Source organism: Ruegeria sp. SCP11 (assembly GCF_040329455.1).
Lineage (GTDB): Bacteria > Pseudomonadota > Alphaproteobacteria > Rhodobacterales > Rhodobacteraceae > Ruegeria > Ruegeria atlantica_E.
Genome location: NZ_JBDZYG010000003.1, coordinates 57,672 through 115,342, shown reverse-complemented (window position 1 = coordinate 115,342; position 57,671 = coordinate 57,672). Strand labels below are relative to the sequence as shown.

The 57,671-nt window shown below is 54.2% G+C and carries 49 protein-coding genes, 1 tRNA gene and 1 pseudogene (2 of these 51 cut by a window edge); 31 read left to right on the top strand and 20 right to left on the bottom strand.

Annotated elements, in window-relative coordinates; all coding sequences use genetic code 11:
* From ABLN94_RS06100 to ABLN94_RS06090, 3 genes are all read left to right on the top strand, one after another.
* Window positions 1–882, top strand: partial view of an ATP-binding protein gene (locus tag ABLN94_RS06100; protein ID WP_352990412.1) — the 3' portion only. 1,074 nt of this gene lie to the left of the window's left edge; 882 of the gene's 1,956 nt are visible here — the last part of the coding sequence; its start codon lies beyond the left edge, outside the window; its stop codon occupies window positions 880–882.
* A 16-nt stretch (window positions 883–898) separates the two neighbouring features.
* Window positions 899–1,282: a response regulator gene (locus tag ABLN94_RS06095; RefSeq protein WP_352990409.1), complete on the top strand. Its 384-nt coding sequence runs from the start codon at window positions 899–901 to the stop codon at window positions 1,280–1,282.
* A gap of 169 nt (window positions 1,283–1,451) precedes the next feature.
* The gene (locus ABLN94_RS06090; RefSeq protein WP_352990406.1) at window positions 1,452–2,822 is read left to right on the top strand and encodes a sensor histidine kinase; all 1,371 of its coding nucleotides are present in this window, start codon (window positions 1,452–1,454) and stop codon (window positions 2,820–2,822) included.
* Window positions 2,823–3,250: 428 nt separating this feature from the next.
* Here the strand turns inward: ABLN94_RS06090 and ABLN94_RS06085 are convergent, their stop codons facing one another.
* Complete coding sequence (locus ABLN94_RS06085) at window positions 3,251–3,748, bottom strand: GNAT family N-acetyltransferase (RefSeq protein ID WP_352990405.1); 498 nt, start codon at window positions 3,746–3,748, stop codon at window positions 3,251–3,253.
* Window positions 3,749–3,933: 185 nt separating this feature from the next.
* Window positions 3,934–4,350 (bottom strand): hypothetical protein, encoded by a 417-nt coding sequence (locus ABLN94_RS06080; protein WP_352990402.1) that lies wholly within the window; start codon window positions 4,348–4,350, stop codon window positions 3,934–3,936.
* Between the two features lie 699 nt (window positions 4,351–5,049).
* On the opposite strand from ABLN94_RS06080, the gene ABLN94_RS06075 reads away from it, so the two are divergent.
* The 4 genes from ABLN94_RS06075 (at window position 5,050) to ABLN94_RS06060 (ending at window position 10,951) form a co-directional block, all read left to right on the top strand.
* The gene (locus ABLN94_RS06075; RefSeq protein ID WP_352990400.1) at window positions 5,050–6,174 is read left to right on the top strand and encodes a Rid family hydrolase; all 1,125 of its coding nucleotides are present in this window, start codon (window positions 5,050–5,052) and stop codon (window positions 6,172–6,174) included.
* 38 nt (window positions 6,175–6,212) lie between these two features.
* Window positions 6,213–7,046 (top strand): maleate cis-trans isomerase family protein, encoded by an 834-nt coding sequence (locus tag ABLN94_RS06070; protein WP_352990398.1) that lies wholly within the window; start codon window positions 6,213–6,215, stop codon window positions 7,044–7,046.
* 173 nt (window positions 7,047–7,219) lie between these two features.
* Window positions 7,220–9,667, top strand: coding sequence for a GcvT family protein (locus tag ABLN94_RS06065; protein ID WP_352990396.1), 2,448 nt, complete (start codon window positions 7,220–7,222; stop codon window positions 9,665–9,667).
* A gap of 336 nt (window positions 9,668–10,003) precedes the next feature.
* A complete protein-coding gene (locus tag ABLN94_RS06060) occupies window positions 10,004–10,951 on the top strand; it encodes a LysR family transcriptional regulator (RefSeq protein WP_352990393.1) in 948 nt (315 codons plus the stop codon).
* A gap of 75 nt (window positions 10,952–11,026) precedes the next feature.
* Here the strand turns inward: ABLN94_RS06060 and ABLN94_RS06055 are convergent, their stop codons facing one another.
* Window positions 11,027–11,242: a hypothetical protein gene (locus ABLN94_RS06055; protein WP_352990390.1), complete on the bottom strand. Its 216-nt coding sequence runs from the start codon at window positions 11,240–11,242 to the stop codon at window positions 11,027–11,029.
* 212 nt (window positions 11,243–11,454) lie between these two features.
* Complete coding sequence (locus ABLN94_RS06050; protein WP_352990387.1) at window positions 11,455–12,087, bottom strand: tyrosine-type recombinase/integrase; 633 nt, start codon at window positions 12,085–12,087, stop codon at window positions 11,455–11,457.
* 431 nt (window positions 12,088–12,518) lie between these two features.
* On the opposite strand from ABLN94_RS06050, the gene ABLN94_RS06045 reads away from it, so the two are divergent.
* Both ABLN94_RS06045 and ABLN94_RS06040 read left to right on the top strand, forming a co-directional pair.
* Window positions 12,519–13,007 carry a hypothetical protein gene (locus tag ABLN94_RS06045; protein ID WP_352990384.1) on the top strand — a complete coding sequence of 163 codons (489 nt, stop codon included), beginning with the start codon at window positions 12,519–12,521 and terminating at the stop codon, window positions 13,005–13,007.
* Window positions 13,008–13,343: 336 nt separating this feature from the next.
* The gene (locus ABLN94_RS06040; RefSeq protein WP_352990382.1) at window positions 13,344–14,882 is read left to right on the top strand and encodes an arylsulfatase; all 1,539 of its coding nucleotides are present in this window, start codon (window positions 13,344–13,346) and stop codon (window positions 14,880–14,882) included.
* Between the two features lie 308 nt (window positions 14,883–15,190).
* On the opposite strand, the gene ABLN94_RS06035 is transcribed toward ABLN94_RS06040, so the two are convergent.
* The 3 genes from ABLN94_RS06035 to ABLN94_RS06025 form a co-directional block, all read right to left on the bottom strand.
* Entirely contained in the window at window positions 15,191–16,534 is a 1,344-nt protein-coding gene (locus tag ABLN94_RS06035) for an adenylate/guanylate cyclase domain-containing protein (protein WP_352990379.1), read from the bottom strand.
* A gap of 450 nt (window positions 16,535–16,984) precedes the next feature.
* Window positions 16,985–17,875, bottom strand: a complete 891-nt coding sequence (locus tag ABLN94_RS06030) for a DUF2950 family protein (RefSeq protein ID WP_352990377.1) — start codon at window positions 17,873–17,875, stop codon at window positions 16,985–16,987.
* 1 nt (window position 17,876) lies between these two features.
* A complete protein-coding gene (locus tag ABLN94_RS06025; protein WP_352990376.1) occupies window positions 17,877–19,172 on the bottom strand; it encodes a DUF3300 domain-containing protein in 1,296 nt (431 codons plus the stop codon).
* 360 nt (window positions 19,173–19,532) lie between these two features.
* Here ABLN94_RS06025 and ABLN94_RS06020 point away from each other — a divergent pair, with 360 nt between their 5' ends.
* Both ABLN94_RS06020 and ABLN94_RS06015 read left to right on the top strand, forming a co-directional pair.
* Entirely contained in the window at window positions 19,533–20,438 is a 906-nt protein-coding gene (locus ABLN94_RS06020; protein WP_352990373.1) for an ankyrin repeat domain-containing protein, read from the top strand.
* A 492-nt stretch (window positions 20,439–20,930) separates the two neighbouring features.
* Window positions 20,931–21,824 carry a helix-turn-helix domain-containing protein gene (locus ABLN94_RS06015; RefSeq protein WP_352990371.1) on the top strand — a complete coding sequence of 298 codons (894 nt, stop codon included), beginning with the start codon at window positions 20,931–20,933 and terminating at the stop codon, window positions 21,822–21,824.
* A 342-nt stretch (window positions 21,825–22,166) separates the two neighbouring features.
* Here the strand turns inward: ABLN94_RS06015 and ABLN94_RS06010 are convergent, their stop codons facing one another.
* From ABLN94_RS06010 to ABLN94_RS06000, 3 genes are read right to left on the bottom strand one after another with little or no spacing between them, the layout of a single operon-like run.
* Window positions 22,167–22,367 carry a hypothetical protein gene (locus ABLN94_RS06010; RefSeq protein WP_352990369.1) on the bottom strand — a complete coding sequence of 67 codons (201 nt, stop codon included), beginning with the start codon at window positions 22,365–22,367 and terminating at the stop codon, window positions 22,167–22,169.
* Window positions 22,368–22,369: 2 nt separating this feature from the next.
* The gene (locus ABLN94_RS06005) at window positions 22,370–25,501 is read right to left on the bottom strand and encodes an efflux RND transporter permease subunit (RefSeq protein ID WP_352990367.1); all 3,132 of its coding nucleotides are present in this window, start codon (window positions 25,499–25,501) and stop codon (window positions 22,370–22,372) included.
* A gap of 4 nt (window positions 25,502–25,505) precedes the next feature.
* Window positions 25,506–26,534, bottom strand: a complete 1,029-nt coding sequence (locus tag ABLN94_RS06000; protein WP_352990954.1) for an efflux RND transporter periplasmic adaptor subunit — start codon at window positions 26,532–26,534, stop codon at window positions 25,506–25,508.
* An 813-nt stretch (window positions 26,535–27,347) separates the two neighbouring features.
* Here ABLN94_RS06000 and ABLN94_RS05995 point away from each other — a divergent pair.
* From ABLN94_RS05995 to ABLN94_RS05985, 3 genes are all read left to right on the top strand, one after another.
* Window positions 27,348–27,743 carry an alpha/beta fold hydrolase gene (locus ABLN94_RS05995; protein WP_352990364.1) on the top strand — a complete coding sequence of 132 codons (396 nt, stop codon included), beginning with the start codon at window positions 27,348–27,350 and terminating at the stop codon, window positions 27,741–27,743.
* Window positions 27,629–28,477: an alpha/beta hydrolase gene (locus ABLN94_RS05990; protein ID WP_352990361.1), complete on the top strand. Its 849-nt coding sequence runs from the start codon at window positions 27,629–27,631 to the stop codon at window positions 28,475–28,477. The genes ABLN94_RS05995 and ABLN94_RS05990 overlap by 115 nt, the downstream gene beginning before the upstream one ends.
* A gap of 322 nt (window positions 28,478–28,799) precedes the next feature.
* Entirely contained in the window at window positions 28,800–29,081 is a 282-nt protein-coding gene (locus tag ABLN94_RS05985) for an HlyU family transcriptional regulator (RefSeq protein ID WP_352990358.1), read from the top strand.
* 238 nt (window positions 29,082–29,319) lie between these two features.
* Here ABLN94_RS05985 and ABLN94_RS05980 read toward each other — a convergent pair whose 3' ends face one another.
* The 3 genes from ABLN94_RS05980 to ABLN94_RS05970 form a co-directional block, all read right to left on the bottom strand.
* On the bottom strand, window positions 29,320–30,444 hold the full coding sequence (locus ABLN94_RS05980) for an ATP-dependent DNA helicase (RefSeq protein ID WP_352990355.1): 1,125 nt from the start codon (window positions 30,442–30,444) through the stop codon (window positions 29,320–29,322).
* Window positions 30,445–30,748: 304 nt separating this feature from the next.
* A complete protein-coding gene (locus ABLN94_RS05975) occupies window positions 30,749–31,762 on the bottom strand; it encodes a hypothetical protein (RefSeq protein WP_352990352.1) in 1,014 nt (337 codons plus the stop codon).
* Between the two features lie 94 nt (window positions 31,763–31,856).
* Window positions 31,857–32,435, bottom strand: coding sequence for a hypothetical protein (locus ABLN94_RS05970; RefSeq protein WP_352990349.1), 579 nt, complete (start codon window positions 32,433–32,435; stop codon window positions 31,857–31,859).
* 203 nt (window positions 32,436–32,638) lie between these two features.
* Between ABLN94_RS05970 and ABLN94_RS05965 the strand changes: the two genes are divergently transcribed.
* The 3 genes and pseudogenes from ABLN94_RS05965 to ABLN94_RS05955 all read left to right on the top strand — a co-directional run bounded on the left by ABLN94_RS05965 (window position 32,639) and on the right by ABLN94_RS05955 (window position 34,454).
* Entirely contained in the window at window positions 32,639–32,914 is a 276-nt protein-coding gene (locus ABLN94_RS05965) for a DUF3644 domain-containing protein (protein ID WP_352990346.1), read from the top strand.
* Window positions 32,915–33,264: 350 nt separating this feature from the next.
* A pseudogene (locus ABLN94_RS05960) lies at window positions 33,265–33,417 on the top strand (helix-turn-helix domain-containing protein); the annotation flags it as partial.
* A gap of 17 nt (window positions 33,418–33,434) precedes the next feature.
* Window positions 33,435–34,454 (top strand): tyrosine-type recombinase/integrase, encoded by a 1,020-nt coding sequence (locus ABLN94_RS05955; protein WP_352990343.1) that lies wholly within the window; start codon window positions 33,435–33,437, stop codon window positions 34,452–34,454.
* A gap of 119 nt (window positions 34,455–34,573) precedes the next feature.
* On the opposite strand, the gene ABLN94_RS05950 is transcribed toward ABLN94_RS05955, so the two are convergent.
* Window positions 34,574–34,650, bottom strand: a tRNA-Pro gene (locus tag ABLN94_RS05950).
* A 111-nt stretch (window positions 34,651–34,761) separates the two neighbouring features.
* Window positions 34,762–35,877, bottom strand: a complete 1,116-nt coding sequence (locus ABLN94_RS05945) for a THUMP domain-containing class I SAM-dependent RNA methyltransferase (RefSeq protein WP_352990341.1) — start codon at window positions 35,875–35,877, stop codon at window positions 34,762–34,764.
* A 288-nt stretch (window positions 35,878–36,165) separates the two neighbouring features.
* Here ABLN94_RS05945 and ABLN94_RS05940 point away from each other — a divergent pair, with 288 nt between their 5' ends.
* From ABLN94_RS05940 to nqrF, 6 genes are read left to right on the top strand one after another with little or no spacing between them, the layout of a single operon-like run.
* On the top strand, window positions 36,166–37,509 hold the full coding sequence (locus tag ABLN94_RS05940) for a Na(+)-translocating NADH-quinone reductase subunit A (RefSeq protein ID WP_352990338.1): 1,344 nt from the start codon (window positions 36,166–36,168) through the stop codon (window positions 37,507–37,509).
* A gap of 5 nt (window positions 37,510–37,514) precedes the next feature.
* Window positions 37,515–38,723, top strand: coding sequence for an NADH:ubiquinone reductase (Na(+)-transporting) subunit B (locus ABLN94_RS05935; protein ID WP_170495201.1), 1,209 nt, complete (start codon window positions 37,515–37,517; stop codon window positions 38,721–38,723).
* Window positions 38,716–39,531 carry a Na(+)-translocating NADH-quinone reductase subunit C gene (locus tag ABLN94_RS05930; protein WP_352990335.1) on the top strand — a complete coding sequence of 272 codons (816 nt, stop codon included), beginning with the start codon at window positions 38,716–38,718 and terminating at the stop codon, window positions 39,529–39,531. Before ABLN94_RS05935 ends, ABLN94_RS05930 begins: the two co-directional genes overlap by 8 nt.
* On the top strand, window positions 39,531–40,184 hold the full coding sequence (locus ABLN94_RS05925; RefSeq protein WP_170495196.1) for an NADH:ubiquinone reductase (Na(+)-transporting) subunit D: 654 nt from the start codon (window positions 39,531–39,533) through the stop codon (window positions 40,182–40,184). Before ABLN94_RS05930 ends, ABLN94_RS05925 begins: the two co-directional genes overlap by 1 nt.
* Entirely contained in the window at window positions 40,184–40,792 is a 609-nt protein-coding gene (gene nqrE, locus ABLN94_RS05920; RefSeq protein WP_170389343.1) for an NADH:ubiquinone reductase (Na(+)-transporting) subunit E, read from the top strand. Before ABLN94_RS05925 ends, nqrE begins: the two co-directional genes overlap by 1 nt.
* A 10-nt stretch (window positions 40,793–40,802) precedes the next feature.
* Window positions 40,803–42,026 carry an NADH:ubiquinone reductase (Na(+)-transporting) subunit F gene (gene nqrF / locus ABLN94_RS05915; RefSeq protein ID WP_352990331.1) on the top strand — a complete coding sequence of 408 codons (1,224 nt, stop codon included), beginning with the start codon at window positions 40,803–40,805 and terminating at the stop codon, window positions 42,024–42,026.
* A gap of 38 nt (window positions 42,027–42,064) precedes the next feature.
* On the opposite strand, the gene tviB is transcribed toward nqrF, so the two are convergent.
* Window positions 42,065–43,348 (bottom strand): Vi polysaccharide biosynthesis UDP-N-acetylglucosamine C-6 dehydrogenase TviB, encoded by a 1,284-nt coding sequence (gene tviB / locus ABLN94_RS05910; RefSeq protein WP_352990328.1) that lies wholly within the window; start codon window positions 43,346–43,348, stop codon window positions 42,065–42,067.
* Between the two features lie 193 nt (window positions 43,349–43,541).
* Entirely contained in the window at window positions 43,542–44,066 is a 525-nt protein-coding gene (locus ABLN94_RS05905) for a CBS domain-containing protein (RefSeq protein WP_352990325.1), read from the bottom strand.
* 124 nt (window positions 44,067–44,190) lie between these two features.
* On the opposite strand from ABLN94_RS05905, the gene ABLN94_RS05900 reads away from it, so the two are divergent.
* The 7 genes from ABLN94_RS05900 (at window position 44,191) to ABLN94_RS05870 (ending at window position 51,558) form a co-directional block, all read left to right on the top strand.
* Window positions 44,191–44,376 (top strand): hypothetical protein, encoded by a 186-nt coding sequence (locus tag ABLN94_RS05900; RefSeq protein ID WP_352990322.1) that lies wholly within the window; start codon window positions 44,191–44,193, stop codon window positions 44,374–44,376.
* A 64-nt stretch (window positions 44,377–44,440) separates the two neighbouring features.
* Window positions 44,441–45,466 carry an FAD:protein FMN transferase gene (locus ABLN94_RS05895; RefSeq protein ID WP_352990319.1) on the top strand — a complete coding sequence of 342 codons (1,026 nt, stop codon included), beginning with the start codon at window positions 44,441–44,443 and terminating at the stop codon, window positions 45,464–45,466.
* Window positions 45,467–45,481: 15 nt separating this feature from the next.
* The gene (gene nqrM, locus ABLN94_RS05890; protein ID WP_352990316.1) at window positions 45,482–45,724 is read left to right on the top strand and encodes a (Na+)-NQR maturation NqrM; all 243 of its coding nucleotides are present in this window, start codon (window positions 45,482–45,484) and stop codon (window positions 45,722–45,724) included.
* A 63-nt stretch (window positions 45,725–45,787) separates the two neighbouring features.
* Window positions 45,788–47,476 (top strand): sulfatase-like hydrolase/transferase, encoded by a 1,689-nt coding sequence (locus tag ABLN94_RS05885; RefSeq protein WP_352990313.1) that lies wholly within the window; start codon window positions 45,788–45,790, stop codon window positions 47,474–47,476.
* 90 nt (window positions 47,477–47,566) lie between these two features.
* Window positions 47,567–49,084, top strand: coding sequence for a 2,3-bisphosphoglycerate-independent phosphoglycerate mutase (gene gpmI, locus ABLN94_RS05880; RefSeq protein WP_352990310.1), 1,518 nt, complete (start codon window positions 47,567–47,569; stop codon window positions 49,082–49,084).
* Complete coding sequence (locus ABLN94_RS05875) at window positions 49,081–50,211, top strand: murein hydrolase activator EnvC family protein (protein ID WP_352990307.1); 1,131 nt, start codon at window positions 49,081–49,083, stop codon at window positions 50,209–50,211. The genes gpmI and ABLN94_RS05875 overlap by 4 nt, the downstream gene beginning before the upstream one ends.
* A gap of 6 nt (window positions 50,212–50,217) precedes the next feature.
* The gene (locus ABLN94_RS05870) at window positions 50,218–51,558 is read left to right on the top strand and encodes a S41 family peptidase (protein ID WP_352990304.1); all 1,341 of its coding nucleotides are present in this window, start codon (window positions 50,218–50,220) and stop codon (window positions 51,556–51,558) included.
* 46 nt (window positions 51,559–51,604) lie between these two features.
* Here ABLN94_RS05870 and ABLN94_RS05865 read toward each other — a convergent pair whose 3' ends face one another.
* The 3 genes from ABLN94_RS05865 to ABLN94_RS05855 all read right to left on the bottom strand — a co-directional run bounded on the left by ABLN94_RS05865 (window position 51,605) and on the right by ABLN94_RS05855 (window position 54,343).
* Window positions 51,605–53,131, bottom strand: coding sequence for an MFS transporter (locus ABLN94_RS05865; RefSeq protein ID WP_352990302.1), 1,527 nt, complete (start codon window positions 53,129–53,131; stop codon window positions 51,605–51,607).
* A gap of 79 nt (window positions 53,132–53,210) precedes the next feature.
* Window positions 53,211–53,570: a hypothetical protein gene (locus tag ABLN94_RS05860; RefSeq protein WP_352990299.1), complete on the bottom strand. Its 360-nt coding sequence runs from the start codon at window positions 53,568–53,570 to the stop codon at window positions 53,211–53,213.
* An 11-nt stretch (window positions 53,571–53,581) separates the two neighbouring features.
* Window positions 53,582–54,343 carry a DUF6478 family protein gene (locus ABLN94_RS05855; RefSeq protein WP_352990297.1) on the bottom strand — a complete coding sequence of 254 codons (762 nt, stop codon included), beginning with the start codon at window positions 54,341–54,343 and terminating at the stop codon, window positions 53,582–53,584.
* Window positions 54,344–54,586: 243 nt separating this feature from the next.
* On the opposite strand from ABLN94_RS05855, the gene ABLN94_RS05850 reads away from it, so the two are divergent.
* A protein-coding gene (locus ABLN94_RS05850) for an ABC transporter transmembrane domain-containing protein (protein WP_352990295.1) crosses the window boundary here: on the top strand, window positions 54,587–57,671 show its 5' portion. It continues 23 nt past the right edge of the window; 3,085 of the gene's 3,108 nt are visible here — the first part of the coding sequence; it begins with the start codon at window positions 54,587–54,589; its stop codon lies beyond the right edge, outside the window.

The window sequence follows — 57,671 nt, the reverse complement described above, 5'->3', positions numbered from 1 at the left end:
GGCAGTACGGTCGGAATTCGAACGGACATCACGGAACTGAAGAAGGCACTTCAAACGGCTGAAGAGGCGGTGGGCGCAAAAACCGAATTCATCAACAACATGAACCACGAGTTGCGGGCACCCCTGTCCGTCATTTTGGGATACATCGCGTTTCTGCGTAAGGTCGAACTCTATCCACAATACAAAGCATTGCGCAATAAGCTGGAAACGGACTCCATGCTGGTACATCTGCTGGACGAGTTCACCGGTGTGGTTGTCAATCAGGCGACAAAGTCGGAAGCTTCCGGCAAGCATCTGCTAGGACTAATCAATTCGGTACTTGATTGGGCCAAGCTTAGTTCGGGTAATGCCGAGTTGAATATTGAAACCGTGAAACTCGACATCCTACTGAACGAACTGAGAGATGAGTTTGGTCCTGCCGCAACAGAAAAAGGACTTCGGTTGGAGGTGCTGGCCGAACCAGTTAGGATTGAGGGCGATCCTTTGCGCCTGAGGCAGATATTCGTAAATCTTCTCAATAACGCCATAAAATTCACCGACAGTGGATTTATCACTATTTCTGTCGTCAAGAATGCGACTTCGACATTGGTTACCGTTGAAGACAGCGGGCATGGCATTCCGGATGATCAGTTGAACGTGATCTTTGACCGGTTCACTCAGGTAGGTGCAAACCAGAAAGGTCAGGCGGGGACTGGTCTTGGCCTTGCGATTACAAAAAATCTGGTCCAACTGCATGGCGGGCAGATCTCGGTTTCCAGCACCTACGGGAAAGGGAGCAAGTTCCAGGTTATGTTTACGTGTGATGCGCCTTCTTCTGGCGACATGAGAATTGAGGTCCCCGAAAAGACCAACACTGCCGAAATCGGTAGCCAGACCGTATGAACGAAAGGCGTGTGCAATGAGTATCCCCAAACAAGTGGTACATGTAGACGACGATGAAGACATTCTGACGATCACCCGTATGTCGTTGGAACTCGTCGGTGAGTTCGAGGTCACACAGTTCAATTCCGCGCAAGATGCGTTGAATAATTTGACCGGTCTTCAACCGGACCTGTTGCTGCTGGATGTCATGATGCCTGACATGGACGGGTCAGAACTCCTCAATGAATTGCGAAAGCGCCCGGAATTTCGGAGCACACCTGTTGTCTTCATGACGGCAAAGGCTGAGTCTAGCTTTCAGAATTCGCAGGCAAGTGAAAGTGCCTTGGCCTATATAACCAAACCATTCGACCCGTTTACTCTTCCCGAGCAACTGAAATCTTTGCTTGAGAATGCAGTCTAACTTCCTGTTCCCGCCAGAAGTGTTGCAACCCTCACATTATCATTACCTGCCAACGCAGGGCGCTAAATTTGTTGTTGTTTCCAAACACGGACTCTCTACCATAAAGCGTATTCTAATAAGGAAAGGCGCCTAAAAAGAGTGCACATTTGTCGGATAAGGGGGCTTTGATTTGAGCGGTCCGCCTGAAGTTGAAACGGGTGGGGCAGCAAGTGTTGCGATGTCGCCTTTGATGCGGCAAATGAAAGATTATTGCCAAGTCGGATTGGATTTGACTTGGCAGCGATTGCTCATATTTGCCGCAGCTCTTGCACTTGCGGGATTCTACTATGATGGCAAGTTTGCCGCTATCCTAACGTTGTTGCTCATCGCGTCAGAGCTTTATGACCATTGGTTTTTCAACCGCGTTATTGCTTCCAATAATACGGACCAGGAAGCGGCCTGGCGTCTTCTGCCCTGGCTGTATCTGAGTACATTGTTCAGTACGTCCTTGATCATAGCCTACTCAGTCGGCATTGCTGTCATTCAGGGGCCGACAACCCATTTTATGGCGTCGTTCTTTCTGTTCGCAGCGGCACTATTCTCCGCGATGCATAGCCATTACGTCATGCACGTTCTGGTTACGCGTCTGCTGTGTTTCGGAGGCGCATTCTTGTTCATACCGATCCGAGATATCGTGATTACAGATGCTCCCATGACTTCGGAACTCTGGGCACACCTGTTCACGAGTATCTTTGTACTCACATTCGTCATCGACAGCTCACGTGGCTACCTGAGAGTTTACCGAGAGCGCGTCGCGCAGTTTGAATTGCTTCGAGAGGAGCACGAGAAGTCAAAAATAGCATACAAAGCAAAATCCGAATTCATCTCGACGATGAGCCATGAACTCAGAACACCCCTGACGTCAATACGAGGATCGGTTGACCTCGCCCGGTCAGGAAAGCTGGGCGAGTTGCCGGAAAAGGTGGCTGAAGTTCTGGATGTGGCTCATCGTAACTGCATCAGGCTTCTGAAGCTTGTGGATGAGATCCTGGATCTACAAAGTGTAGAGTCCGGCCGCATGAAGTACGCGCACGAGATTCTGGACATACGTCAGGTCGTTTCCGATACTGTCGCAGACACCAGAATTGTCGCTTCCGACTATGCTGTGTCCATCAGGTCTGCTTTGCCGGATCAAACCATAGTAGTGCGCGGCGACAAACAAAGGCTTCAGCAAGTTTTTGCAAACATTTTATCCAATGCCGTAAAGTTTTCACCGGCCAACAGTGATGTTCTGGTTTCGATGGAGGTTGAAGATACTCGGGTGAAAATCCTGTTCCGAGACAAAGGAATTGGTCTGTCCGAAGATGACCACAAAAAGGTGTTTGACCGTTTCACACAGATAGACTCATCAGATACCCGGAAAATCGGAGGCACTGGCTTAGGAATGAATATTTCCAGGCAAATCATGAGTGCTCATGACGGCAGCATCAGTTACAAAAAGAACGACGGTCCAGGAACCACGTTCGTCGTCGAATTGAAGCGCGCTGTTCTAAGCGCTTAATTTGATACTTTCCGCTGAAAAAATAGCGCATGTTACAAATTGGCAAAAGATGCCGTTGGCCAAATGGTAATAATACTGTTGCGCGGCATATCAAAGAGATTGGGGTTGATAGCTGCTGCTCCAACGGCCTCGCAAGTCGCCATTTAGCAGTTGTTATCACCTGCTAAGCCGTCATTTGCCTCAGGCGCAGCATCGGTGAATATGGGCTCACTGCGGACGTTCTCAGCGTTGAGCCTGAACAAGTCTATGAGCCCATTGTTGCCTTCGATTTTCATCAAGTAGCAGTCGCACGAAGGTGTGACCGTCAACCCAGCCCGCCAAGTGGGTAAAATTAGGAAGATAGACTGGCTATGCAAAAGGAGCCTTGTCCGATGAAAGCCCATCGCAGAATGGTTCAAAGCCGCAGGAATGGCCTGACTACGGCAAATTCACGCGATGACTAGCTCGAAATATTCGTGGGCTTCGTGTGGGTTGGCATCCCAGGATGTGACCATCTTGAAACCAAGCCTTTCGTACAGCCGCCTGGCAGGAACCTGACGTTCACCCGTCATCAGCCTCACGGTGTGATACCCTTGCTTTCTAGCCAGCCCAATCACGCGTTTGCAAAGAGCCGATGCCACTCCTTTGCTTCGACAATCTTTTGCGACGAACATCGACTTTAGTTCGCAATGATCACGATTCATTCGACGTACAGCGACGGTTCCAACGGGCCTATCACCCAGATAGGCAATAAGAACATCACCTTGCGGCGGTCGGTACTCGGGTGGGATTTTTGGCGAGCGATCAAAAAACCACGAACCTCGATAATACTCTTCAATGCGTTGAAGATCATCACGGTTGAGAGACCTGACTGTTTCATACAAACCTCGCATGAGACTCGCGGCTTCGTCTATCTCGGTCTGCGACCGGACTTCGAGAATTTTCATAGGCCAAGCTCCAATAGTCATCCGAATGGTTCGATCTTAGCATGATCACATGGCACTATTGCCGCCGCGCTCGGACGGCCGGTTTGTCCGCACTGCCGCCGTTGAACACGTCGGGACGGCACATATGCCCTACCGAAACTGTCGGATGACCGCTGTGAGCCCAAAGTGCAAGCAGAGCTTGGCACTCAGTCGCTTGTCCACTCAGTACAATACTCTTGCGAAGTGAGCTTCTTACTGTACGCAATGAGGTCAGCCGGGCTAGCGACAAAGCGCAGCACACCATATGCGAATACTGCTCGACACTTTTCTGGCCAGCCACTCATTGAGTTCGTGTTGAACAGTATTGTCGGATATTGTGAGGTTTTGCCTCCGCTATCGAGGTCGAACATGTAGACTAAAACCTGGAGTTCCGGGCTTGATGCCCTGATGTCGGCGACATCAAGCGGGATAACTTCAATGAATTCAAACTGACTAACATCATCCCAGCCATCGAGAAAAAAAGCTATTGTATCAATATCCTCAAGCGTGGTTTTAGCATCGGGATGATCTAGCGCACCGCTGGTGTTTAGTTCGTCCCAGTTCTCGACAATGTAGTCTGGCAACTTCCACGTTGCGTACCTAAGAGGTCTTCCGAGTAGTTCGTCCCGAGATTGAAGCTTGGAGTCGTTTTCCCAAAAAAACTCTAGAAGGGAAGACTTAGAGACCGCGACTAGCGTTAAACCTAACGCAACCACTACCAACGCAACAAAAGCGTACCTCAATTCCTGCTTACCCCTATCCCGAGTATTCATCTCAGCCGTTGTCGGTTTAGCTGGAGCCTAGCTGTAGAACAAGAACCTGTCTGCTTTGTCCGCACAGCTGGCCTTGGGAAACGCTTGGATCTCGCCTGCGCAGCGAATGGCAGCTTTGGCGAGCTGAACTGCGACACCGTCTGGTAAGATGAACGACTGGTATGGGCCGCTTGGATATATCGTGGAGAACGGGGCAGGGACTTATGCTGCTTCTGCACCGAGGTCAGCAGTGAGCCCTGAACGGGCCTTCGCCAGCACCGACAGTTTTGCTCGTGCAGCAGATTCCGACCCGCGAAAACCGGGCATTCCCAGGCGCTTTGCAGGTGGCAGGGGATGTGGGCTTTTCAGACGTTGTACTACCGGGCTCCGATGGTAGGTCGCAGCACAATGTGGTCATTCCTAACCTGGCCGAACCAAATTCTCACAGCACAACTTGGCATAACGCTATGTTATGATCTCCTAGCTTTTTAGGGAATGGTCCAAGCCAGACCATTGTGATCCGATATACGCATGGAAGGCTTGAGAAAACCGATTGAATTGGATGGTGAATGGAAGATGGGAATTGAGCTAACAATTCCCATGGCGATTCAGTATGGAGATTTTCTTTTTACTCGCGGCCAAATTGATGTTGATGAAAAAACTCGTGTTCTGAACCGCGGCAATGCAATCGCTCAGGTGAAAACTTGTGTCAGACACATCGCACGTACATTGGCTTCGGCCGGGGCCAAGGCGGATGGTATCGTCCAGTTGACCCACTACTATCGGGCAGGATCCGTCGAAGATCCGCGAGTTCTGAAGGATATTATTCTGTCTAAGTTGAAAGCGCCGGAGGACACGCCAGTCGCCCTTGTTCCGGTTCCGCATTTTTATTTTGACGGCACCGAAGGCGAGCCTGATGCCATTGTCATGATGCCGGACCGACATCCAACTTACACTCGGATTTTGGCTGTCGATTGGGTAACACTGGCAAAGGAGGGCGATCTGGGTTTTCTCGGGGGGACAAAGTTTATCACATCCGAAAATCTTGAACGAACTCGCTTGGAGTTGTCGCAGTTAGTGTCAGCTTTCAAACATTCGACCGGTCGCGCCCGCATTTACATTCAGGCCCGCGACATCTGCACTTATAATAATATACGCGATGGGCTGAAACTTGCGGCGGATGGCTGGGCAATAAACTTTTTGCCCTGCATAACGCCAGAGGTGGAGGATATCTCCATATCCGTTGTCGGAAGTGTCATGCTGAACGGATCTGGGCAATGGACGTTTGATGAGCAGGGCGCGGCGTGGCTTCTTACAGGAAACGGGTTGGGCTTTATTGACCTTATTGATGCCACGGAAATAGCTGTACCCAAAGGCCTTGCGACAACAGAAGTTCTAGCCCGTCAAGCACGCAGAATGATGGATAGTGTTGGCGAAAATCTGGCGACGCAGGGCATTGGCTTTGGTCACGTCTTGAAGGCAACAACCTACTATCGTGGCGGACGTAATTCTGATGACCTCTATGCCAATCTATCCGTCCGAGACAGCTACTATTCCTATCCCGGCCCAGCCTCAACAGGTGTTCCGTTCTTGGAACTAGATCGCCCAAATGCCGAACTTGTCAGCTCTTTGATAGTTGCCTTTCCCAACGCGTGAAACCGTTGGAGTATTTCCAAAGCAGGAGTGAACAAGAAATGACTCTCGTTTCAGGTGCAGGCAGCACTAAATCGCAGCCCTCTCAATTTAGCAGCAATGAGATACGCTGGCGTTTGGTCAACGAACCCGAACTTCACGAAAAGCCGGTGCATCTTCCGGCTTTGGGATTGATTGAGCTTGCCATGGAAGTGGCAATGTCTAGCGAAATACGCTGTTTCTTTGATGGAACTTCCGCCGGGATTTATACCACCCGCGTACCATTTTCTGGAGTTGCCAACCCAAGTGAATTAGGCAGCATGGAGCGAAGGGTTCAGGCAGCGGCAGCGTTGCTACCAAATGAATCATGGATGAGCGTGATTGCGTATGGCTGCACATCGGGGAGTGCGGTCATTGGTCATAAGCGCCTTGTAGAGCTTATCAGAGAGGTTCGGCCCGGACTTCCGATTGTAACTCCCATTAGTGCCGTTAGTGCAGCCATTCGAAGTCTGGGGGCTGAGAAGATTGCTGCGGTCACCCCTTACACGATGGAAGTAAATCGCATAATCGAAGGCACTTTGGCCGAGGATGGTGTGGAAATTATTAGTGCCTGCACCTTTGGGATAGAAGATGGCTTCACAATGATGCAGATGCCGCCAGAGTGTTTTCTTGAGGCAGCTCTTTCAGCGGATGTACCTGAGGCAGAGGCTATCTTCATATCATGCACAGGTATTTTTGTGAGCGACGTTCTGGAAAAGATCGAGGCCGCTACAGGCAAGCCAGTGGTCACCAGCAATCAGGCTATTGCTTGGCAATGCCTTGAAATGGCTGGTGTTCAAGCGCCATCGCTAAAATATGGGAAGCTCTTTGGTTGTCGGCAAAGGCAAGATACCTGACACGACACCCGTGAGTTTTGTCGCAGATATGGCCTTTCAGTTACCGATCTTCCCAGAGGCAGGGTTGTCGGCCATTGCAAATATCTTGGGGCCCTAAAATCGGCATTCCTGCGGTTAGGCAGGTTCTACCGCCAATCTGAGTTTGAAATGGAAGGGTTTGTGAAGGAAAGAAAATGAACCTGACTGAAAACACTGAAGTTGTCATCGTTGGCGGTGGCATCATCGGATGCTCTATCGCCTACCACCTCGCGAAATCGGGCATGACCGATACTGTTCTGTGTGAGAGAAAAAAATTGACCAGCGGAACAACTTGGCACGCAGCCGGGCTGGTTACTGAACTGCGTACAGGTCAAAATATGACCAATCTAGCCAAATACTCGATGCAACTGTTCGAAACTCTCGAAGCTGAAACGTCTCAGGCTACAGGTTTTCGGCGTAACGGAGCGCTGCGCGTCGCGACAAACGACGACCGCCTAGATGAACTAAATCGGGCCGTGTCACGCGCACATGGATATGGTGTTGAAGCCCGAGCCATGACGCCAGAACAAATAGGCGAACTTTATCCCTTGATTAATTTGCGGGGGGTAGCCGGTGGTGCGTGGATGCCGAATGATGCGCAGGTGAACCCAGCGGATGTCACTATGGCAATGGTGAAAGGCGCACGCCAATATGGTGCAAAGATATTTGAAGATACCCGAGTAGACAGAATTTTGGTAGAGAACGGTCGTGCTTGCGGTGTAGTTGTCAATGGTCACGCCATTCGCGCGGAGAAAGTGGTCATAGCCGGAGGGATGTGGTCGCGCGATCTTGCCTCAGAGATCGGTGTAATCCTACCACTTCACGCAGCAGAGCATTTTTATATCGTGACCGAACCGATTCCCGACCTAAGCTCGGATTTGCCGGTGCTCTTTGTTCCGGATGAATGCTCCTACTATAAATCCGATGCTGGCAAGCTGCTCCTTGGTTGCTTTGAACCAGTGGCAAAGGCCTGGGGAGCGGATGGCATTCCAGACGATTTCTGCTTTGATTCACTACCTGAAGACTTTGATCACTTCGAGCCGATACTGGAAATGGCAATGTCCCGAATGCCGGTCATGGCAGAAACGGGTGTACAACTCTTCTTTGTCGGCCCGGAAAGTTTTACCCCGGACAATCAGTTTATGGTTGGGGAAACACCTGAAGTTTCAAATCTATTTTGCGCCTGCGGCATGAACTCAATCGGAGTTATGTCTTCAGGTGGCGTCGGCAAAGCAATGGCGGATTGGATACGTATAGGTGAGGCACCTATGGACCTGGGAGATGTAGATGTACGTCGAATGCTGCCATTCCAGGCCAACAAGAGCTATCTTTTCGATCGGACCGCCGAGACCGTTGGTCTGGTAACGAAAATGCATTGGCCATATCAGCAGAATGAAACGGCGCGGAACGTCCGCAAAAGCCCTCTCCACGACCGCCTCGTCGCTGAAAATGCCTGCATGACCTGCGCCGCCGGTTTTGAGCGTCCCGGTTTTTTTGCCCGCAACGGGATGCAACCGGAAATGAGATACTCCTTTGGCCACCAGAACTGGTCCGGCATGGCGCAGTTTGAGTGCCTCAATACGACCAACTCGGTCACGTTATTTGACCAAACTATGTTTGCGAAATTCAGGGTCGAAGGTCGCAGTGCCTGTCAGGAGCTGAACCGCATTTGTGCGGGGAATGTGGATGTTCCAGTCGGCAAGATTGTCTATACTCAATGGCTTAATGAACGTGGTGGAATTGAGGCCGACGTAACGGTTACGCGTCTATCTGAAACCGCCTATTTGATTATTACGATCGCAGGGTCTCAATCTCGCGATTTTTCCTGGCTGACCCGGAAACTAGATTCAGAGGCGGGTGTCGTAGCAACGGATGTTACGTCCGGGTACGCAGTGCTGAGTCTGATGGGACCACAATCGCGCGCATTATTGGAGGACTTGTCCAAGTCCGACTTGTCCAACGCGGTGTTTCCATTCGCAACCAGTCAGGAACTGGATGTCGGATTTGCGAGAGCAAGAGCAAACCGGGTGACTTTTGTTGGTGAGTTGGGTTGGGAATTGTACGTCCCGACCGAATTCGCCTTGAACGTTTACGAGGCGATACGCGCTAAAGGCAGCCAGTATGGATTGGAATTGGGCGGCGCCTTTGCAATCAACAGTCTTAGAATGGAGAAAGGGTATCGCCATTGGGGTCACGATATAGGTGAAGAAGATACGCCGTTTCAGGCGGGTTTGGGCTTTGCCGTCGACCTGAACAAGAAGGATTTCCTTGGAAAGGATGCACTGCAAAGTGCCAGGGACAAAGGGCTACCAACACGCCGTTTGATCCAAATCCAACTAGAAGGCGGCATGGATGCACCGTTGCTTTATCACGGAGAGCCTATTCTCAGAAACGGAAAGGTGGTTGGTACAACGACATCCGGCGGTTATGGGTATCGAATTGATGCGTCACTTGGCATGGGTTACGTCTCGTGCGCGGAAGGTGTGTCGAAAGAATTCCTCGAAAGTGGTCAGTTTGCGGTAGAGGTGGCATGCCGTCACTATCCGGCTAACGTGCAGCTAAATTCATTTTTCGATCCCGGGAATACACGGATCAAATCGTAGTGCGCTACCTTTGGAAACAAACTAGTGGCAATCAGGTTGCTCATCTTGAGCAGGTCAACTGACTGCGTCTGGGCGCTGCGTTTTACACGGGAGTGATCGAAAGAAACGTATGCGTGATTAGCCGCCTCACTGTCATAGAATCTCATTTTCATGCATTTGAAACTGGGTTCGTTTTTACTCCCAAGCGTGACGGCCAAACGTGCGCAAGGCCTCTTCCCCTGTGTGATAGGCCCAGCTCCAACCCCTCTCGGCAGAGGTATCTCCCTGAGGTAGGCAATCCAACAACCGATTGTTAGGAAAATTGAAAACTATGAATGATCATTGTAGACGAAAGAGATGGCAAGTTTTCTGCGTCAGATCGGCTCTCCCAGAGCCATCATTGTGTTCGAGGCATCTGCGCGAAACCTGAGCTTCACTGGTGCAGCTGAAGAACTGGGGGTTTCCCAGCCCGCGGTAAGCCGTCAGATCAAAGAGTTCGAGAGATTGCTGGGATGTCGGTTGTTTCGGCGCGAAGGCAGTTCGATTGAACTGACACTCGCCGGAGAAAGACTATACAGCGCCACAAACGCAAGCCTGAGAAATATCTCTGATACGATCAAAGAGATAAGGCAAAACTCTAAGAAAGACAGCATCTATATTCGATCGCATTTCGCGTTACTGTCAAATTTTGTCATCCCAATGCTAAATGACTTACATGTTTCGAATTTAGGAGTTTCTGTTGAAGTTGTTTCATCAAGAAATGATGCTCCCTTAAATTTTGATGGACCCGGCGTGGCACTTTTGTTTGGTGAAGGTCCCTGGCCCGGTTACGTTTCGAAACGCCTGCACGAAGACCGGAATGTTCTCGTCTCTGCTCCTCAGACACTGGCACAATTTGGGAACGCGAACCTAGATGAGCAGTTAAAAGGCCTGCCTTTGTTGCAGTTATCAGAATACATAGACCCAACTGTGAGCTGGAATTTCTGGGCAGCAGAGTTGGGACTGGATACACTATCCAACAAGGGCATTCAGTATTTTGACGAATTTGAGATCATGCTGCAATCTTGCAAGCTAGGCAATGGGATTATGATCGGCTGTGCATCTCTTCTTTCGACGGCCATCCGAAATGGAGAAATTGTTGTATTGGGTGACATTAGTGTTCCCGCGCAGGTGGGCTACCATATCGTTTACGACCCGCTTTTTCACGAAGATAAGTGCTTTGCCAAACTCGTCAATTTCATCTCCGAACGAGCAATCGGTTACTTCAACGACAGCATCGATATTTTGACGGAAGTTCAGAATTGACTGTTTATGCCAGGGCTCGAAACGGCTTTGTTGCAAACTTCTCTCACGTTTAAAGATGGATGGAAATTGCTTTGCTCACGCGGCTAGCATCGCAAACCGCTTGAATGGACAGAGTCCGCCTCCAAGCGGGTCCTTGCGGATCATCTTCTTGACTTCGCTGCCATCCATTGTTGCGGATGCAAATGTATAGGATTTGGAGCCGAGAATTGGTCGTATCCGGCTTTTGATGAAGCGGTGATCCTGCTCAATCACGATGTAGAGGAATTTCCGCCTGACCATCTTTTTCGGCATTGGGCAGTTGTTGTGTTGTTTTAGAAACAAGTTTCTGACTACGGGCGTAGTTCGTCGAAAGCTCAGCGTTAAGATTGTCCCAGTAGCGTCAGTTCAGCCAGTCTATGATTTTTCACATGCGGCGAACGGCAAGTTTAGCGGGCTGCGCCGCAGCGTAAAAGTTTGTCAGCCAACGGCAGCTTCGGGCCGCCCGCGAGAGCGACCCGTGAGCGTTAAATCTCAATGGCTTCGGCGATGGCCAAGGCATCCTCGAGTTCGACGCCGAGATATCGGACTGTACTATCCATCTTAGTATGGCCAAGAAGAAGCTGAACAGCGCGAAGGTTTCCGGTCTTCTTGTAGATCTGAGTGACCTTGGTTCTCCTCATTGAATGGGTGCCGTAGGCGCTTGCCTCGAGACCGATCGACGTGACCCAGTCGCGTACAATCCGCGCATATTGACGCGTCGAGATGTGCAATCGCTCGTGAAATCGGCCGGGCCAAAGGTACTCCGAGCCGACCATCAGCTCGTCTTCCATCCACTTCTCAACAGAGGCACGTGTGCCCTCTGATATCTCAAAGCGCACGGGTTTCTGCGTCTTGCTTTGAAGTACTGAAGCCCGTTCCTTGATCTGACCCGATGACATGACATCGGCCACCTTCATCTTCACCAGATCGCAGCCGCGGAGCTTACTGTCGATTGCCATGTTGAAGAGCGCAAGATCGCGATGGTTTTCAGAAAGCTCGAGGCGCACTCGGATTGCCCAGACATGTTTTGTTTTCAGAGGGCGTTTTTGACCGACGATGCGACCTTTGTTCCAAGCGGGGCGAAGTGCACGAATGGCAGGTAAGTTTGGGGTTTCCATGGCTGATCCTTCGATCCGCCATGCCCGCCCACAACGACAACCCGACGCTGACACGATACAATATCACAGGATGCTTCATGCTGCTCGAATGACAGTGAAGCGCAGAAAACGGACTTTGCAAATTTCCGCTGTCGGCCCAAAGCCGCCATTGAGCACTGTTTTGAAATGCTGCGGTTGCAGCCCGCATTGCTGCCGTTCGCACCATGCGTGAGATTAAGGCCTAGCGGAACTCACAGGCCACCAAGCAGACCTTCGCTGCCTTTGCAGCACTGGGCCCCAGCGACGGCGGCAATGCACAGGAAGCGGACCTTAAATCAAAGATGCAGTGTTTTGGAGCCGTGATCAGCGGCTCTGCGGACGAAACGGACATTGAGGTCATGTCAGGTTTTGAATAGCTTTGGGCAACTGGCAACCTAAAGGAGGACTCTGCATTGCGCGAAGCAATCTCAATCTCGCTTTTGCTCCTGTTGCTCGGTTGTGCCTCACCATCATCTGAAAACGAAGTCGCTGGAGCATTCTTTCCGTTTGCCGGCCGACCAACGGAACAGGTCAAGTTGCAACACGATATTCAGATAGTGAAGGGATCCGTTTTTCACTTCGAGCAAGACGGTTCTAGAGTTATTCATCATTTCGCTCCAGTCGCCACTACTTTAGACAGAAATACCTACGTTGTTTCAGTATCTTCTGTTCTGGACATCGCTGACTTCATGAGCGGCGACTTCGATGCGGAAAGCGATGTTCGCGCCGTGATAGCCGCAGCGCAAGCCTATTGCGAACAAACGAGCTATATACGCCAAGGTAGTGACGCCATCATTTGGGTCGGTGAAAAATCATCATCTCTTGTTGAATTCTGTATTCCGAAAGGCATTGAATTACCCCCCTTCTACAAAGCAGGTGATCGGGTACCAAGAGGGCAATAAGTAAAAGGCCGTTGCTTTTTTGGGCCAAAATCCAGCCACTCGGTGCGATGCTCCCGATTAGCTAAGGGCTCAGAGTGGTCATCTGACGACTTCTATCGGGAATAAGGCGGATCAGTGATGCCCAGCGTCCGGTGTGCGGACAAAACTGACCTTCGCGTGGTCATGAATTTCAGCCGCCACCAGATTATTTACTCATTCATTCAACCGTACTCTAAATGTGGGACATCCCACCGGAGACGCCAGAATGCAGCGAGGATCAGCTTTCGCGTGTGATTTGTATTCACAAGCCCAAAAAGCGGGTACCATCTTGGCACCTATCCAAAAGGGGTTTTGATCATGCTTAGAGGATTAGTTTTTTCTGCAATTGTCGCCTTCATGCCGGGGTTTTCCAGTGCGCAAGGGAGTGACAAACCCAATATTCTTGTGATCTGGGGCGATGACATCGGCCAATTCAATGTCAGCGCTATTAACCGTGGTATGATGGGGTATCGCACTCCAAACATTGACCGATTAGCTGCTGAAGGTGCTTTGTTTACAGATTGGTATGGTCAGCAAAGCTGCACCGCTGGACGCGCGGCCTTTATCACCGGTCAGTCGCCAATGCGCACTGGACTGACTAAAGTCGGGTTGCCTGGTGCTCCTGAAGGTATGCGGGTAGAAGATCCTACCATAGCAGGGCTTTTGAAAAACCACGGTTATCTGACAGGCCAGTTTGGCAAGAACCATCTTGGCGACAGGGACGAGATGCTTCCCACCAATCACGGTTTCGACGAATTTTTTGGCAATTTGTATCACCTAAATGCCGAAGAAGAGCCTGAACATCCCGACTATCCAAGTGGTGCAGAATTCCGAGAACAGTTCGGCCCACGCGGGGTAATCAAATCAAGCGCTGACGGCTCCATAGAAGATACAGGTCCATTGACCCGAAAAAGGATGGAAACTGTCGATGAGGAGGTAACTGCCGGAGCGCTTGATTTTATGGACCGCGCAGTCGAGCAGGAGAAACCTTTCTTCCTTTGGTGGAACTCCACGCGAATGCACATCTTTACGCATCTTAAAGAGGAGAGCGAAGGAGTTACGGGTTACGGCATATACGCGGATGGCATGGTGGAACATGATGGTCATGTAGGCCAGTTGCTCGACAAACTCGAAGAACTTGGAATCGCCGAAAATACCATAGTGATGTACTCATCCGATAACGGAGCAGAGACATTCACATGGCCTGATGGCGGCACCACGATGTTCAAAGGTGAGAAGAACACGCAGTGGGAAGGCGGATTCCGCGTACCGACTTTGATCCGCTGGCCAGGAACAATTGATCCCGGGACAGTAGTCAACGACATTGGTGCTCACGAAGATATGTTGCCGACCTTTTTGGCAGCCGCTGGCGAGCCTGACATAAAAGAGAAGCTACTACAGGGAAACGTCGAAGCTATCGGTCGCCAGTACAAGGTGCATCTTGACGGGTACGACCTAGGACCAGCTTTGCGTGGTGAAGCCAAATGGCCGCGGAATGAGTTTCTTTACTGGACCGACGACGGATCAGTCGCTGCCCTGCGTTGGACAGACTGGAAGTTCACATATCTCAAACAGCATGCTGAAGGGTACAAAGTCTGGACAACCCCGTTCGAAGTTCTTCGCGCTCCTTCACTGACGAATTTGCGAATGGACCCCTTTGAACGTGCCGAGGCAGAAGATGCGATGGGCTATCAGCGGTGGTGGGTGGAGCACATGTTCGTCTTTGCTCCCGCCGGAGCCTATGTCGCTAACTGGCTAGCCAGTTTTCAAGAATTTCCGCCACGACAAAAGCCCGGAAGCTTTAACTTGGACAACGTAATGGAGATTATGATGGCTGGGTCGCAGGGAAATCAGTGACCCTCCATAGACGACGAATCTTTTCGAAATTCGGGGCGGTTTAGACTGCCCTGAGTTTTTCACAAGATCCTCAAAAAAAGGGTCGATAAGATTTCCGTAAACGAATTTGCTGATGGAACCTAAGGTACTTTGGGCTCACAGCGGACGTTTTCTGCGGCAGGTAAAGACGGGTAGTTTGAGCCCTTAGCTGCCATCGATTGCACATCAGTTTTTTGCGATTTCGGCACGTCGAGAACCGTGCATTCCTGACGTTCAGAACTAGCTGGGAGAAGCAGGTCAGCGGACAAAGCTGCTATTCAATGTTGTTGCTATGCAGCAGAATAAACCCAAACCTTTACACCGGATGCTCGCCCCCGAATTTCTTGGTAACCTGCAAGTGTCAGTCGGTCGAGGTTCGGCACGTTCCCATTTTTTTGGATAGCACGCACCAACTCGTCGCTGACAACGAGCTGCGCATCGAGGTCGCGAGTAAGATGTTCAATCCTGCTGGCAATATTCACGGTATCGCCGATTACACCATATTCAAGTCTGCGTTCATTCCCCATATCTCCGGCCACGACTATGCCCCAATGAAGTCCAATGCCTACACGGATAGGCTCAAAGCCAGACAACAGTCTGTCCTCATTCCAATCCTTTAAAGCATCGATCATCTCGAAGGCGCAATTCAATGCGTTTGCCGGGTCGTCAGGACTTGGGTCAGGCGTTCCAAAAGTCGCCATTAGCCCATCGCCTATGTATTTGTCCAAAGTTCCATTGTTGTCGAAAACGGCCTTTCCCAGGCGCTCATGATAACCTCGAAGCAGGTCAATTACTTCTTCGGCGCTCGAGTTTTCACAGAGCTTTGTGAAACCCATAATGTCAGCGAATATCACTCCGACTTCCTGCTGTCTTGCGGTAGCAATCTTGGCATCCGAGCTGCTCAACTGGTTGACAACATTTGGCGAAAAATACCGGGCCAAGCTAGCGCGTTTTCGTTCGGTTGAGAGCAAGTTCCAAACGAGCCGACGAGAACGCGCCACCACGATTGCGAGGCCTGCGGAAACTATCAAAACGACCAGGAGCTCTGTCGCTGCATATCCAAGGAAAAGAAAGTTGAGGTCTGATCCAGCTTCAAGCAAAGAGTCTACAGATTGTTCCTGCAAATCTAGGTTGCTGTACACGCTCGGCTGGCTCAAAAACCACACCCACATTCCTACGCGGGCAAGAATGATGCTCAGCCCGCACCAGACAACCAGCATAGGTCGAAAGCTGAAAGACGCCTGCATCAAGAACATAAAGAAATAGAGGAAACGGGCCGAATCCATCGCGATGGCCGGTGGTAGGGGATCATCAGTAAAGGGTGAGCTTAGCGTGAAGACCAAAGCCAACAGAGCACAATCAAGGGAAACAAAAATTAGCTGGAGCCATAGTCTGGTATGACGCGTACGAGCGGCGGCGTACTGAAGCCCGCCGAGTACGACGAAGACAAAGATTTCCAGAAGATTGAAGTAATACGTCGGTCCCGTTTCTGTACTGTCGATGGCTTGCCACGAAAGAACAAGAACCAAAGCGACGGTGCGAACTTTGGCGGCCAGCAAAATGCCACGGCGTTCCTCTTCTGCAAAGGCTGCCTCGCTGCGTTCCAGCAATCTGTTTTGGATCTTATCTGACATATCTCTGGTATCTTAGATGGGCTCTCAAAATTGCCAAACCAATCTCATCTGGGAAATCCAAAGAGAAACGTTAAAACTGCTTTGGGCTCGGAGCAGTTATTCTCTGCGGCACGCGGTAACTGGTTGAACGAGCCCTGAGCTGCCGTCGATCACACTTCGGTCTTTTGCAAGTGCGGCACGTCGCGAACCGCGTATTCCGGACGTTTGGAACCAAGTGGCAATTGGCAGGTGAGCGGACTTTTCAGTTATTCAGTCGATACGTGTAAAGGCAGAAGAATGGATCAAATCGTAAGATGGGCAATTTGCTCGCAGTCACAATGGGTGTTGCAAGAGCGATCCAGGCTGAACCTGTTCGGGTACACGAAACCATCGAACTGAAGCTTGTCACACGAACCGCAAATAGTGGCCTCAGCAAAGCGCAGAGCTTAAGCGCCACAATCAATCCAATTATTACTCGACCGGTGACCAATTCGTGTCTGGATCATAGGCAGAAATTTCAGCAGCAATACTGAGTGTCTCCGGGCCAAAATCTGCCTCGTAGACTATGCCGTTTTCGCCAACCAGAAAGGAATGGATACCAGTTTCTCCGTAGTCTGCCGGTATTGCCAGCAAGGCATGTCCTGCAACGAAGTGATCCCCGACGAAATAGGGGTAGGCACCCCCTGGAGCGTTAGGGCCCTGCTCTTGAAGGATGGTGTAATAATAGCCAAGAAACGGTTCGGCTTCATAGTCAACCTGACCGTCACTCCACCCCGAAGCTGCGGCGCGGGCGAGCGCTGCACCGACAAAGCTGTCTTTTCCAGGCCAGAAGAGTCCGTTTTGCTCGTCCGGATCAGAAATGATCGTCTGAGCGAATTCCATAACGCCATCCCCATTATGGTCCACAAGCCGGAATGCTGTCTGAAGGTCAACATAGGCCTCAAGCAATTCGATCACTTCCAACTCATTCAAGCCTATTTCGCGGGCTGAAAGTTCCTCGATCCCAGCTTCCAAGTCAAAGCGCCAACCGTCATCTGTACGCAGAATTGGGATTGGAAAAGGCCAACTGTCTTCACCCAGAAGAAGTACAACCCCTTCATCCTCAGGCTGAAAGCGATAGCCCTCAGCGTACATGCCTAGCACTTCCTGCCTTCTTTCTTGATCTTCCGCCGGATCACCCGTTCCGACTAAATCCTCAGCTTCAGGACCGAAAATTTCGAGCAGTTTGCTCTGATCATTGGCCTTTAACGCATCAACAAAAGCATCCAGTGCGGTTTGCGGGGTATCAAATCTGGCTCCGTCAGAGAGGGCCGGGCTTGCAGTTCCGGCGAGCAACAAAATTGTGAATACTGATCTACGCATCTTACCGTCTCCGCTTGCCTTTAGCGGCGTGTCCACGCTTGGACGCACTTTGAGTTCTGCTACCGGACGCTTTTTTCTTCATCGCTTGCCCTTTAGATGCCCTGGGTTTGCCCTGCGTCGATGCGGCTTTCTTCGCCTGCGGCTTCTTAGAGGTCTGCGGTCTTTGTGCGACTGGCTTTTTCGCTGCATCTGGACGTTTGGTACGATCAATGGCCTGTTGCTTTGCGGCGGCCTTGTCCCGATTAGCGTTGCCCCGGTTCGCCAAAGCCCCACCTGCTACAGCACCTGCACCGACCGCAGCCGCGGCCGCCCCGCGGTCCCGGCTAATATCTGCAGCACCAGATTCTCGGCTCAACTTTGCACGCAACTCATCCGTGCGACCGTCAGGACGGTTAACCGGCAAGTCGCCACGGCCACCTTCAGGTCTTTTGTGGTCCGCTATTTTGTTCCGGGCCTCCTGTTGCCGGTCAGGATCGGGGTTCCATCCGATATCCGTTCGGTCACCTAAATCTATATCATTGCCGATATTGACGTTGCCATCGACGTCTATGTCGATGTCTGGATTTCTATAAATCGGACCACCGCCCCAGCCACCGCAATTTCGGCACCCCCAGTAGTCGTACCAATCATCGTCGTCGTCAAAAATCTCGTCGATCAGGGCAACAGCGCCAAAAGTCAGCAATGCTGCGCCCACTACATCCCCGGTTGACGGGCCAGTATAAACCGTCTCGGGATTGTATTGTGGGACGTAAACTGTTTCGGGTTCTGTCGGTGTAATTACTACTGTGTCGTCGTCAGACACTTCGACAGTTTGCTCGGGCCCTGAAACAAGAGCGCCGCTGTCAATTGCCTGATCCCGCATGACCTGCACCGCATCCATCACATCGTCGGACTGGGCCAACATGGCTGTGCCGACTGTCTCGGTCCAGTCGATATGGGTGGCCATCTGACCAACAACTTCGGGGAACGCCGTCGCTAAAACACTGACAGAAGGATCCCATCCCATTGCTTCGATTTCCGGCTCAAGTTCAACAGGGTCGCGGTCGGCGTTATCCAGCAAATACCGTTCAGCCTTAACAATTTCCAAGGGCTGGGTGGCCGCGACAAATATTTGTATGAGTAGCGTGTCGGGATAAAGAGCAACCGGGGCGACCAATGTCTGCAACTCAGCGTCAGTTAGCAGGCTGGACGAGGTCGCCGAGGTATCATCTTTTGCCGCTACATCTTCGGACGACTCTTGCGCTAACGCGGAAGTAGATACGCAAATACCGAATGCAATTAATAGAAACCTAAACATATTGCGATCCTTCGATTTCTTGAAGGATCACCTAAGACTGCGATTCTGGCAACCGATCAGTCAAATAGACGGTTTTGGGATAATAATCGACACCCAACCAAGTTTGAGCGAGTGTTCGCCTTGGGCTCTCTGCGGACGTTCTCTGCGTTGAGCCTGAACAAGTCTATGAGCCCTGAGCAGCCGTTTCCACGAGAACCGGATGCTGCGAGTGCATTCGACAGCTCCGAGCCCGAAGCGGAACTGACTATGGTGCAGTCTGAGTCAATTGGTTTTGTAGAAACAGTAAAGTAATGGCGGGGCCGCGAACTGCGGCGAGTTATGATATAATTGGCGCAGCTACGACTGACGGAGGATTTGCTGATGCTACGTTTCAGTTTCGCCAATTTTTTCCTTTTTTTGGTTCTGGCAGTGGTTCTATCTGCGCAGGTTGCTAAGGCAGATGAGATTTTGCAGGCGGCCAGAAAAGGGGATACCGAGGCGCTGGAGACCTCGCTCGCTGCAGAAGGAAGTGTTGATCCAACCAGTTTGGAGCGGCCTTTGTTCTTCGCCGCTCAATCCGGCCACACCGACATTGTCGCAATCCTTCTCGAACATGGCGCAGATGCCAACACGATGCTCGACTTTGGTAGTCCATTGCAGAAGGCTGCCCGTGGCAACCATGAGAAGATAGTTGAACTATTACTGAAGGCGGGAGCAGACCCAAGCGCACAGGCGGGCGATAAAGACTATACGCCGCTTCATGATGCCGCCGAGAGGGGCGCATTGGACGCTGCCAAAATTCTTGTGGCTTATGGTGCAAACGTTAATGCACGAGAGTTTTGGGGTGTGCCGCCAATCCATCTGGCCACAATAAAAGAAAAAGCAAAGATGGTTTCGTTTCTCTCGGAAAGCGGTGCACGACCAATCGAGCCGCCGCCCGTTTCCGAAACTGAATTAGCGACTGCCGACCTGGAACTCGGGCGGATTGCAGCGATTAGCTGCACGCAATGCCACATCATCGAAGAAGGAACCGCACCAAGCGGAGCGCACAATCACGGGCCGTCGCTCATTGGTGTGGTCGGACGCGCCAAAGCCGGTGTTGAAGGTTACAACTACTCAAACGCAATGGCTTCTCTATCCGGTGTTTGGAGCGTCTCAGAACTCAATCAATTCATCGCCGATCCCGCAGGACGTGTTCCTGGGACAGAGATGGCATTAATGCCGGATCTGTCGGACGCCGAAAGGGTCGCTTTGATTGCGTATCTTGGTACGCTTCGAGTGCAGTGAGCCAATATCAGTGCACCAATTCAGGTTGTCGGGCTAAGGTCCGCTTCGTCCGCATCTCGGAAGCTGCAAAATCTAGTTACTTAGGTCCGCTCAGGGTTGGAGATGTCAGAAAACTGACTTGCACGGCGAATTGACAAATGGTGGTGCCGATCTAGTAATCAAGATTTCCCTTGAACCGGTGGCGGCGCATTGGGGAAACAGGCCAATCGCGTTTCATTCGTTTTGGACAAATGATGTCAGGCCTGCGGCGGCACCGGGTTTTGGGGTCGGACGCAAACCCAAAGAAAATTGCATCGAGCGAACCGGGTAGCTGACTTATGCGACGTGACATGGCAGGTTCCTTGGCTGTTTATGTGTCGAGCTTGGCTGGTCTGAAGGACCTGGGCCACGGACGTGATACGCCTGAACCCGTAAGTCACCCGTAAGTCGCTTGGGCGATCACCTGTTGTCAGGCATATTGATAAGCAGCGGCACTACCATTTTGGAGACGACATGACCGCCCCTTCGTCCATCTTCGCTGACAAACTTCGAAGCTATCGAGCTCGCAACGGCAAGCATGGTCGAATGTCACAGGAACAATTGGCCGTTTTGTTAGGGTTAAGTGTGGATGCGATTAGTAAATATGAGCGTTCACTGTCGTACATTAGGGGAGACCTGGAACACCTTTTGACAGAAAAGCTTGGATGGACGCGGGACGAAGTTGTGGCTTGTCGTGAGGACTGGGAAAGCCGTTCAAGTGGAGCACACGCCTCATACAGAGTGCTTCGCGAACATGAAGTGGCGTTGGAATACGGATCTATCGAGTTTGCCGATGCCGCCGTTCAGGCCTTGGAGTTGGCAAGCGCTCACGAGTTTCCCGATGGATTTTCCGCCTGCGATCCCATCTGGTCGGAGATTCTAAAGGATGGGGCGATGTCTGGCGTATATGTCATGGTTGGAGATGAATTAGCCGCTCATATCTCGCTCATTTTTCTGGATGAAGATTTGGAAGCCAAGTTCCGCGAGTGCCGACTGATCGAAGCTGAATTCAGTCTGGGAGCGCTTCGACGGCCGGTGCTTCCCGGTGACTATTTCGGCTATTGCGCCGGTGTCTACATCGCGCACGGGCATCAAAAATCTGCGCTTCATCTGCTGAATGGGTTTGTGAAAGTACTTGAAGATCTCGTGGAAAGGGAGGTTTACTTAAAGGATCTAGCCGCCATAGCCGCAAGCCCAATAGGGCATCAGCTGTGCAAGGACCTGAATTTCCAATTTATCGGCCTACACCATAACGCCGCAGGTCTCGAATTCTGGCACCTAGCCGGGGAAAACATACCCAATTCTCTCTTTGCTCGACGCAGCCCAATGCTCGAGAAAGCATATGCTGACCGTTTCGAAGAAGCTTAACTTCGGTCTGACAATTTGCAGTATGCAATAACGTCCAGCTCAATGGTTCAATTCTGGGTGTTTCGTGAAACTGCATTTTGCATAGCGCGACGTCGATGTAGCCAAAAACCGAATGTCTGGTTCGCGGTAGTGCACCGCAGCGCCGTGATGTCTCGTCAACGGCGGCTTTGGGCCGCTTGTGACTGATCAATTCAAACTACAACGCCGCCTACAGATTGGGCGGAACACGATGAAAATGGCTTTAGTCACGGGTTGACGCAATGGGCGCGATCTCCGTTGTCTGCGGTGGATTTGCAAAGGTTGGGCCGACGGTTGCGCGATATGTGGCAAAGGAAGCGGAATTCAGAAATGCTTGTTTCGTCGTGTCATTAGGAAACTCCAACACACGCCAAAAAAACGTAACGGGTCTTCTGTGGAAAAACACGAATAATGCAGGCCATCAATGTCTTCTGATTTCAAACCGTCAACTAATGCCTTCATTGCGACGGTCTGTGCTTCGCGATCGCTTTCTAATTTGAGAGTGTATTGTACCAGCAGGCTCATGATCATTCTCCTGTGAGATTTGGTGTTTTGCCATGTACTTTCTCCCTGAACCGCTGCGCGATGATATAAAGCGACGGGATGACAAATATTCCTACAAGAGCCGCTGCGATCATCCCGCCGAACACTGGTGTGCCCACACCTCGGCGAGCGAGCATGGAGGCGCCGTCGGCCACAACCAGCGGGTAGAGCCCGGCGATGAATGCAAAGCTGGTCATCATGACCGCGCGGAAACGCGCGCGGGCACCCTGAATGGCGGCATCTACAGCGCTCAGACCCTGCCGGTATCGATCCATTGCGAACTCGACGATCAAAATTGCATTCTTGGCGGCAAGCGCTATCAGGACCACCAATCCGATCTGGGCGTAGAGGTTGTTCTGGAGACCCAGCAACAGCAGCGCACCCAACGCGCCGCACACCGCAAAGGTGACCGAGAAAAGGACCGCAAGCGGTATCGTCCAACTCTCGTAAAGCGCAACAAGGAAGAGATATGCGAACAGCAAAGCAAGCCCCAGAACAATAGGTGTCTTTCCGGCGGCCTCAATCTCTTGCTGCGCGGTTCCGGTCCAATCGTAGCTGTAACCCCCGGGCAGGGTCTGGGCTGCAATTTCCTCCATCGCTGCGATGGCCTCGCCCATAGGCACGCCCGGGGACGGTCCACCGTTAATGGTGACGGCCTGGAAATTATTGTATCGGGTCAGCAATTGCGGACCCAGAACGAGTTCTACCTTCGCCACGGCGCGCACTGGCACCATATCTCCGTCGCGATTTCGGACATGAATGCGAGCAATATCTCCGACATTGGCCCGGTATTCCTCATCAGCTTGTAGATTGACCTGCCATGTCCGACCGAACAGGTTCATGTCGTTCACATGATACCCGCCCAACGTGACCTGCATGGCCCGGAACAGGTCGTCGACATTCACGCCAAGCGTCTGCAGTCTTTTGCGATCGAGATCGAGATTCAGCTTTGGAGATTGAGCAGAGAATGTCGTGTAAACGCCAGATAGACGTGGATCGGCGTTGGCGGTTGTGACGAGCCCCGCCGCAGTTGCGCCAAGATCTAAAACGCTGTCGCCATGCAAGTCCAAAAGCTCGAACTCGAACCCGGCACCAGTGCCCAGACCAAGGATCGGGGGCAGATTGAAAGGAAAGGCAATGGCGTCTTCCAAACCGGCAAACTCGCGCCGGACATGCTGGATCGAGGATCTTACGGATAAGGCCGGATCGGTTCGATCTTCAAACGGTTGCATGATCGCGATGCCAAACCCACTGTTCGACTTGTTCAGGCCGTCGACAAAGCTGAAGCCCGTGACTGTCATGACGTCCTGCACGCCCGGTGCGGATTTGATGATGGTCGAAACGTCCTCCATCACTTTGGATGTTCGATTGATTGATGAGCCTTCGGGAAGTGCGACCTCGACAAAATATGCTCCTTGGTCTTCGACCGGCAGGAAGCCGGGCGGCGTGGTCTTGAACAGCCATCCAGCGCCAAAAAGCGCAAAACCGAGCAGTAAAACAGCCAGGATTGCCCGTCGGGCGAGGATTGAGACCGCATAGGCATAGCCATCGCGCGCGTTGTCTATGCGGCGCGATATCCAGGCAAGCGGTCCACGCTTAGGAGCGCTCTCACGGCGCAATAGTACCGCACATAGGGCCGGGCTGAGTGTCAGGGCGTTCAAAGCAGAAATCAGCATTGAAAAGGAAACTGCCACGGCGAACTGCTGGAACATCGTTCCCGTAATACCGGGAATGAATGCAACCGGTACAAACACGGACAGAAGCACACAGGTTATGGCCAGAATGGGGGCCGTGATCTGTTTCATGGCCTCGCCGGTGGCTTCGGATACGGACATCTCTGGGCTCTCGCCCATGACCTTTTCGACGTTTTCGATCACCACGATCGCGTCATCCACGACGATGCCGATCGCAAGCACCAACGCCAGCAATGAAACTGTATTGAGTGAAAACCCCAACGCCAGAATGAACGTCAGTGCACCGACAAGCGATACCGGAACCGCGATGAGGGGGATCAGGGCCATCCGCAGGTTGCCCAGAAACAAAAAGACTACGATCACGACCAGAGCAAACGCTTGTATCAGCGTTTTCACGACTTCTTCGATACTGGCCCGGACGAAGGTTACTGAATTGTAGGGTACACTCCAGTTGACCCCATCGGGAAAGGCGCTTTGCAGTCCTGTCAGCGCATCGTTTATGCCCTTTGATGTATCGAGGGCATTCGCCCCCGGCTCAAGATAGACACCGATCATCGCGGCTGATTTGTTGTCAAAAGAGGCAAACGAATCCTGTGTTTTCGCACCAAGTTCCACCCGAGCGATATCGCTGATCAGAACAAATGAGCCGTCTGGAAGGGCGCGCACGACAACTTCTTCGAATTCGGCGATGCTGCTCAACCGGCCCTGGGTCTGGATATTGAGCTGAAAAGTAGGGTCATTTGTCATCGGTTGCGCACCGATACGCCCCACCGCTGCCTGTACGTTCTGCGCGTTGAGAGCAGCGATCACATCGTCAACGGTCACCGAAAGATTGGTCATCTTATCGATGTCCAGCCAGATCCGCATCGAGTAGTCCAGTTCCCCAAAAAGGGTGGCATCGCCTACGCCGGGTGATCTTTTGATGCTGTCCAGAACGTTGATTGTTGCGAAATTCGACAGGAACAAATCGTCATTCTTCGGATCGTCCGACGTTATGGCCACGACCTGCAGCAGCGCTGACGACTTCTTTTTAGTATTGACGCCAGCGCGCGTGACTTCTTCGGGCAAGGAGGACATGGCCAGGCTGACCCGGTTTTGCACGTTGACGGCGTTGATATCCGGGTCGGTCCCGGGTGCAAATGTTACCTGCAGGTTATAGCTGCCGTCCGAACCGCTCGTTGACTTCATATAGAGCATGTCGCTGACGCCGATCACCTGTTCTTCGATGATCTGGGCAACGGTTGACTCGACAACTTCTGCCCCGGCACCAGGGTACTTTGTCGAAACCTGAACCTGCGGCGGCACGATGTCGGGAAGCTGTTCCACCGGCAGCTGCGTAATCGAGATCAGTCCGGCCAACGTGATCACCACCGAAATGACAATTGCAAATCTGGGGCGGCGGATGAACAGTTGCGAGATCATGGGATCAATTCCCGCTGGCGCTTGAGGGTGCGTTCTGTGGTGTCGAAACGCTGACCTCGACACCCGCGTGAACCCTTTGCAAGCCATCGGTGATAACCTGATCGCCTTCGCTCAGACCGTCTGAAATGACGGCCTCGGCCCCTTCCGTCCGGTCCAATTGAATCTGCTTTTTCTCAGCTTTGCCGTCGCTTCCGACTGTGAAGACAAAGTAGCCAGACTGATCTCTCTGCAAAGCCTTGGTGGGGATCACCAGCGATTTGTCTTGCGTGGGATCGGTGACAAGGACCCGCACCAGCTGGTTATCGATGAGTGATCCATCCGCATTGGGAAAAGACCCGCGGACCAGAACGGAATCCGTACCCGACTGCACTCGTGTGTCAGCCACCTCAATGCTTCCCGTTTTACCGTATGTAGTGCCATCGGCGAGGATTAACTGCAGTTCCAGCGGTTCGGTGTCTGACGCCTTGGCGCGGCGCGTGCGAAATTCAAGCAGTTCGGCCTCGGTTACCGGAAAGGTAACGTGGATGGGGTCGATGCTGGACAGCGACAGCAGGGTTCCACCCTCTGGGCTGACGAATGCGCCAACGGACAGATCCGTCAGTCCAATCCTGCCGTCAAAAGGCGCGATTATCTTTGTGTAGGACAGGTTCAGCTGGGCAATTTGCAGACTGCCTTGTAGCTCAAGTGCATGTCCATCGGCCTCACCCTGCTGCGCTTGCGCTTTCTGAACAACCGCTTGCGGAGTGTCCCCAGTGGTGTAGAGCTTTTGCTGTCGATCCAGTTCGATATCGGCAAGCTTTTTTGCCGCTTGTGCCGCTTGGATTTGCCCTTGAATTTCCGTGACGGTCGCCTCGTAGGAATCCGGTTCGATCTCGATCAGGACATCCGCCGCTTTAACGCTTGAGCCGTCCCTGAAATTGATGGATTTCACAAATCCGGGCACGCGTGCAATCAGGTCGACACGATTCACCGCCTTGACCCGGCCAGTGAACACTTCGCTCAACGATACCGGTTTCATTTCTGCCGCCGTCACGGTCACTTTGGGCTGTGTTTGACTGTCCTGGGCGATGACAACGGAAGGATTCAGACCAAAGTGCAAAATCACTGCGGTGACTAACAGCCTTACTGACAAGGTTCATCCTCCAGAAGAGTTTCGTCTGTGCTCTCGTTGAAACCACGGTAACGTAATGCAGTAGAAAATCCAGCAATCGACATTGAGCGCCTTGCTGAACAACTCAACTAATTGGAAGTCTTTGCTATTTAAGTAAAACGGCTTGGTCTCATACTGCTATTGCTAATACGTCGAGACTGTTGCGCAATCTATGAATTCGGCAGATCTCTGATCCCGCGGGTGCAGTGAATGTCAGCGGAGCGGGTCGCAACCGAGGGATGACGAACGTCCAGAACGGACCGTTCGTTAAGATTCCCAAAGTCCGGTTTCTGCGCATTTTTAACGTTCTACAGCCGGGAAGCTGCTAAGCAGCGAATTGGAGCTTTGTCCCTCAAACCGTGAGTTCGATCGATCTCAAGTTTCGCGCATGCAGCGAACGGTAGATTCGACGGGCCGCGCCGCAGCATGGTGACTATGGGGTGAAGGTCCGGAAAGGGCCGCGAGCCGCGAGGCCAATGTCTCAATCCGAGAAATGCTGCGCTGCCCTGGAGGTCCGGATCGAGTCCATTGTGCTCATTGTACGAGTTGTCGGGGAGATGGAAATGTCTGCCGAAATCCATGCTCGCGCTGCCCGCTTACTTGAACCGGATTGAAAACTTTGCCGAACCAGATTTAGTTGACAGAAATCGCGCATCTCACCGACCGAAACAGAGGACCCGCTCAGAGGACAAATACATGAACGGGATAGAACCGATCAATCTGCAAGAAGGCATTCGCTCCCGTCTGGTGCAAGGCGTGAATGGCTTGACCATGCATATCCTCGAATCTGGGTATTCCGACCCGTCTCGTCCATGTGTTTTGCTGCTGCACGGCTTCCCCGAACTCGCCTGCAGTTGGCGCGGCGTCATGCAAGGGCTGGCCGAACAAGGCTATCATGTCGTCGCCCCAGACCAACGGGGTTATGGGCGCACATCTAATTCAACCACGGAATATGCTCGGACCTCCGCCCGTTCTACGTGCTTAATTTGGTTCGCGATGCATTGGCGCTTGTTTATGCAATCGGAAGAAAATCTGTCTGTGCGGTGGTCGGCCACGACTTCGGTTCGCCAGTCGCCGCGTATTGCGCCTTAATAAGACCGGATGTTTTCCGATCCGTTGCTTTGATGAGCGCGCATTTCGACGGCCCACCGCCGATTTCCGAAACCGAGGAAGTCGATATGGCTGCGGGTCTTGCGGCGCTTTCTCCACCCAAGAAGCACTACCAGCACTACTACTGCACGCCAGACGCAAACGCCGAAATGCTTGAGCCAGATACGGGATTGCCGGACTTTTTGCGCACCTATTTCCATGTCAAAAGCGCCGACTGGGCCAGCAACAAACCATTTGTGCTGAACGGTTGGACACCTGACGAATTGGCCCGGATGCCGTCGTACTACGTCATGGGGATGGACGACAGCATGCCAGAGGCTATCCGCCAACATGCACCGACGAGGAGCGAGATCGATGCTTGCCGCTGGCTCACGCAAAACGACCTTGAGGTCTATGTTGAGGAGTTCGGAAGAACTGGGTTTCAGGGAGGACTCAACTGGTATCGATGCAGCTTTTTGCCGGATCATCAAAACGAGCTACGGCTTTTCGCCGGTCGAACAATTGAAGTTCCCTCTTGTTTCATCGGCGGAGCAAATGACTGGGGGGTCTATCAATCGCCCGGTGCACTTGAGAGAATGCAAAGGAGCGCTTGTACCGACATGCGACTTGTCGAACTCGTGGACGGTGCAGGGCATTGGGTTCAGCAGGAAAAGACATGCGAGGTCGTCCAACTGCTGACAACTTTTCTCAAGGGCTACTGCGCCTTCGAGACCTGAAGCAAGGTAGCCGCCGAAAATTACCGCTTCGTCCGCATTTGGCGAGTTCGACCTATCTCAAATTTCGCGCTCGCAGCGAATGACTGGAAAGCGGGCTGCAATCGCAGCATTCGAACAAAGCCCTCAAGTTCGGCTTTGGGCCGATCCGTAAGTGTGAGAATGGTGCGGAGGAAAGGGCTTTCGCTGTCGATCGGGATGTTTGAGACCACGCACAGAGCGTACTATCGGATCGACGACCGGTGATCTGATAACAGGACAAGCTTCACGCCTGTCTTAAGCGGCGCTAGTCTCCGGTCCTAGCAATGCTGAAAGGAGCCGCCCAATGTCCCTCTTTTCTAAACTCTTCGGTTTCAGCGAAAAGTCTGAGCCGGAGCCGGTTTCGTACAAAGGGTTCGAGATTTTCCCTGACCTGATGCCCGAAGGCGGTAAATACCGCCTATTGGCCCGTATCGAAAAGATCATAGACGGAGATCGCAGGACCTATACGGTGATCAGGGCGGATGTCTTTGAAAGCCGGGATCAGGCTGAAAGCTTCAGCATCGCAAAGGCGAAGCAGGTGATTGACGAGCAGGGCGGACGCCTTTTCGGCTCAGAAAACCGGTAGCTTGAAGCCCGCTGTGCGATCGGCGGGTATCATGTGAATGGCTTAGTTCGCATGAAGTACGGACGCAAAACGGGGTGAGTTCCACCGATGTCATAGAAATCGCCTGTGGATGTGAAGAGGGTGCGTTCTGGCACTAACGAGTTTTTGAGGTTCAATGCTCCCATGGACATAGCGTCAGGGAGCAACATCATTGGGCAGAAAGTGCCTGCCCAATGTTGCCTTCAATGTGGAAATGCTTCTAGAGGCGTGTCACCAGAGTCACGCATTCAGAAGCCCGTGTAACAGCGGTATAGAGCCAATTCCTCGCATATTTATCGAAGATGTGACTTTCGTCCTCTATAATCACGTGGCCCCACTGGCTGCCTTGGGCTTTATGAACTGTCAACGCGTAGCCATACTTAAACTGCTGAGAATTTTTTCGTTCCTTGTCCGCCAATCTCTCTTCGTCGTCAGTAAAATACTCCGGATACACACGTACGCGGTAGTTTTCATGATCCGGGAAGTCGCACGATTTCAGTTCCAACGACAAAGTCCCCGAAAACCGGGAATTCTTCGGTTCTGAGACGACCGTGAACATGCCTCCATTGACGATACCAAGGCCATGGTCATTGTGCTGACACACAAGGCGGTCGCCAATCTCAGGCAGGTCGCTGGTGCGTCCCAAGGCCCTGCGGATTTCTTCGTTGTAGTGGGAACGAGTGACGTTCCTACCGGCAAGGAGCTGGTCCGCATCCAATATCTCATCGATCTCAAGACTCCCGTCCGGCACCACACGGCTGTTCCCATAGGCACCATATTTCAACGGTTTCCCTTCACGAATGTCTGTCGCCAGTTGTAAGACCAGGCTGTCCTTGGCCTGACGGTGGATTTCGGTCAGCATGGCGTCAGGCTTGGCGTTGGTGAAATAACCCTCGCCGGCCACCGGCGGCAGCTGCTCAGGATCACCAAGTGCGAGGATAGGAGTTCCGAATGACATCAGGTGACGCGCTAAGTTTACATCAACCATTGAGCACTCATCGAGCACAATCAAGTCCGCATCCGCTGCTGCACTATCCGGATCGAGGTGGAAACTGAATTTACCATTCGATCCCTGTACAGCCTTGTAGATCAAACTGTGGATGGTGGAAGCACCTTCACAGCCGTTGCGCTGCATCATCATAGCCGCTTTGCCAGTGAAGGCCGCGTAAACAACCCTTCCATTCAAACCGCTGGCCAGATGTCGCGCGATTGTCGTCTTGCCGGTGCCAGCATATCCGAAGAGCCGGAAGATCTTATTTGTCTTGGCATCGTTCTTCAGCCAGGAGCCAACGCAGTCAAGCGCTGAGAGCTGTTGGCTGGACATAGTGAAATTGATAGCATTCATGAGGGTAGGTCTTCTGCAGGTTTGGGGTTGAGAATTCTGGCCAACGGGCGAGGCTGGCCGAGCGTATCTTGGGCGTCTTAGGAACATACCAACCAGACGATTGATGGTCGGCTCTGCGTTTATGGAAATGAAGGTGTAATGCCCCCCTTGTGACAGGTTACTCTTCAGGAGGGATGTTCCGGAGAAAGTATTTAACTAGGGGGGCATTACATGCCCGGAGGGGTTTCTTGATCTCCGGAGGGTGTAACGCTCCCCTAATATTTAATTTCTTTTCTCTTACAGTATATTTGACACAAGGGAGCCATTACACGGCAACCTCCACCTTCGGTGCAGCGTTGGTCTCTAATCTCGAGGCACTCTGGCGAGTACGGCATGCATTCACACGCCTCCGGTTTGCCCGCCTATCGGCCTCGGCAATCGGATCGGCAAAGCCCGTTTCTGAAAGGGTTTTCGAGATGACCGTCTGGCGCGCCAGTTCACAATCTCCACGCTGTGTACATGTCGAGCAAATAGGATTGTCAGACGTGACTACTCCGGGCACACCAAAACAACTCTGGTAGAACTTCTTGCTTGTAGGCGTCTTGAGCTCAACGGTTCTAAGGAAGCCGTTGGCAACGTCTTCTCGTGCTTTGCGTTCAGCACATTCGACGGCCTTTTCCCCAAGGAAGTGACAATCAACGGCACGGAAATACTGGCGCTCGACCACGTGCTTGGCAACAAACCCGTCTATTGAATATACGCCGCGACTCACCAAATCGAGCATCTCTTTACGAAATTGACGCTGCGCCGGAAGGCCCTGGTAGGAAAAATATGCGTACTGGGGCATGACCTTCATCCGGTTCAATTCGAGGCCATGGCGGTCATCACTCCAGAACTCCACTATCTTGGTCAACCAGGCATCGTACGCCTTCTCGGTAGGCCATAGCTGGTTAGGCTGCGGCGGAAATTTGCGTTTGCGCGCCGCCGCGAACTTGAATGCGAACTCTAAGTAAGCAGGATACGGCAATCCGATCCGATCAGCTTTCAAACGTGCATTGTTGAGTTGGGTTAAATCGGAGCTCCGTTTGAAATAGCTCAACTTAAAACCGATCTTAATATCGGATGCAGCGATCACATCGATATTCTCGCGATAGTAATTTTTGTATGCTTCGATATAGGCACGATGGAACTGCTTCGTGGCATCCATGGGGGTCAGAAAACGATACTCCGGCCATTTGGTCGGCATCACTTCCGCTTCGAGTGCACGGTATCTTGTGGGTATCAGCTTCAGCATGCGGTGAAGCATATTCAGCCTTAGTTTATGTTCATCCATTGTCATTTGAGATGCCTCCTTCGTGCCGGGACCGCCCTTGAGGTCGAAATCCCGGTCTTGTCTTTGTGCTTGTGGTGGGTGGGTTGTTGCTAGCGCCAGATCAGACGAGGTGGGTCTCTTCTGAACCTGCGTTCCAGCGTCCATCAGTCCAGTGACCCAACTTCATGGCGGTGTCGCGCAACTTGCGAAACCGGCGACGAGCCTGCTCGATCATCCGATAGCCCTGCCGGTAATCCGGTGCCTCATAGTAACCTAAACGCAGACCTTCGATTTCGCGTATGAGATCACTGGCACGCTTATCGAGAAAGCGAGCCTGATCTTCACGAGAAAGCTGACGCAGTGCGGTAAGCGGGGGCAAAGGCGGAATCTGCGGCGGAAACAACGGGGTTTCGGTAACCGATCCTGTTCCGTCGATGTTGGTGGGCGTTATATGAGTTAACTCCTGGTGTTCAAGCATCTGGAGCAATTCATTGGTAATACCCAGAAGGCAGCTGACAAGCTCCGAAGCGTCCTTGTCGCCATTAAGCTCATCGGCCATCGTCTTCAGCAAGAAAAACACTGTGTCCTTGTCGATGAAATCGTGATTTGCTCCAGAGATGTTCTTCTTGAGATCGATGTTGGGAGCAGTCAGTTTGCCAACATCTATTGTTCCGCCAAGGCGGTTGGAGGTCGTGTCCATTTTGGATTCCTTTAAAAGCTTTAATTGGTGAGACCAGCTGTCGGCCTCTTAATTTACTATAGCAATGCGTCCGTCGACTTGCGGCTTGTTGCGAAATTTTTTTGACTCGAACTTTGTGACATGCCGAAGTGAACATCCGTTGGCGGGTGATTTTTCTTACAAAACGGTTCCCTGCCGCGTTCTAAGATTACCTTTCTACTTGAATGGAAAATAATGAGGCCATGATCGCTGCTGTTCACCTCTTCAAATCAGCCGTCCCGACCTTCCGTGCCGAATTGTTCATCCTGACGGCCAACATCGCGTGGACATGTCTACTCCGCGCTTGTTTAATGAAGGAGGGCATCGCCTACCGGCAACCGCTGGATCGAACTTGTTCTCGGAGAGTGTGCAGAAAAACAGAACAGCTATCGTTGATGATGATCAGTAGCCGCGTAGTCCAGGCAGCGTGGATGGAAACTTCAGCCAGAGGATCATCTTAGTTGCGTGGCTTTGTTTTAGTCGGGCGCAGAGGTCGGAGCGGGAAGCCCGCTAGGGAGCGGCGGCCTGAACTTGTAGTTGGTCCCTGGGTTATCGAAATCACCATCGAAAATGGTGGGGGCGGCACCATCCAAAAATTTCTTTTAAAATATATCAATATCTTATGACTTTTCTCCGATCTACAACGCGCATCCGACGTTGTGCTTGCTATAGACTTATTGATCACACGAAAAAGGAGCCTCCCGGCAATGCGTACGCAGATCAGGAATTCGGCACCCGAGTCCGAAACTTCGGTGGCTGAACACCACCCTGGCATCTGGGTTATGGATACAACCCTCCAGTCGGTCACGAAATGAGTAGTGACGAAGCACTCCTCACGATCGAGGAATTCGCGGCCTCCTTACATCGCACGATCACCCCCAAAACGGTTCGGGCCATGATCCACCAGGGCGAGATCAACGCGGTTCGCCTCGGCAAGCGCTACTACATGACCCGCGAGGAATTGAAGAGGTTCACAACGACATGCCACGTAAACGCAAACCGGCCCGGCTCTTCCAACGCAAAGACGATGGCGCATGGGTCATCCTCGACGGAGGACAGCAGATCCGGACAGGCTTTGGTGATGGATTTCATGAGGCAGCGGAAGAAGTCCTGAGCAATTACATCGCCAGCAAGAAGTGGAAAGATGATCGCGTCCGCGACCCGAGCGAGATCACCGTCGGCGAGATTTTGGTGCATTACGGCGAGGCCAAGGTAAAGGTGGTCCGCGACAGGGAACGTCTGCTCTACACGATACAGGCACTGTCGCCCTACTGGAGCGACCTCAAGGTGTCCCAGATCGACATCGACAGGTGTCGGGGCTACACGGCCTGGAGACGGTGCGCCGCATGGACCGTCCGGCGCGAGATGAACACACTGAACGCCGCTGTCAAATACGCCTTGGCGTCGCGCAGGATCAGCCATGCACCGATCGTTACCCTGCCTGACAAGGGAGTCGCCAATGACCGCTGGCTGACCGAGGAGGAGGTCCAGCGCTTTCTGGAGGCCTCTGCTTCTCACGTCCAGAGGTTCATCAAGATAGCGCTATACACCGGGCGTCGGAAGACCGCGATCACGCGGCTGAAGTGGATGCCCTCCCTTGATAGCGGCTGGGTCGAGCTTGACAGTGGGGTGATCCATTTCCTTGGCAAGGCCGAGGCCGAGACCAAGAAGCGCAAGGGAATGATCAAGATGCCTGGCACGCTCCACGCAGAAATGAAGACCTGGACGCAGGAGGGGAGCCACGTGGTGTCGTTCAAGGGCGTGCCGATAGGTCGGATCGACAAGGCATTCCGTATTGCCGTCCAGCGAGCCGGTCTTAAGGACGTGACACCGCACACCCTGAAGCACACAGCGGTTACCTGGGCGTTCATGCGCGGCATGACGCTGGAGGACGCCACGGCCTACTTTGCGACCTCGCGTGAGACCCTGGAAAACGTCTATAGGTCCTACAGCCCAGATGCGCTGAAGAACGCAACGGAGATTATGGACTGGAAGATCTGAAATGAAACTGTGGTAGTTGGTCGATGCCGGTTGCGAACGAACTGAGCACATCCAGCGAAGGAAATGTTGCGGCCGATCCGCAGAAAACAACAAAGGCGCCCTTGGGCGCTTTGTTTTATTGGTCGGAGTGAGAGGATTCGAACCTCCGACCCCTGCCTCCCGAAGACAGTGCTCTACCAGGCTGAGCTACACTCCGACCGTGGCGGGTGATCTATACCTGGGGATTTGGATGTGCAAGAGGGATTTTATGCCGGAGCACGGGAATTCTCGTGGCTAAACTAGGTTTTGCTATGTCGCCGAGATGGCGCTAGGGCAGGGGGTCGGTTCGGTACAGCCGGATTTTCGTGCCACCGTGGTCTACAACCGGCCCAGGAGGCAGCAAGGGCAGCCTTGTTGAGCGGGCCAGCGACTGATTGCTGGTTACGATGCCAACACGCCAGCCGGAAAATCGAGACGCCAAAGTCTTGCCCAAACTGCCGTAGAGGGAGCGCAGACGCTTTTCATCCCCGATCCTCGCTCCATAGGGCGGATTGACGATAACCAAACCTGCAGGGCCTGTTGGAGGTTTTATGTCGCTGACCGACCGGGTCTGAAACCGGGTGTGGGCGGCAATCCCGGCGCGGTCAGCATTGGTGCTGGCCGCGTCGACAGCACCCGCATTTCGATCGGATCCATAGAACACAACGTCTGTTTCTGACTGAGGTTGGGGTTGCCGCAAAGCACCCCACGCGGTCGAGTCAAACCCGTGCAGGTTTTCGAAAGCAAAGCTGCGAGAACGGCCGGGGTTCAGCCCCATCGCAATCTCGGCGGCTTCAATAACAAATGTGCCCGAGCCACACATCGGGTCCAGAACGGGCTCAGACCCGTCAAACCCACATTCGCGCAGGAACATAGCCGCCATGGTTTCGCGCATCGGCGCCTTGGCGACTGCTGGTTTGTGGCCACGCTTGTGCAGGGGTTCACCCGAGGTGTCTATAGAAAAGGTGCAGATGTCTTTTTCGATACGAAGCAGTACCCGCAATTCCGCATCGGATGAGATCGTAGCACCGAGCGTTTCAGCAATCGCCCGCTCGATCCTCTGACGGGCTGCACCCGCATGGTAGATGCGGGACTTGCGGCTCGTCGCCTCGACCTTGACCGGAATGTCAGGACGCAGGAATTCTGCCCATGGGAACTTGCGCGCGCGTTTGTCGAGCTGCGCCAAGTGTACCGCCGGGAAACTGCCTATTCGGACCAGCACCTTGTTGGCCCCGCGCAGGCTCAAGTTCGCGCGCCAGACTTCGGTCCAGTTGCCTTGGCAGCTTACTCCGCCCGGCATGATTTTGGCGGATTCGAATCCCTTCTCGACCGCTTCGGCATGCAAAGGTGCCTCGAGCCCGGGAGTGGCCACCAAAAATATCTCTAGATTGCGCGTTTGTTCCATTCGCAGTCCTTACACCGGAAGCATTCCAAGCGCGACCAGCATTTTTTCTTGGAAAAAATGAAATTGTTCAAAGGAAAGTGACATTCCGCACACAATATGGGCCGCAACGGGTTTGCCTTTATCACCTTCCCCGCGTAAAGGGTCCCTGATCAGAATTACGCCCGCGGATTTTCGGCGCATTTCGACGCTTTTGCGACGACTGCACAGCGATCACGCGTTATTGTCGGCCCCAGAAATGGGTTCGATGAATCTGGCGCAAGAAAAAGAGGCTTGGAAGACAGTAGCGACATGCAAACTTTCAAACTGAAAAAAGGGTTGGAGCTGCCGGTGCTGGGTGCGCCGGATCAGACGATCCAACCGGGACCTGAATTCAAGACTGTTGGGGTATTGGGCGGGGATTACCTGGGCCTGAAGCCGCGCATGCTGGTTCAGGAAGGTGACACGGTCCAGCGCGGAACGCCGCTGTTCTGCCACAAGGACGCGCCCGACGCGATGATGGTTGCCCCGATGTCCGGCAAGGTCGCGGCGATCAACCGTGGCGCGCGTCGCGTGCTGCAGAGCGTGGTGATCGAGGTGTCGGACGCCAACGATACTGGGATCGATTTCTCGGCTGTAGGTAATACGGACACAGCTGAAGGCTTAGCCGAAAAGCTGTGCGCGGCCGGTCTGTGGACTGCGTTCCGCACTCGGCCCTATTCGAAGATGCCGGTGCCGGGCTCCAAACCTGCGGCCATCTTTGTGACCGCCATGGATAGTGAGCCGCTGGCAGCAGACGCAGCGGTGATCATTTCTGACGCCGGTGAAGCGTTTGCCGCGGGCCTAGCCGCGATTGCGAAGCTGACAGAGGGCAAGACGTATCTGTGCCACAAGGACGGCGACTCCATTCCTGGCGCGGATGTGCCGGGTGTCGAAGCCGCCGCGTTCTCGGGGCCGCATCCCGCAGGTCTGGCCGGTACACATATTCACTTCCTTGAACCGCTGGCAGGGGACAAGCAGGTCTGGACCATCGGATATCAGGACGTGATCGCCATTGGCCGCCTTATGCAAACCGGTCATCTGGACCCGAACGTTGTGATCGCGCTCAGCGGTCCGGGCGCGCGTCAGCCGCGTCTGATCCGTACGGTGATGGGCGCCTCGACCGACGATCTGACCAGTGATGAGATCGCTGTGGACGGTACGCCGCGGATTATCTCGGGCTCGATCCTGTCGGGAACGCAAGCCGAAGGTCCCACCGCATATCTGGGCCGATTTGCGCGCCAGATTTCTATTATCCGGGAAGATCATGACCAGATCCCGATGGGGTGGATTCGTCCGATGCCGTCGAAATTCTCGGTGCAGCCGGTTTTGGGTTCGGCGCTGTCGAATAAGCTCTTCAACTTGACCAGCAACCTGAACGGTGGCCGCCGCGCGATGGTCCCCACGGGTGTGTTCGAGCGTCTGATGCCGCAGGACTATTTGCCGACGCAGCTGCTGCGCGCGCTGCTGGTGATGGATACCGACAGTGCTCAGGCACTGGGTGCGCTCGAGCTGGACGAAGAGGATCTGGGCCTTGTGGGCTTTGCCTGTCCGGCAAAATATGAATACGGGCTGGCGCTGCGCGACTGCCTGACCAAGATTGAAAAGGAGGGCTGATCCAAATGGGTTTGCGCAACTTCTTCGATCGGATTGAGCCGAACTTTACCAAGGGCGGCAAGTACGAGAAGCTTTTCCCTATCTACGAGATGGTGGAAAGCTTTATCTACACTCCGAAAACCGTCACCACTGTAGCCCCGCATGCACGGTCCTTCGTCGATATGAAGCGGATCATGACCTATGTCGTGATCGCGACGATCCCCTGTATCCTGTGGGGGATGTACAATACCGGCTACCAGGCCAACTCGGCAATTGCCGCGTTGGGGCCGGACTCGGCGACCGGATGGCGGATTGCCATTCTGCAGGCGTTTGGGATTTCTCTGGACCCAAGCAGCATTTTTGCCAATGTGATGCACGGGCTGATGTACTTCCTACCGATCTACATCGTAACCTTGGTTGCAGGCGGTATCTTCGAGGTCATCTTCGCAACCGTGCGTGGGCATGAGGTGAACGAGGGTTTTCTTGTTACCTCTATGCTTTATACGCTGATCATGCCGGCAACGACCCCGCTGTGGCAGGTTGCGCTGGGGATTATCTTCGGCGTCGTGATCGGTAAGGAAGTCTTCGGCGGCACCGGCAAGAACTTCCTCAACCCTGCGCTAGTGGGACGGGCGTTCCTGTATTTTGCCTATCCGGCAAACATGTCAGGTGACACTGTCTGGACCCCGGTCGACGGTTTCTCGGGCGCGACGGCGCTATCGGTTTCAGCGTCTGAGGGCTATCAGGCGCTGGCAGCTGAAGGTTTGACCTGGTGGAATGCCTTCATGGGCTTCATGCAGGGCAGCTTTGGTGAGACTTCGACGCTAGCTTGTATTATTGGTCTGGCTTTCTTGCTGGCCACTCGGATCGCAAACTATCGCCTGATTGTCGGCTGTCTGGCGGGTACCATCGGCTTTACCCTGCTGCTGAACCTGATTGGATCGGACACCAACCCGATGTTCGCGATGCCGTGGTACTGGCACATTGTAATCGGCGGCTATGCCTTCGGTCTGGCCTTCATGGTGACCGAGCCCGTCTCGGCCAGCCACACCAACTTGGGTCGCTACATCTACGGTGCGCTGATCGGTGTCATGGTTGTGATGATCCGTGTCCTCAACCCGGCTTTCCCTGAAGGCATGATGCTGGCCATCCTGTTCGGCAACGTCTTTGCACCGCTGATCGACTATTTTGTCGTTCAGGCCAACATCAAACGGAGGGCGCGTCGCCATGTCTGATACGCAATCCCAAGAACCCAAGGGCGCGATTGCCAAGTTTCTGGCGGCTTCGCCGGATTCTGTCGGCAAGACGATTTTCGTCGCCGTTGCCGTCTGCCTGCTTGCCTCGATGGTCGTTTCTTCTGCTGCAGTTAGCTTGCGCCCTGTACAGCAAGCCAACGCGCTGAAGGACAAGCAGGTCAACGTGTTGCAGGTGGCAGGCGTCTATGAGCCCGGCGTCAACGTCTCTGAGGCATTCGCTGCGTTCGAGCCGCACGTGCTGGAACTGTCCACCGGCGACTTCGTCGACGATCAGTTCGATCCGGCCACCTTTGACGACATTGCCGCGGCCAGCGATCCCGAACTGAGCGTTGCGTTGGATAACGACCCGGCGGGTATTGGCCGCAAGTCCAAATACCGCGTGATCTATCTGTTGCGCGACGACGCAGGTGATCTGGACAAGGTGATTCTGCCTCTGCACGGCTATGGCCTGTGGTCCACTCTCTATGGTTTTATCGCGCTGGAAAACAACGGCAACGATATCTATGGCCTGCAGTTCTATCAGCATGGTGAAACACCGGGCTTGGGTGCCGAGGTGGACAATCCGCGCTGGAAAGCGCTGTGGAATGGCAAGCGGTTGCGCGACGATAATGGTGATCTGCAGATCACCGTCGCCAAGTCACAACCGGCTGCAGGACCCGATTTCTATGTCGACGCATTGGCCGGTGCTACGCTGACCTCGGTTGGTGTCGACAACCTCGTGAAATTCTGGATGGGCGATGCGGGCTACGCTCCGTTTCTGGCCAAGCTGCAAGCAGGAGAGCTCTGATGTCCCAGACCAAAAAAGAGATGCTGGTCGATCCGCTTGTCGACAACAACCCTATCACCCTGCAGGTGCTGGGTATCTGTTCGGCTCTGGCGGTGACCTCGTCGCTGCAGGTTTCCTTCGTGATGGCGCTGGCGGTGACTTTCGTGACGTCGTTCTCGTCCTTCTTTATCTCGTGCCTGCGCAACCAGATACCTGGCTCAATCCGGATCATCGTGCAAATGGTGATCATCGCCTCGCTGGTGATCCTGGTGGATCAGGTCCTCAAGGCCTATGCCTTTGAAATCTCGAAGACCCTGTCGGTTTTCGTCGGTCTGATCATCACCAACTGTATTGTGATGGGCCGCGCTGAGGCATTTGCAATGAAGAACCCGCCGGTCGCGTCCTTTATCGACGGCTTGGGCAACGGCATGGGCTATGGCCTGATCCTACTGCTGGTCGGTTTCATTCGTGAGCTGTTCGGCGCCGGGTCGCTGTTCGGTGTCACCATTCTGCAAACGGTCAACAACGGTGGCTGGTATGTGCCCAACGGCATGCTGCTGCTGCCTCCGTCGGCATTCTTCATCATCGGTCTGATCATCTGGGCGTTCCGCACATGGAAGCCAAACCAGGTGGAAGAGCGTGAATACAAAATTCAGCAGGTAGAGGCCCACTGATGGAAGGTCTGATCTCACTGGCCGTAAAGGCCATCTTTGTCGAAAACCTTGCGCTCAGCTTCTTCCTGGGGATGTGTACTTTCATCGCCGTGTCCAAGAAGATTTCAACCGCGCTGGGTCTGGGTATCTCGGTTATGGTCGTACAGGCCATCACCGTTCCCACCAACAACCTGCTGTTGAACTACCTGCTCAAACCGGGCGCGTTGTCCTGGGCCGGGTTCCCGGATGTGGACCTGACCTTCCTGGGCCTGATCTCGTATATCGGCGTGATCGCGGCGATGGTTCAGATTCTCGAGATGATCTTGGATAAGTATTTCCCGCCGCTCTACAACGCGCTGGGGATCTTCTTGCCATTGATCACGGTGAACTGCGCCATCCTGGGTGGTTCGCTGTTCATGGTGGAACGCGACTATAACTTTGCCGAGGCCGCCACCTATGGTCTTTCTTCCGGCTTTGGCTGGGCGTTGGCGATCACTGCGATGGCGGGTGTGCGCGAAAAGCTGAAGTACTCGGATATTCCTGACGGCCTACAGGGTCTGGGGATCACCTTTATCACCGCGGGACTGATGGCGATGGCCTTCATGTCCTTCTCGGGCGTGAAACTGTAAGGAGGCGTCGATGGAAACTTTTAGCCTTGGCGTAATCCTATTTACCCTGATCGTTCTGGGCCTGGTTGCCATCATCATGGCCGCGCGTTCGCGCCTGGTGTCGACCGGGAACGTCAACATCACCATCAACGGTGAGAAAACCGTTTCGGTACCGGCAGGCGGCAAGCTGCTGCAGACTCTGGCGGCCGAGAAGCTCTTCGTCCCGTCGGCCTGTGGCGGTGGCGGAACCTGCGCGCAGTGCCGGGTGAAGGTGCATTCGGGTGGCGGGTCAATTCTGCCGACCGAAGAAAGCCACATCACCAAGCGCGAAGCTGCCTGCGGCGACCGTCTGTCGTGTCAGGTCGCTGTAAAGCAAGACATGGAGATCGAAGTCCCCGAAGAGGTCTTTGGTGTCAAGAAATGGGAATGCACGGTTCGGTCGAACGAGAACGTGGCAACCTTCATCAAGGCGCTGACGCTGGATCTTCCGGAAGGCGAGGATGTGAACTTTCGCGCAGGTGGCTACATCCAGATCGAAGCCCCAGCACACCAGCTGTCCTATACCGATTTCGATGTGGAAGAAGAGTATCGCGAAGATTGGGATCGCTTCAATCTTTGGCAATACAAATCCGTGGTAAGCGAGCCGATTGAACGCGCATATTCGATGGCCAACTATCCGGACGAAAAGGGCATGATCATGCTGAACGTCCGGGTCGCTTCGCCGCCTCCGGGGTCGGAAGGTATCCCACCGGGACAGATGTCATCTTACATCTTCAACCTGAAGCCGGGTGATAAGGTGACGATTTCGGGTCCGTTTGGTGAATTCTTTGCCCGTGAAACCGAGAAAGAGATGGTCTTCATTGGCGGTGGTGCCGGTATGGCACCTATGCGCAGCCACATCTTCGACCAGCTCAAGCGACTTGAAAACCGCAACCGCAAGATCAGCTTCTGGTATGGTGCGCGGTCGAAAAAAGAGATGTTCTTTGTCGAAGACTTCGACTCGCTGGCCGAAGAGTTCGACAATTTCGAATGGCACGTGGCCTTGTCGGACGCACAGCCCGAGGACGATTGGAAAGGCTATACCGGCTTCATCCACAATGTTCTGTTCGAAGAGTACCTCAAGAACCACCCTGCGCCTGAGGATTGCGAGTTCTACATGTGTGGTCCGCCAATCATGAACCAGTCGGTCATCAACATGCTGCTGGATCTGGGGGTAGACCGCGAAGACATCATGCTCGACGATTTCGGCGGGTGAGAAACTAAAAAACCGGCGCCAAACGCGCCGGTTTTTTTTTAAAGCCGCAAGTCGCTGGCTTCTTTGGGTAAGCAGGACTTCACGTCGTAAAGCACCGATTGCTCCTTGCCGTAGGACCGGATTTGTACCGGGTCGAGGGCTTTGAATTCCTGATGTGCCACGGCGAGAACCACGCCGTCATAGGCACCAGGTTGCGGCTCTTCGATCAAAGAAATCCCATATTCGGCCTGGGCTGCCTGACTGTCGGCATGGGGGTCGTAGACATCGACCGTGATCCCGTAATCCTCTAGTTCTTCGATGATATCGACCACACGGGTATTCCGCAGGTCAGGGCAGTTTTCCTTGAACGTCAGCCCCATGACGAGCACACGGGCACAAGCCACGTTGATGCCATCCCGCATCATCCGTTTGACCAGCTGCGAGACGATATATCCGCCCATGCTGTCATTCAAACGCCGCCCGGCCAGAATGATCTGTGGATGGTGGCCGACTGCCTCGGCCTTGTGGGTGAGGTAGTAAGGGTCAACACCGATGCAATGCCCACCGACCAGCCCGGGGCGGAAGGGTAGGAAATTCCATTTTGTGCCAGCGGCCCTCAGAACGGCCTCGGTGTCGATATCCATCCGTCCGAAGATCATCGCCAGTTCGTTAACCAGCGCGATGTTCAAGTCACGTTGCGTGTTTTCGATGACTTTCGCAGCCTCAGCCACGCGGATGCTTTCGGCTTTATGGGTCCCGGCGTTGATTATCCGTGCATAAAGCGCGTCCACCAGATCGGCCACTTCGGGCGTTGATCCCGAGGTCACCTTGCAGATGTCGGAAATCCTGTGCGTTTTGTCTCCTGGATTAATCCGCTCAGGGCTGTAACCCGCGAAGAAATCCGTGTTGAATGTCAGTCCCGAGGCCTGCTCAAGAACCGGCACGCAGTCTTCTTCGGTTGCGCCAGGGTAAACGGTGGATTCATAAATCACCAGGTCACCCGGTTTCAGCAACTCACCAACCATTTTGGACGCGCTGAGCAACGGTGAAAGATCCGGTTGCTTTCCCGCCGTGATCGGAGTTGGCACAGTCACGATATAGGTATCGCAGGCCGCCAGTTCGGCTAGATCAGTTGTGAAGGCCAACCCAGCCGCAGCAGCCAGATCATCAGACTCGACCTCTTGCGTTGCATCATACCCTGCGCGCAAGGCGGCAATCCGGGACGGGTTAATATCGTAGCCGACCACTGAGCCAATCTTGCCGAAGGCCACTGCCAGCGGTAAGCCGACATAACCCAGACCGATTACAGCAATCCGACGATTATTCGGGTTGGTTTCAAACATCAGAACACCTCGGGCAATCGCCAGAGCCAAGCCCGCCCTCGGAGAGCAGAAGATTTTTCAGATGGAAACCATTTAGTCTCGCGGTGCCTGTCACCAGAACACGTTTCATTCATCCCTCGACCTTGACGCAGTCTTTGATGCATCAGGGATACTGTCGCCGAGCCAAGGTCAAGGGGATTTTCCGAGAATCCGTTCAGCCGACGATCATCTGCTTCATGCGAAGCGCTTCGTATTCCAGCTCTTTCAAGCGGAAATGTACCACGTCACCGATAGTGATCACGCCGCACAGGTTGCCATCCCGCAAGACGGGCATGTGGCGAAAACGACCGTCGGTCATGGCTTTCAGGACGTCGTTCAGCAGATCATCTGGCGAGCAAGTCTTAACCTCACGGGTCATCAGATCCTCTACCGATTGCGGCAGGGTTTGACCCGGCGTATCCGCCATGCGCCGCACGATGTCACGTTCGGACAGAATGCCCTGCAAGCTGCCATTTTGATCGGTCACGAGGACCGCGCCAATCCGCTTTTCCTTGAGCGTATTGACGACCGAGTGGATCGTATCATTCGGGCGCACCGAAAACACCGCATCCCCTTTGCCGTCCAGCAGCTTGGCGACGGTTGTCTGTGAGTGCGACAGGTTCGACTCTGTCGATTGGCTGTACGTAGTCTTGTCAGCCTTATCACCGCGCGACGGGGATTGGTAAGAGGTTGGGGCCATGGGCAATCTCCTTATGGTTATTGCAAAGTCTTTCCCTTTCACCTTAGCGCAGCTAAACGACCTGTATAGGGTGCAATTGCGCTGATCGGCAAAATTCACCGGCCACTAACGGAACCTTAAGCTTTTGAACGATCTGTACCTTACGCCACCAATCGCTGCTTTGATTTTCTTTTTCGTGGTGGTGTGCGGTCATAATTTCCGCAAGGCCTGGAAACAGCAGCCGCCGGGGTGGCAGAAACGCGCGTGGCTGTTTGGGGTACCAGCGGCGGTTGGTCTTTTGGTGCTGGGCTTTATGCCGCTCAAGCTTTGATGTCGGTTTGACTCTGGCTGGGGTGGCTGGCATATGCCGGGCACCGATTTTCCAGGAGACCCCAATGCGTCTTGTGCCTGTGCTGGCTTTCGCCTCATTTCTATCCGGCTGCCTGTTCGATAAGGAACCAGAAGTGGTTCGCCTTTCGGGCGAGACGATGGGAACGACCTTCAATATCACCGCGATTGGTGAAGACCTGGACGAAAATGCCCTTGCCGCTTCGGTCGAAGAGACTTTGGCCGAGGTCAATGCCAAGATGTCCAACTGGGATCCGAATTCGGAGGTTTCGACTTTCTCCGCCGCAACCAGTACCGATCCGATGCCGATCTCCGCAGAATTCGCTCAGGTGATGGAAGCCGCGAATGACGTACACGATAAGACTGGCGGCACATTTGACGTTACCCTCGGTCCGCTGATCGAACTGTGGGGCTTTGGTCCGCGCACTCCAGAGGATCCTGTTCCTTCGGAGGCGGATATTCAGGCCGCTCTGGATGGTGTAGGCCAGAATCGACTGCTGACATTGGACTCTGAGGCCGGAACGTTGACCAAATCTGACGCAAGCGTCGGGATCAACCTGTCCGCCATTGCCAAAGGGTATGGAATTGATGCGGTTGCGGAAACCTTGCGTGAAGCCGGGATCGAAAACTATTTGGTCGAGATTGGCGGCGATCTGGTTACCATGGGCCAGAACGACAAGGGCGAGGCATGGCGCATCGGTATTGAAAAACCGCAAGCGGGCGCGCAATCCCCGCAGTTGATTGTCTCGGTGAGCGATTTGGGCATGGCAAGCTCGGGCGACTACAAGAATTTCTTCGAACAGGACGGTGTGCGGTATTCTCATATCATCGACCCAACGACCGGTCGCCCGATCACGCATCGGACCACCTCGGTCACAGTTTTGGCCGACAATGCGATGATGGCGGATGCGTGGGCCACAGCGATGCTGGCTCTGGGCCAGGAAAAGGGCCTGGAGTTGGCCGAAAAGCATAAACTTGCCGTGTATTTCATCTCGCGGGATGTGACAGGTGGCGAAGACGCCTATATCACGGTACACAGCACTGCGTTCAAAGACGCGCTTGGCACCAACTGACTGGTAGGAACCACGATGAGCACTTTTATTCTGGCCTTTATCTTGCTGCTGATCATTGTGGTTGGCATGTCCCTTGGGGTCATGTTGATGGGCAAGAACATAAAGGGCAGCTGCGGTGGATTGAACGCGATCTCGGGTGCAGACAAGTGCGTGGTCTGCAAAAAGGATGTAGACCCCAACAGCCCATTGCGTGACCAGTTGAAATGCAAACGCGCCAAGAAGATGCTGGATCAGATGGAGCGTCAGGCGGAAGCGTAATTTACGCTTCGCTACAGGTCGGGAATTGGCTAACAAAGGCCCTAACCAAAGGGGGGCACCGCGTTGGCCAAAGCCAAAAACATCCTGTTCATAATGTTTGACCAGCTACGCTGGGATTATCTGAGTTGTTACGGCCACCCACATCTGCACACTCCGAACATTGATCGGCTGGCCGCTCGCGGCGTGCGGTTCGATCGCGCATACATCCAATCCCCAATCTGCGGCAGTTCGCGCATGTCCACCTATACCGGGCGCTATGTGCATTCTCATGGCGCGTCCTGGAATGGTATCCCGCTGAAAGTGGGAGAGATGACGATGGGCGATCATCTACGTAAAACCGGGATGGATTGCTGGCTGGTCGGCAAAACTCATATGAAGGCGGATGCCGAAGGAATGGCACGGCTGGGGCTGGAGCCTGACAGCCTGATCGGCGCCCGCGTGGCAGAGTGCGGCTTCGACGTGTTCGAACGTGACGACGGGATGCGCCCCGAGGGGCCGGATGGGTTTTACGACCCGGATGGCGCGAAGGCGTACAACAGATACCTTTCCGACAAAGGGTATGAGAGCGACAACCCGTGGCACGATTTCGCCAATTCCGGGCTGGATGCGGATGGTAACGTTTTGTCTGGCTGGTTCCTGAAAAATTCTTCCGAGGCGGCAAATATCGCAGAAGAAGACAGCGAAACCCCATACCTAACCGGCCGCGGTATCGAGTTCATGGAGAAAAACGATGGTCCGTGGTGCTGCCATCTGAGTTTCATCAAGCCACACTGGCCCTACATCGTGCCAGAACCCTACGCCTCGATGTATGGGCCCGAGCACGTGCTGCCAGTGGTTCGATCCGATGCAGAGCGTCAGAATGCGCATCCGGTGCTGCGGGCGTTCGTGGAAACGAGAATTGGTCAGACCTTCTCACGTCAGGATGTACGGGATGCTGTGGTGCCGGCTTACATGGGCCTGATCAAACAGGCCGATGACCAAATGGGTCGCCTGTTCGACTGGATGGAGGAAACGGGCCGGATGGAGGACACTATGATCGTGCTGACCTCGGACCACGGTGATTTTCTGGGCGATCACTGGATGGGGGAGAAGACGTTCTTTCATGACGCTTCGACCAAGGTGCCGTTGATCATTTACGACCCGTCACCCGAAGCCGATGCGACCCGTGGTAAAGTCAGTGATGCGCTGGTCGAATCCATCGACCTAGCGCCGACATTTGTAGATCTCTCTGGAGGTGAGGTGGGTTCACATATCCTCGAAGGACATTCCCTGTTGCCTATCCTGTATGGGCAGCAAGAGGAGACGCCCCGCGATGTGGTGGTATGTGAATATGACTATTCCGCCTCACCGACTGCCGACGCGCTGAAAGCCTCGGTCCGCGATGCGGTCATGTTTATGGTTGCTAACAAGAAATGGAAGCTGATTCATTGCGAAGGCGGCCACCGGCCATTGTTGTTTGATCTTGAGAATGATCCGAACGAGTTGAATGATTTGGGCTGCAGCGACGAGCATGCGGACGTCATTGCCGAGATGTACGATCACCTCTTCGCCTGGACCCGCCGCCCCTCGCAACGCACGACGCGTTCGGAACAGCAACTGATCGAAATGCGGACAAAAAGCCGGGGCCGGGGTGTTGTGATCGGGGTATATGACGAGAATGATATCCCTCTGGACCTGACCGTCAAATATCGCGGACGAAAGGCTCGGCCTTTCGAGGACCTTATCGGCAAGGATAAACCACCTCGACCATAATTCTGTCCGACCGGGATCAAATAGACGGTTCACCCGCCGGTGGTCAGACGATAAAAGACAGGCCAAGAGCAGAAATCCGGAGAGCCTCAAATGACCGCCCCCAAGCCCGTTGTCCTGTGCATTCTCGATGGTTGGGGCTTATCTGAGGACGCCAAGGCCAATGCGCCCTATCTGGCCAATACGCCCACTTTCGATGCGATCATGGCCAACTGTCCGCACGCGACACTGATCACGCATGGGCCGGATGTTGGCCTGCCAAGCGGTCAGATGGGGAATTCGGAAGTCGGCCACACCAATATAGGCGCGGGTCGAGTTGTGGCTATGGATCTGGGGCAGATTGATCTGGCGATCGAGGATGGGTCGTTCTTCAGTAACGAGGCATTGCAGGATTTCATTGCCAAGGTGAAAGCCTCCGGTGGCACTGCACATTTGATGGGATTGGTGTCAGATGGCGGGGTGCATGGGCATCTGAACCACATCGTCGCCGCGGCCCAAGCCATTACCGATGCGGGTGTGACTGTCGCGCTGCATGCGGTGACCGATGGCCGGGATGTTGCTCCGAAATCTGCCTTTACCTACATCGCCGAACTTGAGGAACGCCTGCCAGACGGGGCACGCATCGTTACGGTAAGCGGGCGCTATTTCGCGATGGACCGCGATAACCGCTGGGAACGTGTCGGCGAGGCCTATGAAGCGATGATGAAGGGTCAGGGCCGGGCGGCTGCGACAGCCCACGGCGCGATTGACCATGCCTACAATCAGTCGGAAACCGATGAGTTCATCGTGCCGACGGTCCTGAATGGATTTGGCGGGGTGAAAGATGGCGACGGATTCTTCTGTCTGAATTTCCGCGCCGACCGGGCGCGAGAAATTCTGCGCGCGATTGGCGAACCCGGCTTTACCGATTTTGACACCGGTCCGCGTCCAAAACTGGCCGCTTTGCTGGGAATGGTCGAATATTCGGACGGTCACAACGCATATATGACAACCGTGTTCCCCAAGCGAGACATCGTGAACACTCTGGGCGAATGGGTCGCAAAACAAGGTCTGCGCCAGTTCCGTCTGGCAGAGACCGAGAAATACCCGCATGTGACATTTTTCCTCAACGGCGGCAAGGAAACACCGGAGGTTGGCGAAGACCGCTTTATGCCGAAATCACCTAAAGTGGCGACCTATGACCTTCAGCCCGAGATGTCTTCGGCCGAAGTAACCAAGAAATTCGTTGAGGCGATCGAGGCCGGATACGATCTGATCGTTACCAATTATGCCAACCCGGACATGGTAGGCCACACCGGCGATCTGAAAGCCGCGATCAAGGCGTGTGAGGCCGTGGATCAGGGGATGGCTCAGGTCGTTGCCGCCCTAGAAAAGGCTGGTGGTGCTATGATCGTCACAGCTGATCACGGTAATTGCGAAATGATGGTCGACCCCGAAACCGGTGGGCCGCACACCGCGCATACAACCAACCCGGTGCCCGTGGCGCTGGTAGGCGGGCCGGAAGGCGCCACGCTGCGCAACGGACGCCTGTCCGATCTGGCACCAACCTTGTTGCAACTGATGGGCTTGGAGCAGCCGCCTGAGATGACCGGCAAGAGCCTGTTGTCATGACCCTGCGCGCGCTTCTTTTGGCAGCGCTGTTTGCGACGCCGGTCCATGCCCAGACCGATCCGTCAACGGCGGCGCTGAATGCAGCGCGCATGTTGGAAGAAGCGTCAATCGCTCTGACTGAGGCCGAAAGTGCCCGCGACCGGGTTCGTGCGCTGACCGAGACTGTTCAAGCTTATGAAGCCGGCCTGACCGCCATGCGTGACGGGCTGCGCCGTGCCGCCACGCGCGAAGCGCAGCTAATCGCCGAACTGCGCACGCGTGAAAAAGAAATCGCGCAACTGCTTGGCGTATTGCAGACCATTGAAACCACCGCTCCTCCGGTTTTGATACTTCACCCATCCGGCCCGCTGGGCTCGGCTCGCGCGGGGATGATGCTGTCCGAAGTCACGCCGGGCCTGAACGCCCGCGCGCAGGCGTTGGCCCGTGACTTGCAGGAGGTTCAGACGCTGCGGCTGCTGCAGCAAAGCGCCGCAGAGACTCTGACCGAGGGCCTGACCGGCGTTCAAACCGCCCGCACAGAGCTCAGCACCGCAATCGCCGACCGAACCGATCTACCTCAGCGATTTATAGAAGACCCGATCCGAACGGCGATACTGATCTCATCTACGGAAACGCTGGAAGGGTTTGCCAGCGGTCTGTCCGAAATCTCGGAAGGGGAGATCACCGAGACTGGCGCGGACATTTCCAACCGCAAAGGTCAGGTTCCATTGCCTGCGCAAGGCGTGCTGCTGCACCGCGCCGGCGAGACTGACGCGGCGGGCGTCAAACGCCCCGGAGTAGTGCTGGCTACCAGACCCCGCGCTATTGTGACTTCACCGACTGCCGCCACGATACGTTATCGAGGACCCCTGTTGGATTTGGGGAATCTGGTGATCCTCGAGCCTCAGCCCGGACTTTTATTTGTGTTTTCAGGCCTGCAAGAGGTTTATGGTGACGCGGGACAGGTGATCCCCGAGGGTACTCCAGTGGGTTTGATGCCCGGTGAAACACCCGAAATCGGCGCTATTTTGTCAACAAGCGGTGATGGCACTGGAACTGACCGGTCAGAAACGCTCTATATAGAGGTAAGACAGGATAACAGCCCCGTGGACCCGGAATCATGGTTCCGGACCAGCAAGGATGGATGAACACGTATGAAGAAATTTGTGATGGCCGGTCTGGCCGGAACCGTGGCAGGCATAATCGCAACCACTCAGATCGCGGGCCCTTTGCTGGCGCAGGAGGCCGAGAGCAAGGCCAGCGTCTATGAGCAACTGGATTTGTTCGGGGACATATTCGAACGAATCCGCGCGCAATATGTAGAAGAGGTTGAACCGGAAGAGCTGATTGAGGCGGCGATTGACGGCATGCTGACCTCGCTGGACCCACATTCCAGCTATCTGTCACCAGATGACGCTGAACAGATGCGGGTGCAAACCCGTGGCGAATTCGGTGGGCTGGGCATTGAAGTCACACAGGAAGATGGCTTTGTGAAAGTTGTCTCTCCGATTGACGACACCCCAGCAGATGCCGCAGGGATCGAGGCCGGAGACTTTATCACCCATGTCGACGGCGAGAGTATTCTAGGCCTGACGCTGGACAAGGCGGTTGATCTGATGCGGGGTCCAGTCGGGTCGGAGATCGTGATCACCGTTGTGCGCGAGGGTGAGCAGGAACCATTCGACGTCACTATCATCCGCGATACGATCAAGTTGACCGCGGTGCGTGCGCGTACCGAAGGTACCAGCGTCGTACTGCGTGTCACCACCTTCAACGACCAGACTTTCCCCAACCTGCAGGAGGGACTGAATGAACAGATCGAAGAGGCTGGCGGAATCGAAAAGGTCAACGGCTTTGTTCTGGACCTGCGCAACAACCCCGGCGGCCTGCTGACGCAGGCGATCAAGGTCTCGGACGCGTTTCTGAACGAAGGTGAGATCGTTTCAACTCGCGGTCGCGATCCGAGCGAAGGCGAACGTTTCAACGCCACCCCCGGCGATCTGGCCGAAGGCAAGCCGATAGTCGTTCTGATCAACGGCGGTTCTGCCTCTGCTTCCGAGATTGTGGCCGGCGCGTTGCAGGACCACCGTCGCGCTATCGTGGTGGGTACCAAAAGCTTCGGTAAAGGCTCGGTTCAAACAGTAATGCCGCTGCGCGGGGATGGGGCTATGCGCCTGACAACGTCGCGTTATTACACACCGTCGGGCCGCTCGATCCAAGCGCTTGGTGTCAGCCCTGATATCATCGTCGAACAGCCACGATCGACGCCGGAAACGGAGGAAGAAGACTCGAACCGTCCCGCCCGATCCGAAGCTGACCTGCGTGGCAGTCTGAACAATGACAGCCTCAGCGAAGACGAAATCCGTCAGATCGAGGAAGATCGCGCCCGCGCCGAAGCCACCGCTGAGCTGCGGGAAGAGGATTATCAGTTGGCCTACGCCATCGACATCCTCAAAGGTTTGTCGGCCTTCAACCCGAACGGGCCATCTCAGTAATTTAGAAAGGGCCGCCGGATAGGGCGGCCCTTTTTCGTTGGGCCAATCAGCTTTCGACTTTGTGCAGTTTTTCCTCGTCCAGTAGGATGGCAAGCAGCACGCCGACCGAGACGGACAAAGTCGCAAAGATGAAGGCCGTGTTCATTCCAGTATCAAAGGCCCCAGCAATGGCGGTTTTGACTTTTTCGGTCTCTGGCCCGGTTAGTTTCTCCATGACTTCTTGGGCGGACGCAGTGGTGAGCGTTCCGCCGTTGATAGCCCTCTGATCGGCCTCTGACATATCAACCCCGGCTGCCTTCAGGCGTTCGCCTAGGCTGCTCAGGCTGGATAAATACATGATCGCGGTGGCGCAGGCTACCGAGATGGCGCCGTAGACCAGGTGAGTCATAAAGCTCAAACCTCCCACTAGGCCGGCCCGTTCCGGTTTAACCGCGCAGACGGCGGCGGTGCCTGATGGTCCGACTGTCAGAGTGGCCCCCAGCCCCATCATCGCCATGCCCGGCAGGATCTGGAAATACCCCAAACCCGTAGGCATCACGACCACACTGGCTGCCCCGACTGTTGCGCAGAGATACCCCCAGAACAAAAGCCGCTTGGGACCAAAGTCGTTGTACAGCTTGCCAGAAATAATAGAGCCTACGGCCAACAGAACCGTCAGAGGGGTCAGCCCGAGGGCCGATTGCAAGGTCGACCAGCCCAGAACCTTTTGCATGTACTGCGGAAAATACATCAACGCGACAAAGGCTGCCGATACGTTGAACATGTTCAGCCCCAATGTGATCCGGAACTCGCGGTTTGCCATCATCTGAGGCAGTAGAAGCGGCTCTTTCACCCGTTTCTCCACTTGTGGAAACAGGACGAACAGCACCGCGCTGACAGCGAAAAGAAACAGCAATGGAGGCGAAGTCCAGCCCCAGTCTGCGCCCACGTCCAGCCCGTAGAGCAGCAGGAGAACGGCAAATGACAGTACGCCCATACCGGCAAAGTCAATGTGTTCACCTTGTTTGTGCTGGGTTTCACGCTGCATCAGCAAGAGAGCCGTCACCATCGAGATGGTCGAGAACACGACATTCGCCAGAAAGAACAGACGCCAATCCCCTAGACTGACCACTGCGCCACTGATCAAAGGGCCAATTACGTTACCGCAGGTAACACCGGCCAGTATCAACCCCATGATCATGGCCCGATGTTCGGGCCGAGAAATCTTGGTCGCGCCAAAGGCCAGCGTACATGGCCAGACACATCCCGCACCGATCCCCTGTAACGCGCGGGCGATGATCAGGAAATCCAGGCTGGGCGATACGAAGCACATGATGGATGAAAACAAAAAGATCGAAAGACCGATCAGCATCATCTTGCGGTGTCCGAACATGTCACCCAGGCGCCCTCCTGCGACCATGGTAATAGCGAAGAACAGGGCGTAGATGTTCAGAACCCATTGGGTGCTGGTGATGTCAGCGTCGAAACTGTTTTCGATGGCCGGAACAAGGATCAGCGCGCCAGTAAAGTCGATACCGATCCCGAAACCAGTTACCATCAAAGCAATGACTTTAATAATGGCGTTGCGATCCATGACCTTGCTCAGGCTGTTGCGGATCGCTCAATGATGCATGGATTCTGCTTAAAAGATAGGAATTTAACCTCTTGCTGGGTTACACGCCTTCACTCTGAGAACGCCGGAATGCCCGTTTCAACAAGTCAAGTTCAGCGCGCAGCAGCTCTAGTTCAGCCCGCAGATCATCCGCTGCGGGAGCTCCGGCGATGATGGTGAAATCTCCGAACCGCTCAGCCGTGGAAGCGTCAGCGATCACAAAGCAATGCACCCCATCGGACAAGGCTGCCATCGGTACGGGAATGCTGAGCGTCCACCCATCCTCAGCAGGCGCAATACGCACTTCCTCTAGGGTTTCGCCCAGATACCGCACCTCTACATTCGGCTCGGCTTTGACGTGCAAATGTCCTTGCCACAGGCCGTTTTCAAACCGGATGGGCGTCAGTTTCAGATGCGTCATACCATAAACTCTCACAAATCGGCGCGGTGATGGCGGCAGAAGGTCAGATCGCGCAGCGAGACAAGGTTCATCTGTGGCTCTTCAAAGATAAGGTCCAACCAGATTTTTTCTATCCGAGCCTCATTCAAAGGCAGGTGCGCCAGATCAAAGTCAATCGTACGGGGCTGAGTGGGCAGGTTCATCTTGTGGAGAACCTGCTCCGTATTGGGCCCGTGCTGGATATTCAGGCGCGCAAAAACCTCGAGTGGCTGTTCCGCCTCAATTGAGGTATCCAAACGCATAAGGTGCTGTTTGGTCAAACCTTGCGCAGCTTCAGGCGGCAGTTCCACGGATAGCGACAGAAATGTGCCTGAAAAGCCGAACACCTCAACTTTCAGCCCGAAAGGAGCCAGATCCTCATCGCGGGAGTTCTTGGCTTGCCGCATCCCGATCTCGGCCATGGGGCAGTCGTGGAACAACGTTATCTGCCTGTCCATCTGGGCCTTACGCGGGACGGAGGCCATACCCGACCGGGACAACGGCCCGCGCCACAGGTCAGGACGCCAACTCCAGTCGGTGCTCAGAGGTTTGGGAAATTGGGTCGACCCGACTCGTGGATGGGTCAGGCGGCCATTGGCTTTGTGGATCAGCATGTCCAGTTGGGAGCGCAACTTGCGAGCGTCGTCACGCTGCTGACGCAGCTGCGGCTCGGGGGCTGCGGCTGCTTCTTGCAGGGCTTTGCGCCAGCGTTCGACAACCCGGCGGTGAATATAGCGATCCAGTAGTCTGCCCATGGCCCTATCGTTCAAGAGTGAGCCCCTCTTTAGTCAAAGACGGCATCAAGGTTAAAGGTGAATTAACAGATTGTGAGATCAAAACTCCCGAATTTGTGATGACAACAAAGTATAGGCGCGGCCGCCGCGATCTGTTAGACCCCGCCATTCTTGCAATCATCCGGGTCAGTGCTTACCGTCTGACACCTGACTGCAAGGGACTACCCAAAAACCAATCAAAACGTTTTGAGGCATAACCGGGGTATGGAACCCACTCTATTCGCGTTCATCTGGAAATATTCAAAAAAACAACAGCTTGTGCTGCTGTTCTTGACGGTCCTTTCCTTTCCATTTCTGTATGCTTCGCTTGAGTTGCCCAAGCAGATCATCAACGGTGCCATCGGTGCACCCAGTGATACGGTCACGGTATTGGGGTTCACCGTAACGCAGGTGCAGTACCTGATGATCTTGTGCTTTGCCTTTTTGGCCACCGTGATTGCCAGTGGGCTGATGAAGATGCGCATCAACACGATGAAGGGCGTTTTGGCCGAGCGCATGCTGCGCCGTTTGCGGTTCACTCTGATCCACCGCACCATGCGGTTCCCGAAATCCTATTTCGCCACGACCAGCCAGGGCGAGCTGGTGTCGATGATCACCTCCGAGGCTGAACCGATGGGTGGTTTGATGGGCGATGCGATCGCTCAACCAGTGTTCCAGTTTGGCCAGATGATGACCATCGTCACCTTCTTGTTCATGCAAAGCGTGTGGTTCGGCCTTGCCAGTATCGCGCTGATCCCGCTGCAAGCCTGGCTGATCCCGAAATTGCAACGCCAGATCAACCTGCTGAACAAAGAACGCATTCAGGAAGTGCGGAATCTCAGCTCTGAAATCGGGGAAAGCGCTGCGGGTATCAGTGACCTGCGTACAAATGGCGGGTGGCGCTATCGGCTGGCGCAGTTCAGCCATCGGTTGGGGCTCTTGTTCGATATTCGGTTCAAGATCTACAACAAGAAATTCTTTATGAAGTTCCTCAACAACCTGATCACGCAGATGACCCCGTTCCTGTTTTACTCGGTCGGCGGTTATCTGGCGATTACAGGTGAGGTGACAGTGGGCGCGCTCGTCGCGGCGCTTGGGGCCTACAAGGACCTGAGCGGCCCGTGGAAGGACCTGCTGACCTATTACAATCAGGTTCAGGACATGTCCTTGCGGTGGGAGGTCGTGACCGAACGCTTTGCGCCCTCTGACATGATCCCTGAAGAATTATTCGTGGGCGAACCCGAGGTGATCCCCCATCTGACCGGCGAGGTTGAACTGCGCAACGTGACCGTGCGGGACGATGACGGGAAAACCATTCTGGAAGATATCGACCTGACCATTCCCAAGGGTGCCCGGGTGGCGATTCAGTCAACCCATGCTTCGGAGCGCAACGCCCTGGCACAAGTGCTGACCCGCGAAGTGCTGCCGGTGCAGGGCGAGGTCATCATGGCCGGTCACAACCTGCAAAACCTGCATCAATCCGTGATCGCTGCCCGGATCGGGTATGCCTATTCGCGACCCTACCTGTTCAATGGTACTGTGGGCGACAATCTGATGATGCCGTTGCGCCCGCATCCCCAACATGAAGCAGACGCGGTTAAGGCCCCCAGCCGCTGGCAGATCGAAGCCGCGCGATCCGGCAATCCGACAGATTCCCTCTCAGATGAGTGGATTGACCCCGAGCTAGCCGGGCTGGATGACGTTGAGGACATTCGGGACTGGTGGTTCCAACTGGTCGAGGCGATGGGGACTGATGAGCTGCTGCTGCGCCGGACACTGCGCACTCAGTTCGACCCGAAGCTACACCCCGATCTGGCGCGGGACGTAGTCAATCTGCGCGAAACGGTTGCAGAACGGCTAAAGGAAAACGGGCTGGACCGCCACGTCTACCGGTTTGATCCTGACCGTTTCAATCCGACCGTGCCGCTTGGGGGAAACCTGCTTTACGCTACCCCATCACGGGATATCACGCCCGAATCTTTGGCCGACGACAGGCGGTTCAAAAACATGCTGAGCTCACATGATCTGGCCGATGATGCCATGAACATGGCAAGCGACGTGGTCGAGACGCTGGATCAGGCATTCGGGCGCGGCGGAACGGACCACCCTCTGTTTCTGCGTCTGGGCATGTCAAAGGAGATGTTCCACCGCCTGCTCGATATCAAGGATCGGCGAAAAACCAAGGATGACAGTGATATCAGCGAGGCCGAACGCTCGCTGCTGCTGACGGTTCCGTTTCTGTTGACGGCCGAGCAGATCGGCCCGGATTTCCCTCAGGAATACAAGGACAAGATTCTGTCTATTCGAAAAGAGCAGTCCGAACGGCTCCAAGGGGCCTTGAACGGCATGTTCATTCCATTGTCTCCCGACAGCTATTTCCCGCGCCTCACCGTGATGGAGAATGTGCTTTATGGTCGGGTCTCCATGACAGCAGGCGCGCATGCCGAAGAGATCGAGGACTTGGTGGCGCAAGCCATGAACGAGGCAGGTCTACGTCGTCGGGCGGCGGCTACATTGTTCGATCTTCAGACCGGGTTGGGTGGAAACAACCTGCCGACGGTGTTTCAGGAGCGGGCCGCGTTTTCTCGTGCTGGGATAAAACGTCCTGACATTCTTATCCTCGACAAGGCTCTGGCCAGTCACGATTCCGAAAGCCGCCTGCGCACGCGTCTGCGTCTGCGTGAATTGCTTCCTGACTCGATCATGATCTTCATGGAAGATCACTTTGCTCATCCCGAAGCTTATGATTTGTTTGTCGAAATTAAGGATGGCCGCATCGACGGTGTCTCGCGCACGCAAACCCGCCTTGAAGACGGTGCCTCGGCTGATCTGAGCACCAAACTGGAGATCATCTCCTCGACCGAGCTGTTTTCTGGCATCGATGCGCGGAACCAGCGGCTACTGGCATTCTCGGCGCAATGGTACGAAGTGGCAAAGGGGCAGGTGATCTTTTCGCGTGGGCAAACGCCGGATGCCGCCTACTTATGCATCAAGGGACAGGCCAACCTGGATTGGCACAGTGAGGATGGAACCCGGCGCACTATTTCGGTCATCGAACCCGGTCGTCTGATCGGAGACCTTTCGATCATCACGGGCGAAGTCCGGCAATTGGACCTGACAGCTGTTTCAGATTGCACATTCTTGCGCATCGGCGCTGAGGAACTGCGCGCGGTAATAGAAAGCGATGCTTCTGTAGCGGTACAACTATTGCAGACTGTCGCGGGGTATCTGACCACTCTGGCCAACAGGATCAACACGGCGCAGAACCCATCCGATATCTTCTCGGACGCCCCCCAATCCCTCGAAGGTG

What these genes read in the sequence shown, in the direction of transcription:
- ABLN94_RS06055 (WP_352990390.1), bottom strand. Translation starts at nt 11,242, where the DNA reads ATGCCGAAAAAGATGGTCAGGCGGAAATTCCTCTACATCGTGATTGAG.
- ABLN94_RS06065 (WP_352990396.1), top strand. Translation starts at nt 7,220, where the DNA reads ATGAACCTGACTGAAAACACTGAAGTTGTCATCGTTGGCGGTGGCATC.
- ABLN94_RS06040 (WP_352990382.1), top strand. Translation starts at nt 13,344, where the DNA reads ATGCTTAGAGGATTAGTTTTTTCTGCAATTGTCGCCTTCATGCCGGGG.
- nqrF (WP_352990331.1), top strand. Translation starts at nt 40,803, where the DNA reads ATGGAAACTTTTAGCCTTGGCGTAATCCTATTTACCCTGATCGTTCTG.
- nqrM (WP_352990316.1), top strand. Translation starts at nt 45,482, where the DNA reads ATGAGCACTTTTATTCTGGCCTTTATCTTGCTGCTGATCATTGTGGTT.
- ABLN94_RS05875 (WP_352990307.1), top strand. Translation starts at nt 49,081, where the DNA reads ATGACCCTGCGCGCGCTTCTTTTGGCAGCGCTGTTTGCGACGCCGGTC.
- nqrE (WP_170389343.1), top strand. Translation starts at nt 40,184, where the DNA reads ATGGAAGGTCTGATCTCACTGGCCGTAAAGGCCATCTTTGTCGAAAAC.
- ABLN94_RS05945 (WP_352990341.1), bottom strand. Translation starts at nt 35,877, where the DNA reads ATGGAACAAACGCGCAATCTAGAGATATTTTTGGTGGCCACTCCCGGG.
- ABLN94_RS06070 (WP_352990398.1), top strand. Translation starts at nt 6,213, where the DNA reads ATGACTCTCGTTTCAGGTGCAGGCAGCACTAAATCGCAGCCCTCTCAA.
- ABLN94_RS05865 (WP_352990302.1), bottom strand. Translation starts at nt 53,131, where the DNA reads ATGGATCGCAACGCCATTATTAAAGTCATTGCTTTGATGGTAACTGGT.
- ABLN94_RS05895 (WP_352990319.1), top strand. Translation starts at nt 44,441, where the DNA reads ATGCGTCTTGTGCCTGTGCTGGCTTTCGCCTCATTTCTATCCGGCTGC.
- ABLN94_RS05855 (WP_352990297.1), bottom strand. Translation starts at nt 54,343, where the DNA reads ATGGGCAGACTACTGGATCGCTATATTCACCGCCGGGTTGTCGAACGC.
- ABLN94_RS05975 (WP_352990352.1), bottom strand. Translation starts at nt 31,762, where the DNA reads ATGACAATGGATGAACATAAACTAAGGCTGAATATGCTTCACCGCATG.
- ABLN94_RS05930 (WP_352990335.1), top strand. Translation starts at nt 38,716, where the DNA reads ATGTCTGATACGCAATCCCAAGAACCCAAGGGCGCGATTGCCAAGTTT.
- ABLN94_RS06060 (WP_352990393.1), top strand. Translation starts at nt 10,004, where the DNA reads ATGGCAAGTTTTCTGCGTCAGATCGGCTCTCCCAGAGCCATCATTGTG.
- ABLN94_RS05980 (WP_352990355.1), bottom strand. Translation starts at nt 30,444, where the DNA reads ATGAATGCTATCAATTTCACTATGTCCAGCCAACAGCTCTCAGCGCTT.
- ABLN94_RS05985 (WP_352990358.1), top strand. Translation starts at nt 28,800, where the DNA reads ATGTCCCTCTTTTCTAAACTCTTCGGTTTCAGCGAAAAGTCTGAGCCG.
- ABLN94_RS06005 (WP_352990367.1), bottom strand. Translation starts at nt 25,501, where the DNA reads ATGATCTCGCAACTGTTCATCCGCCGCCCCAGATTTGCAATTGTCATT.
- ABLN94_RS05940 (WP_352990338.1), top strand. Translation starts at nt 36,166, where the DNA reads ATGCAAACTTTCAAACTGAAAAAAGGGTTGGAGCTGCCGGTGCTGGGT.
- tviB (WP_352990328.1), bottom strand. Translation starts at nt 43,348, where the DNA reads ATGTTTGAAACCAACCCGAATAATCGTCGGATTGCTGTAATCGGTCTG.
- ABLN94_RS05955 (WP_352990343.1), top strand. Translation starts at nt 33,435, where the DNA reads ATGCCACGTAAACGCAAACCGGCCCGGCTCTTCCAACGCAAAGACGAT.
- ABLN94_RS05860 (WP_352990299.1), bottom strand. Translation starts at nt 53,570, where the DNA reads ATGACGCATCTGAAACTGACGCCCATCCGGTTTGAAAACGGCCTGTGG.
- ABLN94_RS06050 (WP_352990387.1), bottom strand. Translation starts at nt 12,087, where the DNA reads ATGGAAACCCCAAACTTACCTGCCATTCGTGCACTTCGCCCCGCTTGG.
- ABLN94_RS05935 (WP_170495201.1), top strand. Translation starts at nt 37,515, where the DNA reads ATGGGTTTGCGCAACTTCTTCGATCGGATTGAGCCGAACTTTACCAAG.
- ABLN94_RS06025 (WP_352990376.1), bottom strand. Translation starts at nt 19,172, where the DNA reads ATGTTTAGGTTTCTATTAATTGCATTCGGTATTTGCGTATCTACTTCC.
- ABLN94_RS05925 (WP_170495196.1), top strand. Translation starts at nt 39,531, where the DNA reads ATGTCCCAGACCAAAAAAGAGATGCTGGTCGATCCGCTTGTCGACAAC.
- ABLN94_RS06035 (WP_352990379.1), bottom strand. Translation starts at nt 16,534, where the DNA reads ATGTCAGATAAGATCCAAAACAGATTGCTGGAACGCAGCGAGGCAGCC.
- ABLN94_RS06095 (WP_352990409.1), top strand. Translation starts at nt 899, where the DNA reads ATGAGTATCCCCAAACAAGTGGTACATGTAGACGACGATGAAGACATT.
- ABLN94_RS05995 (WP_352990364.1), top strand. Translation starts at nt 27,348, where the DNA reads ATGAACGGGATAGAACCGATCAATCTGCAAGAAGGCATTCGCTCCCGT.
- ABLN94_RS06030 (WP_352990377.1), bottom strand. Translation starts at nt 17,875, where the DNA reads ATGCGTAGATCAGTATTCACAATTTTGTTGCTCGCCGGAACTGCAAGC.
- ABLN94_RS05870 (WP_352990304.1), top strand. Translation starts at nt 50,218, where the DNA reads ATGAAGAAATTTGTGATGGCCGGTCTGGCCGGAACCGTGGCAGGCATA.
- ABLN94_RS05965 (WP_352990346.1), top strand. Translation starts at nt 32,639, where the DNA reads ATGGAAAATAATGAGGCCATGATCGCTGCTGTTCACCTCTTCAAATCA.
- ABLN94_RS06020 (WP_352990373.1), top strand. Translation starts at nt 19,533, where the DNA reads ATGCTACGTTTCAGTTTCGCCAATTTTTTCCTTTTTTTGGTTCTGGCA.
- ABLN94_RS05970 (WP_352990349.1), bottom strand. Translation starts at nt 32,435, where the DNA reads ATGGACACGACCTCCAACCGCCTTGGCGGAACAATAGATGTTGGCAAA.
- ABLN94_RS06085 (WP_352990405.1), bottom strand. Translation starts at nt 3,748, where the DNA reads ATGAAAATTCTCGAAGTCCGGTCGCAGACCGAGATAGACGAAGCCGCG.
- ABLN94_RS05905 (WP_352990325.1), bottom strand. Translation starts at nt 44,066, where the DNA reads ATGGCCCCAACCTCTTACCAATCCCCGTCGCGCGGTGATAAGGCTGAC.
- ABLN94_RS06010 (WP_352990369.1), bottom strand. Translation starts at nt 22,367, where the DNA reads ATGAGCCTGCTGGTACAATACACTCTCAAATTAGAAAGCGATCGCGAA.
- ABLN94_RS06015 (WP_352990371.1), top strand. Translation starts at nt 20,931, where the DNA reads ATGACCGCCCCTTCGTCCATCTTCGCTGACAAACTTCGAAGCTATCGA.
- gpmI (WP_352990310.1), top strand. Translation starts at nt 47,567, where the DNA reads ATGACCGCCCCCAAGCCCGTTGTCCTGTGCATTCTCGATGGTTGGGGC.
- ABLN94_RS06075 (WP_352990400.1), top strand. Translation starts at nt 5,050, where the DNA reads ATGGAAGGCTTGAGAAAACCGATTGAATTGGATGGTGAATGGAAGATG.